Source organism: Pseudomonas thivervalensis, assembly GCF_001269655.1.
Classification (GTDB): domain Bacteria; phylum Pseudomonadota; class Gammaproteobacteria; order Pseudomonadales; family Pseudomonadaceae; genus Aquipseudomonas; species Aquipseudomonas thivervalensis.
The window spans coordinates 516,971-573,496 of record NZ_LHVE01000009.1 but is presented as its reverse complement, the minus strand read 5'-3'; the positions used below and the strand labels follow the sequence as shown (position 1 = coordinate 573,496).

Below are 56,526 nucleotides of genomic sequence, written 5' to 3'. Positions count from 1 at the left end.
CAAGGCAGCGGCGATGCCGTCCAGGGCCGGTGAAAGATTGGAGAAGATTTCCCGCGCCCGGGAAGTTGGTTCCATCAAGCGCCCCGAACGGATGAACAAGGGGTCATCGAACATCAACCGCAAGCGTGCCAGCGCGCTGCTGATGGTTGGCTGGCCGAGAAACAGCTTTTCGCTGACGCGGGTCACGTTTCGCTCGTGCATCATGGTTTCGAAGACCACCAGCAAATTGATGTCAGCACGACGCAGGTCATTTCTGTTCATCATAGTCGTCGCCCCAGGCGCCAGGCCATTGAGTCAGGAGTGGACACGTTCATCGCCTGCGTCCTCCATCAAGGCCTGCGGCGACGAGGTGTTGAAAGCGTAATCCCCGCAGCGCACCCGGTCTGTTGTACGTGGGGACACTTGCCTCACCCTTTGGGCAACGTCACCGATACTTCGGTATATACCCAGGCCACAAAAGAGGTGTTGGCACGGCCTGGCGGGATTTCAGGGTTTTATGTCCTACCTCGGGCAAAGCGGCGCTTCGTAAGATACGAACCGATGCTCTGTCTCCGACATCCCAGAGCGAGACCATGTAATAACAGAAGGTCTGCCAACGTGCCCCTACCCTCCGCGATGCTCAAGAATGTCTATGACAGCCTTCGATACACGCCAAGCCAGAGCGGGCCTCGGCCGCCGATGGGCATCAGTCCCCACCCGCTGGTCAACGCCCTGGGCTGGCTGGTGGGCCTGGTGGTGGCTTGCGGGATTTTCATCATCAACTCCGAAACCCATTCCGACCTGGCCCCGACCCTGCTGTACATCACCTTGTTGTTGATGGCGGCCAACCTGTTTTCCATCAACCTGGTGATCACCGTCGCGCTGATGTGCATGGGCTTGCTCACCGCGATGTTCTTGTACAACGGCGGCTATCATCGCTGGGAATCGACCACCGGTTTCTTCCGCTGCCTGACCGCACTGTCGGCCATTGCCTTCCTGGCCCTGCGCAGCAAGCAGGCGTCCGACAGCCTTCGGCACAACGAGGTGTACCTGATCGGCGCACAGCGCTTGAGCCAGACTGGCAGCGTGGGTTTCCACGGTGATCGGCAGGTGATGTCATGGTCGGCGGAGTCGGCGCGGATCTTTGAGTACCCACCCAGCAGAATCCCCACGGTGTCGATGCTGCTGGAACGCACGCATCCCGAAGACCTGGAGTTGGCACGCAGGGTTTTCCAGCAGGCCGCCGCTGGCGAACCGCAGATCGAGGTCAAGCTACGGCTGCTGATGCCGGATGGACGCATCAAGCACATCCACATGATCGCCAGCCCGCTGCTGGTCCAGCATGGCCGTTGCCAGTACCTCGGCGCACTCATGGACATCACCGCCAGCAAACAGGCCGAAGAAGCCTTGTTCCGCACCCAGAGCCAACTGGCCCATGTCACTCGCTTGACCTCCCTGGGGGAAATGGCCGCATCCATCGCACACGAAGTCAACCAGCCCCTGACGGCGATCACCAGCAGCGGCGAGGCCTGCCGCCGGTGGCTCGAACGTCCGGAACCCGATCTCGGGGAAGCCCTGGATTGCCTCGACCGGATCGTCGCCAACGGCTGTCGCGCCAGCGAGGTCATCAGCGGTATCCGGGCGCTGTCGCGCAAATGCGATCCGTTGCGCAAGTGCGAGCGACTGGACGATATCGTCAGCGAGACACTGAGCCTGGTCCAGCCGCAACTGGCGCATCATAAAGTCCGAGCGAACGTCGACCTGACAGCGGCCAACGTCCAAGTCAGCGCCGACCGGGTGCAACTGCAGCAGGTGATCATCAACCTGATCATCAATGCCTGTCATGCCATGGACGGGGCCAAGGTACACGAACGAATCCTGCGCATACGCACCTGGACAAAGGATGACGAAGCGTTGCTGGAAGTAACTGACCAAGGCACCGGCATTGCTCCCGAGGTGCTGCCCTCCCTGTTCAATGCGTTTTTTACCACCAAGGAAAACGGCCTGGGCATGGGCCTTTCCATCTGCCGCTCCATCATCGATTTCCATGACGGCAGGCTCTGGGCGACCAGCGAGGTCGGCCAAGGCGCCACGTTCACCTTCGCGCTGCCGCAACTCACGGGCACCGCTCTGTCGGGGAGCGGGCAATGAATGCCATACCCACTACAGACCCGCTCAACGACAACGACCCCATCGTCTATATCGTTGACGACGACGCGCCGCTGCGCCAATCCCTCGGCAGCCTGCTGCGCTCCATCGGCCTGCAGGTGCATCTGTTCGATTCGGTCGCGCAATTCATGAGCCATCCCAGGCCCGACCAGCCCAGTTGCCTGGTCCTGGATGTGCGGCTGCAAGGCACCAGCGGCCTGGATTGCCAGCGCCAGTTGGTTGCGACCAACGTCCACCTGCCGATCGTGTTCATGACCGGTCACGGAGACATCGCCATGACCGTGCGGGCGATGAAGGCCGGTGCCGTGGATTTCCTCGCCAAGCCGTTCCGCGAACAAGACCTGATCGACGCCGTGACCGCGGCCCATCACCAGGACCGCCAGCGGCGCGGCGCCGAACGCAGCCATCAGCAAGTGCTTGACCGCCACGCCACCTTGACGCCCCGGGAACAGCAGGTCATGACGCTGGCGGTGTCGGGTCTGATGAACAAGCAGATCGCCGGGGAACTGGGCTTGAGCGAAATCACCGTAAAGATTCACCGCGGCCAAGCCATGCGCAAGATGTGCGCACGCTCGTTCGCCGATCTGGTGCGCATGGCCCAAGTGCTGGAATCGCGTAAGCGTCTGGATGACACAGGTCGATAGTCAATCGAGCATTTCGGCACTTTTGCCGAGCGTTTCGGCACAGTCAGCGCGCTTTGTTCGACCTAGACTCGCACTTCACTTCAAGACTCAAATGGAATCGCGATGAATATCAGATTGATCCTGCCTGCACTTTCCATGGCGGTCACACTCAGTGGATACGCTGCCGACTTCTCACTGACCAGCCGGGATATTGCTGACAATCGCCCGCTGACCCGTCGCGAAGTGTTCCAAGGCTTCGGATGCGAAGGTGGCAACACGTCTCCTGAGCTGTCCTGGACAAACGCCCCCGCAGGTACTAAAAGCTACGCGATCACGGTCTATGACCCTGATGCACCGACCGGTAGTGGTTGGTGGCATTGGACGGTGGTTAACCTACCCACTTCGACCACTGGCTTGCCAAGAGGCGTGGGAGCGAACCTGCCTGCCGGTGCAGTACAAGGGCGAACCGATTATGGCCAGCCGGGATTTGGCGGGGCTTGCCCACCGGTGGGGGATAAACCCCATCGCTATCAATTCACCGTATGGGCTTTGAAAGTCGATAAGCTACCACTCGACGGTGAGGCCAGTGGCGCCTTGGTTGGGTATATGCTCAACGCCAACGCCCTGGCCAAAGCGACCATTACTTCAACTTACGGACGTTAAGAACGATGCGCCCTTGTGACGGCATACAGCACCGGGAAAACATTATCGATGCATGTGTCATACGGGCGCGACAGCCCCTTACCTTGCCAAGGGTGCCGGTGTTCGTGACCACCGTGTGCCGAGTGCGACAGGGAGAAAAACTGTTGCAATGGGATGACCGGGAGATGCGCGCGGGGCCACAACATCTGATTCTGATGCCGGCCGGACGCGAGCTTGGCCTCTCAAACTTCCCCGGACCTCACGGCCACTACGTCGCCGATGCGGTAACCTTTCCCCTCTCGACATTGCGTCACTTCACCACCCGATACAGCCAGCAGATCATGAGCCATCGCGGTGTACTGAAGACCGATCTATGCGTTCCTCTGGACAGGCACACGACACAGGCATGGGATCAGTTGCTGGCCTCTATCAATGCGAACGCGCCGGACGCATTACGCACGCTCTATGGGGAAGCGGTTCTCCTGAGCCTATGCCTTGGCGGCCTGGTCGGACCGCTGCTGATGGGTCGCAATGATCCCATCTGCGAACGTGTACAGCAGATGGTCATGGGCAGCCCGGAGAGAGACTGGACGGTGGCGAGCGTTGCACAACACCTGAACCTGGGCGAATCGACGTTGCGTCGTCAACTGGCGAATGAAGGGAACAGTTTCAGGAGCATTCTGGAGGGCGTTCGACTGGCGACAGCGTTGCAACGATTGCAAACGACTTCTCGTCCCATCGGTGAAATTGCCGGTGCCTGCGGTTACGCTTCGGCCTCACGTTTTGCCGTACGCTTTCGCTCACATTATGGCCTGTCGCCACGTGAATTGCGGGCAGCGATCTAAGCATTGCGCTGAGATCCCCTTCCTGGCGTGGCAAGCAGTGGAAAGTTCATACACACGTATACTTGGCGGGACCATTGGACGGCGTATCTTGCACTGACAAGGGCGCCTTTATGGCTACCTGATATCACCTCCAGGTATCGACATGTCCAACACCGCAACTCTCTCAATAATTGATGACGATGAGTCCGTTCGAATTGCACTGGATGGCTTGTTACGCTCCCACGGATATCGGGTTAAAACATACGCCAGCGCCTTGGATTTTTTATCTTCCTGCGAACTAGAAACCACAGCGTGCCTGATATCGGATATTCAAATGCCAGGCATGACGGGCATTCAGATGTACGATCGATTGTCGACCCTGGGCATCCGTATCCCGATCATCTTCATCACCGGCTACCCTGGCGTGCCACCCCGCGTCAGCGCTGACGTGCCCGAGCCGGTGGCATTTTTCCCGAAACCCTTCGACTGCGCTGAGTTGATCGCCTGCATCGAGTCGGTACTTGCCCGGTCTGCTTGACTACGTCGCGCCCTCATACCTTCGTATAGCTCCCCCCTACCCAGGCATGGGCCCGATGACCTTATGTAGAAGTGTCAAACAAAGGTCCTGCCCATAAGCTTTCCCACAGCGAACCGAAACTGAATGTGCTCGATGACAATTCATTGCAGCCAGGCGCTTTTGGAGTACTTCGCGACACGGTCACGCTGAAAGAGTTAAACAATTCAACGTATCGATTTCGTCTTCGGGAGCTCATCATGAAACAACATATTCTGGTGGTTGGCGCGGGTTTCGGCGGGGTCTGGAGCGCATTGAGCGCGGCCCGGCTGCTGGACCAACACGATCGTAATGACGTGCAGATCAGCGTCCTTGCGCCCCAGCCCGAGCTGCGCATCCGACCTCGTTTCTACGAGCCGGACGTCCACACCATGGCCGCACCGCTGGGTGGTCTGTTCGACGCGGTAGGCGTGACATTCGTACAAGGCTCGGCAAGCAGTATCGATGTCGACAATAAGCGGGTTGGCTACGTGGATGTATTCGGCACCCAGGGCACCCTGGGCTACGACCGCCTGGTGCTCGCGGCGGGCAGCCAACTGGTTCGCCCCGACCTCGAAGGCATGATCGAGCATGCCTTCGACGTTGATGAAATCGAACAGGCAAGCCGTCTCGAAGCCCATATCAAGTCTCTGAAAAACCTGCCGGACAGCCCGGCCCGCAACACCGTAGTGGTGGCCGGTGGCGGTTTTACCGGGATCGAAACCGCCACCGAAATGCCCGCACGCCTGCGCGCTGTCCTGGGTGAAGACGCGGATATCCGGGTCATCGTGGTGGATCGCGGCCCGCAGATCGGCGCATCGCTGGGCGACGGCATCCGGCCGTCCCTTGTCGAAGCGTCCGAGCACCTGGGCATCGAGTGGATCCTCAACGCCTCGGTCGAATCGGTGGATGCCGGTGGCGTCACCCTGTCGAGTGGCCAGCGTATCGAGTCCCATACCGTGATCTGGACCGTGGGCTTCCGCGCCAGTCCGTTGACCCAACAGGTCCCCGGGACCCGCGATCGCCAGGGTCGCCTGCACGTCGATGCCAACCTGAAAGTCCTGGGCCAGAACGACATATTCGCCACCGGTGATGTGGCCTACGCCGCCACCGATGCCCTGGGCAACTACGCGGCGATGTCCTGCCAGCACGCCATCGCCTTGGGCCGCTATGCCGGCAACAACGTCGCGGCCGACTTGCTGGGCGTGGCGCCGATGCCCTACAGCCAGCCCAAATACGTGACCTGCCTGGACCTCGGCGCCTGGGGTGCGGTGTATACCGAAGGTTGGGATCGCCAGCTCAAGTTGGTCGGGCAGGAAGCCAAGGAGCTCAAGACCCAGATCAACACCGTGTGGATCTATCCGCCGGCGGCAGATCGCGCGACCGCCCTGGCCGCGGCCGATCCGTTGATCCCGGTGGCCTGAGCCCCCGTTTCCAGCCCCGGCCAGTCCTCCTTTCTGCGCCGGTCTTTCCCAGACGCCTGCCAATGATGCTTGGGCAGGCGTTTTTTTATGGAAACCAGCATAAAACCGATGGGGGCATGGCTGCTGGCGATAGCTGTACGTCAGTCAACATTGATGTGGGTTGATCCGCAGCCAGCGCGAGCAGGCTCGCTCCCACAGGTGTTTCTCCAATCACGGGGCTGCCTACCAGGTATTGATCTGGGCGAGCTTGGTCGCCAACGGCAGGCCGTTCCAGGTGTCCTTGGCTGCACACCCGAGCGGATTATGTGCCCAGCGATACCAGACATGAAGGTTCTGGGCCCCGGCGATCAGCCCCGCAAAAGGATTAAGCAGTCCTCCACCTCCGACGCCTTGCAGCCATGGCAAACAGTGTACGCAGGGGTGCAATTGAACGTACATCACCCAGTCACCGGCATTCGGCGCGACGAGGCCATAGGGCACCAAGCCATTGCCGCCCGCCACCACCAAGGCGTTACGCTCCGCATGACCGGAAAACCCGACCGCAGGCGCGCCGGGCACTACAGCAAAGGCGCCAACGATTGAAAAGCGTGAATTTCCAAAGACCACGCCATACGGCAAGGCCGCCCCGCCTGCTACGGCATTGCCCAAGGGAAAACCTGCGCCCGGATTGGGCACCGTTGCCAAGGCGGCCCAACAAGAACCGTGGGCAATACCAGCGCCCGGTAGGGCCTGGGTATGGGCATGGGTCGCGCATTGTCGGGCCAGTTCCAACGCTTCGAGATAACCTGGATTCATGACGCCGCCCACGGCCACGGTGAACTGATGCAAAACAACCGGCATAAGATTATCCCTGTCTTGATCGGGTTGACATCGGGCCGCTGTTGAACTCGTCCAGAATTTCAAGGGCCCTGCAGAGCACGCCAACTGAGACTAGCCGCCGAGAAAAAAAATGCAAAATGGGGCGCCACGGCTCATCTACGTCATCCGCGCCGGTCTTTCCCAGACGCCTGCCAACGATAATTGCGCAGGCGTTTTTTTCAGGCTCGTCCCCAAGCCAGCCTGAATATCGTCAATGCCCAGCAAAATCCGTATCAATGCCCACCCCTTACGCCTTGCGCACGAGGTAAGGTAGGCAGTCATCATCCGGATCGAGGTGTGCCGTGGCGTCCTATTCCTTGCGTCAGCTGAAGTACTTCGTCACCACGGTCGAATGTGGCAGCGTCGCTGAAGCGTCCCGCAAGCTATACATCGCCCAGCCGTCGATCGCCACCGCCATCAAGGGCTTGGAAGACAGCTTCGGCGTGCAATTGCTCATTCGTCATCACGCCCAAGGCGTATCGTTGACGCCTGGCGGCGCGCGTTTCTATCGCAAGGCCCAGGAGTTGTTGCGCATGGCCCGGGAGTTCGAGCAGAACGCGCTGGCCGATAACGACGTGGTCAGCGGGCAGATCGACATCGGCTGCTTCGAAACCGTCGCCCCGCTCTACCTGCCGCGGCTGATCGCCGGTTTCCGCGAGCGTTTTCCCGGGGTGGAAATCCGTGTGCAGGATGGCGAGCAACAGGAGCTGGTGCAAGGCCTCACGGGTGGGCGTTTCGACCTGGCGATCTTCTATGAACACGACCTCGACAGCACCATCGAGACCGAAGCACTGACGGCACCGCAACGACCCTATGCATTATTGCCCGCGGGGCACCGCTTCGCCGATCAGGCCCAGGTGTCGCTACGCGACCTGGCCCTCGAACCGATGATTTTGCTGGACGTGCAGCCCAGCCGCACCTATTTCGTGAGCATTTTCGAAGAGCTGGGCCTGACGCCCAACATTGTCTTCAGCTCGCCCTCCATTGAGATGGTGAGGGGCATGGTCGGCCAGTCCTTCGGTTTCGCCGTACTGGTGACCCGCCCGCATTCCACCTGCACCTACGACGGGCAACACCTGGTGTGTGTCGACATCGCCGAGGACGTGACCGGTTCGGCGCTGGTGGCCGGCTGGCTCAAGCGCACCCACCTGACCAAACCGGCCCAGTTATTCGTGGATTACTGCAAGGAACAGTTCAGGCAGTGGCTGGCCTGAGACCCAGTCAACCACCCCCTGTGGCGAGGGAGCTTGCTCCCGCTGGGGTGCGAAGCGCCCCCAAACCAGGCTGACCAAATCAACCTGGCACACCGCGGTGAATATGTTGGGGCTGCTGCGCAGCCCAGCGGGAGCAAGCTCCCTCGCCACAAAAAACGGTGTTCGCCTCAAGCGCGGTTCGCTGTCTAGCGAGCCGCCCAGGCGTTGAACCGTTGTTCCAGTTCCTCGCCATGGTCGACCCAGAACTCCGCGTCCACGGCTTGGGCTTCAGCCAGGTTGGCCTCGGCGGTGGGCAGCTGTTCCTGTACCGCCGTCGGCAACAACGCGAGTGTCTTGCGGTGCACCGGACCATAAGGGATGTTCTCCGAAAACACCTTCTGGGTCTGCGGCTGGCTGGCAAAGGCAATGAACTGCTCGGCCAGGGCCTTGTTCGGCGTGCCCTTGACCACGGCCCAGTACTCCGGGTCGTACAGGCTCTGCGGCCAGACAATGCTCAGCTTCATGCCTTCCTTCTGCGCCGACGCGATGCGCCCGTTGTAGGCCGCACTCATCGCCACATCCCCCGCCACCAGCCATTGAGCCGGTTGGGCGCCGGCTTCCCACCATTGGATGTTCGGCTTGATCTGGTCCAGCTTGGCGAAGGCTCGGGAGACGCCTTCCGGGGTGTTCAACACCTTGTACAGGTCCTGCGCCTTGACCCCATCGGCCAGCAAGGCGATTTCCAAGGTGTACTTGGCCCCTTTGCGCAGGCCGCGCTTGCCCGGGTACTCGCCGACGTTCCAGAAGTCCGCCCAGGACCTGGGTGCCTTGGCCAGCTTGGTCTGGTCATAGGCCAGGACCATCGACCACACGTAGGTAGCGACACCGCACTCATTGAGCGCACCCGGCACATAGTTCGCCGGGTCGCCAAGGCCGGTCAGGTCGAGCTTTTCGAACAAGCCTTCCTCACAGCCTCGCAGCAGTTCCGGGCTTTCCACTTCGACCACGTCCCAACTGGTGTGACCGGCCGCGACCATGGCCTTGATCTTCGACAGCTCACCGTTGTATTCGCCGGCGACGATGCTTCCTGCACCACTGGCGTTGAAGGGTTGGAAGTAGGCCTTGTCCTGGGCCTGCTTGGTGGCGCCGCCAAAAGAAATCACGGTCAAGCTCTGGGGCGCGGCCATGACGCTGGAACTCAACAACGCCAATGCACACGCAATATTGCAACGCAAGATTCTGGACATGAAGCGGTTCCTCGAAAATGCCGGCTCGCCCGCACGAGCCAGCGACGGGACTCAAGGGTGGCCGTAAGCGCGGGCGGTGGGATCTACAGCAATAAGGCTCTGGTCGGCCCCTTCGTTGATGGCGGCCTGACGGGCCGCCAGCATTTTCCTGCAACGGAAATCGTTCACCTTGGGCACCTCCTGGTCACGGACCATTGGGCTCACTGAGGTAGCTCGCCAACCGATCCATCAAGCGATCGCAGGCGACCATTTCTTCGACGCTCACGTACTCGTCAGGCTTGTGCCCCTGATCCATGCTGCCGGGGCCACAGATCACCGTCGGCACGCCGGCCTGGTGAAACAGCCCGCCTTCGGTGCCAAAGGCGACGGTGCTGAAAGCGTCACTGCCGCACAGTCGCGCAACCCATTGGGCGGCCGCGCTGTCGGGAGAAGTGGCCAGGCCTGGGTAGGCCGACAGCTTTTCGAAGCGGATCGCCGTATCGCTCGCCACCGCCTGCATCGCCGGCAGCAGGGTCTGTTCGGCATAGGCTTGCAATTGCTCGGCCACCCCATGGGGATCGAAATCCGGCAAGGCCCGCACTTCAAAGTCGAAACGACAGTCGGCCGGGACGATGTTCAACGCCGTGCCGCCCTGGATCACCCCGACCTGCACCGTGGAAAACGCCGGGTCGAAGCGCGGGTCGTGCCGTGACGGCTCGGCCAGCTCTGCACCGATCTCGTCCAGTCGCCCCATCAGGCGCGCTGCCTGCTCGATGGCGTTGACCCCATAAGGTGCGTAGGCCGAATGACAGGCCGACCCTTTAACATGACAACGCATCGCCAACTTGCCTTTGTGCCCCAACACCGGTTGGAGTTGGGTGGGTTCGCCAATCAGGCACAGGGCCGGTTGCGGAACCCGCCGAACCAATACCTCCAGCAAACTGTGAACCCCCAGGCACCCCACCTCTTCGTCATAGGAGAAGGCCAGGTGCACCGGTCGCCGAAGCGGGCTGGACAAGAACACCGGCACCGCCGCGAGCACCGAGGCCAGATACCCCTTCATGTCCGCCGTGCCCCGCCCGAACCATTTGCCGTCCCGCTCGCTCAGGCAAAACGGATCGACCGTCCAGGCCTGCCCGTCCACCGGCACCACATCGGTGTGCCCGGACAACACCACGCCACCGGGCACCGACGGGCCAATGCTTGCCAGCAAATTGGCCTTGGTTCGCTCGGTGTTGTAGATCAGCTCGCTGTGCACGCCCAGTCGTTGCAAGTAGTCGCGCACGAACTCGATCAAGGCCAGGTTCGAATCACGGCTGACCGTGGCAAAACCCACCAACCGTTCGAGCAACGCCCGGCTGCGCAGCTCACTCATCACCCGGCACTCCATAGCTCGGTGCCAGGGTCGGGTTGAGCGCGCGGGTCAGGTAATCCTGCAGTTGCGGCTCATAGGCGAGCCAGAGTTCGTCCAGCTCGCCGATGGGATTTTCCTCGGCCCAGTCCACCCGCAGGTCGACGATGGGCCAGGTCAGGTCATCGACCACCGACAGCGCCGCCGAATGCACCGCCCCGGCCTCCCCCCCCGCCGCCTGCCCGGCCTGCAACGCGCTCATCAAGCGTGACGCAAGACAGCCAGCGCCGTCCTCGAAGGCGGTGACCATGGCCTCGATCACCGCAGCGTTGGCCAACAGATTGCCGGCCGCCACGCATTGCGCACCGGCCACGGCGTTGTGGGTGCCCAGGGTATGTTCGCCACTGAAAATCGCCGTGCGGCCCTCGGCATCGATGACCGCCACCTGGCGGTATTGGCTGTAGCCATTGCGCCCCAGGGTCCGCTCCAGCGCCGCTTGCGCCGCCAGGCCGCCGGCCAGTTCATCGAGAATCTGCGGCCCCAGGGCCGGCAGGGTAATGTTCTGGCTCGACACCGCGCCGACGCCCGCGCGCAACCAGGGGCAACGGGCACCGACGGCAATGCTCGAGGAGCTGATGGCAATGCCCAACTGGCCGGTTTCGGCACAGCGTCCAACGATGGAAAAGGTCATGCTCTGCTCCTCATTCAGGGATCACCGCGATCACATCGATTTCCATCAGCCACTGCGGCTGGCCCAACGCGCTGACCACCAACCCGGTCGAGATCGGAAACACGCCCTTGAGCCACTTGCCGACCTCCTGGTACACCGGCTCGCGATAGCGCGGGTCGATCAGGTACGTCGTGGTCTTGACAATGTGGCTCAGGTCGCTGCCAGCCTCTTCCAGCAACTGCTTGACGTTGCGCATGGCCTGCTCGGCCTGGGCGCGAGGATCGCCAAGGCCCACCAGTTGACCGTTGAAGTCGGTGCCGACCTGGCCACGCACGTAGACGGTGTTGCCGGCGCGCACGGCCTGGCACAGGTCGTTATCCAGCGTCTGGTTCGGGTAGGTGTCCTTGGTGTTGAACATGCGAATACGTGTGTGAGTAGGCATCAGCGGACTCCCGTAAGGCTGGTTTTCGAACGGAGTGAATCGCTGCCCAGGGCCGGGGCCTGGCGCTGGGCAGCGTCTTGATAGGCGAGGTAGATGCGTTGCTTCACGATGTGATCGGCAATGTGCCGGGCGTCATGCCAGACGCCCCAGATGAAGGCCGAGCCTCGTCGCGACAACCAGGGCAAGCCGACGAAATACAAGCCCGGCTCGCTGGAAACGCCGCGCTGATGCCGAGGCTTGCCATTGGCACCGAGGGCGTCGACCTTCAGCCAGCTGTAATCCACTGAGTAGCCGGTGGCCCAAATGACGCTGGTCACGCCAGCGGCGACCAGGTCCAGTTCCAGGACCGGCTGGGTCAGGCATTGCGGGTCGGGGGGCAGGTGGCGAGCCTCAGGTTCGAGGGGCAGGTCCAGGCCGTTGCGGGTGACGTAGGCGTCGGCGGCATCCAACAGCGCCAGGTAGTTTTCGTCGCCACGGGCGATGTTTTCAGCAAGGTTCGCTTCAAAGGTCACCACGCTGCCGTTGAACGATTTCGTCAGCCCCACCAGGGTGATGCCTTCGTGGGCCAATCGGCGAAAATCCACGGTATGGCCGCCACGGGCACCGCTCACCGCAATGGTGACGTGTTCCTTGCCTGGCTTGACCGCCTCGGCATCCCACTCGCCCAGCACGCCTAGCCACCAGCAGAAATCGCGGTTGCGATAAGCCCGGGGCGGACGGTCATGGGCTCCCACCGAGAGATAGACCTGCTTGCCGGCGCGCCGCAGCTCATCGGCGATCTGCACCCCCGACGACCCGGCGCCCACCACCAACACTGCTCCCTCGGGTAATTGCCCGGGGTTGCGATACTGGGCCGAGTGAAGTTGGGTAACCGACGTCAGATCCGGCGCAATCGGTGGAACCACTGGCCGTTGGAACGGCCCGGTGGCGACGACCACGTGGATCGCTTCGATCAGGCCTTCGGAAGTTTCAACGGTGAAACCCGGACGGCCAACATTGCGCTCGACGCGCCTGACCTCCACGCCGGTACGGATCGGCGCATTGAACTTGCGGGCATAGGCTTCGAAGTAATCGGCCACCTGGTCCTTGGTCGCGAAGGCATCCGGGTCGAGCCCCTCGAATTCCAGTCCCGGGAAGCGATCATGCCAGGCCGGTCCGTTGGCCACCAGGGAATCCCAACGCGCCGTGCGCCAGGCCTCGGCAATGCGGCTGCGCTCCACGACGAGATGAGGCACGCCTTGCCGGCTCAAGTGCTCACTCATGGCCACGCCGGCCTGTCCGGCGCCTATCACAAGCGTATCGATCTGTAGGGTTTCAACGGGCATGTCTGTGCACTTCCGGCAGTAGGTTTGGTTCAGGCGGGCATGGCGCCGCCTCGGGTTCGGTTTCTTGTTGTTCTGTGGTTGCGGTTATCGAAATGAGGTGTCGAGGCGATTGTGTTGGCAGGCGAGGATTTGCGAAACGAGGGTTTTTGTCGTTGCTGGGAAGGAAAAAGATGGGCTGCTGCGCGGGCGTGATGATTACAGGAACAAGGCGCGTCTTATTTAAATTTGATACATGCGGAACCTGTGGCGAGGGAGCTTGCTCCCGCTGGGCTGCGCAGCGGCCCCAAACCCGTCACCGCGGCCAGACAGGCAGATAGTGCTCAGCTTTTTAGGCTGCTGCGCAGCCAGCGGGAGCAAGCTCCCTCGCCACGGTATTCAGGTACCGCACACCATGTGCTTATCCCGCCACGACACCGGCCTGAGCGCCTCACTCACTGCATCCGCGCCGGAAACGCCTTGAGTTCCAGCTTTTCCATCACCAACCCGATGAAGGCCGAAACCGCCAGCGGTAACTGCCGCCGGCTCGGATAGAGCACATTCAAGCCGAAGCCGGTGCGTTGGTATTGCGGCAGCACACGCACCAGTCTTCCGGCTTCCAGGTCAAGGGCGCTCAGCGCTCCCGGCAGCACGGCAATGCCCAGGCCTGCGACGGTCGCCCTGCGCAGCGCTTGGGCGGTGTTGGCGTGGAAGCGGCTGGCGATCTGCACCTGCTCCTCGACGCCGTCCGGGCCGACGAGTCGCCAATGGGCCATGCCGCTGGGGTGGGCGAAGCTCACGGCGTCATGACGGGACAGGTCTTGCAACGAAGCCGGTGCACCGCGTGCGGCGATGTACGCGGGGCTGGCCACCATGCCGTCGCCGTCGTTCTTGAGCAGTTGGCGACCGACGTACCCCGAATCCTGCAACGGACCGCCACGAAAGGCCACATCGATGCGATCGGCAATCAGGTCGACTCGGGCGTCGCTGAGTACGAAATCGAGCTGCACCCGAGGATGTGCGGCTAAGAAGTCGGCCACCCATTCCATCGGGAAGAAATCGAAAAAATCCGCCATCGCCGCGATGCGCACCAGGCCGCTGGGCTCCTCGCTGCCCATCATCAGTGCCTGTCCGGCATCCATCAGACCGTCCACCGCATCCACGCAGCGCTCATAAAACCCCTGGCCCGCATGGGTCAGCGTGAGTTTGCGGGTCGAGCGCTGCAAAAGTCGCGACTCCAATTGCGCCTCCAACTGCTGAACCCGTCGGCTGACGGTGTTGGAAGGCATGCCCAGCCGCCTGGCCGCTTCAGCGAAGCTGCCACTGCGGACCACCTGAACGAACAGCGCAACATCGTTGAGATCGAGCATGGCGCCGATATTCCTTCGTTTTATGGATGAGTTCAATCCGATTGTATCGGCTTATCAATCTATTGGCAGGCACTTATCCTTCTCGCATCGAGGCCCAACGCCCATGACTTGGAGGCAACCCATGAACAGCATCGTCGCAGCGCCACCGCGCGCCATCGTCCATCGTACTTCGGGTAGCAGCCATGGGCCGATCACTCGACTCATGAGCCCCGGCGACCTGGGCCAGCTCTGCAAGCCGTTCGTGTTTCTCGATCGCTTTGTCGCCAAGGCGGATGCCATGCAAGGGGGCTTCGGCATGCACCCACATTCCGGGATCGCCACGCTGACCTACATGATCGAAGGCCAGGTGATCTACGAAGACACCACTGGCCAGTCCGGCACCCTGCCCAGCGGCGGCATGGAGTGGATGCAAGCCGGTAACGGCGTCTGGCACACCGCCCGGCCGATTGCAGGTTCGCCGATCCAAGGCTTCCAGCTCTGGATTGCACTGCCGGCGGCGGAAGAAAATGCCCCGGCCCACAGCCTCTACCTGGCGTCCTCGGAGATCCCCCGGGAAGGTCCGGCGCGGGTATTGCTCGGCCGATACGGCACAGCCCGCAGCAGTGTCGCGGCGCCAGCGGGGATGAACTATCTCGCCGTGCAGTTGCAAGACAACGAGCACTGGCGCTACACGCCACCGGCCGGGCACACGGTTGCCTGGCTGGCGGTCAACAGCGGCAGCCTCAGCGCCAACGGCAACGTCAACGCCGGGGAAATGGTGGTGTTCGAAGAATCCGGCGCGGCCATCGACATCGTTGCCCGGGGCGCGACCTCCTTCGTGCTGGGCTCGGCGGTCAAGCATCCCCACGACCTGGTGACGGGCTATTACTCCGTGCACACCAGCAAGGCTGCCCTGGAAAAAGGCGAGAAAGAGATCCAGCGCATCGGCGCCCTTTTGCAACAAGAGGGTCGGTTGGCCTGACCGACCCTCGATTCAATGCCTGTTCCTACCCGATCCCTTAGAGGTGAATCATGACTGACATCGGTCTCGATCTTCTGTTGTCCCGTACTCAAGTCGGCAAGTTGTCCCTGAAAAACCGCATGATCATGGCGCCGATGACCCGCAGCCGCGCAGGTGCAGGCGATGCCGCCACCCCCCTGATGGCCGAGTACTACAGCCAGCGCGCCAGCGCCGGCCTGATCCTCAGCGAAGGCTCCCAGGTCTCGGCCCAGGGCAAGGGTTACCTGAGAACGCCAGGAATCTTTACCCCTGAGCAAATCACCGGTTGGAAACAGGTGACCGACGCGGTCCATGCCGAGGGCGGGCAGATATTCTTGCAGCTCTGGCACGTGGGCCGTCTTTCCCATCCTCTGGTGCAAGTCAACGGCGCCCAACCCGTCGCCCCTTCGGCGATCAAGGCCGATGGCGAGATCTACACCCCCGAAGGCCTCAAGCCCTACGAACTGCCACGGGCGCTGGAACTCGATGAAATCTCCGGCGTGGTCGCCGACTTCCGCCAGGCGGCCGTCAACGCGAAGCTGGCCGGTTTCGACGGCGTGGAAATCCACGGCGCCAATGGCTACCTGATCGACCAATTCCTGCGTGACGGCACCAACCAACGCACTGATGCCTACGGTGGCTCGATCGAGAATCGCGCCCGTTTCCTCAAGGAAGTGGTCGAGTCGGTGATCGAAGTCTTCGGCGCTAGCCGTGTCGGCGTGCGCCTGTCGCCGATCTTCAGCTACTTCTCGATGAGCGACAGCAACCCGCAAGCAACATTCGACTACGCCGCCAGGATGCTCAGCCGCTATGGCCTGGCTTACCTGCACATCGTGGAATTGGGCGAAGGCCCGTTCGACTTCCTGGAACTCAAGCGTCGCTTCGGCGGGACGTACATTGCCAATGGCGGCTACAGCGCCGAACGCGCCGCCACTGCCATCAGCCGTGGTGAAGCCGACCTGGTGGCGTTCGGTACACCGTTCCTGGCGAACCCGGACCTGGTGGAACGGTTCAAACGGGGCCAGGCGCTGAACACCCCCGACGCGTCCACGTTCTACCAGGGCGACGAGCGCGGTTATACGGACTATCCGACCTTGGCTGAGGCTCAAGCAGGCCAGCAGGCTTAATACCTAGACCTGTGGGAGCGAGCCTGCTCGCGATGGGTGGCTCAGAATGCATCAAACTGTCAGGTGCTTTCCGGCACATCAACCTGCAGCGGCACCACCCGCCTCGGCGCCGGGCCTGGCGGGGTGGCTGTCGCGGCCTCGACCAGTGCTTCCACCGCTTGTTCGGCCATGGTCACGATGGGATGGGACAGCACCGCCTGGACCAGCCCCGTTTTCAACGCTTCGCGTGTCAACGGCGTCAAGTCGTGGCACACCACCACGGGCAGGCGAAGCTGCTGTTCCTGAAGGCTGCGCAAGGCCCGCAATACGCCGGCGATGCCGCCGCCGGCCACATAGAGCCCGGCCAGATCGGGCTCGGCCGTGAGCAAATCCAGCGTATTGCCATGCGCGAACTCATCGTCCTCCAGCGTCAGGCGCGACGCGAGCAGCTCCCATTCGCTGGAATGCTCGACCAGGTAACTGCGAAAACTCAGCTCACACAACTCCTGGCACTGGAAACGCTGGCTGCTGAGCATGACGGCCACAGCACCAGGGCGATTCGCCAGGCGGCTGACGAACCAGCCTGCCGTGCGGCCGGTGAGTCGATTGTCCAACCCGACATACCCCGTGCCACTGGCGCTGGACAGCTCCGACAGCAACGCCACCACCGAGACGCCCGTCTCGCGCAATTGCGCAACCGCCTCCCGGACCCGGGGATGATCCACCGCCACCACGCCCAGGCCGTCAACTTGATCGCGCAGGGCCAGGATGCGTTGCGCGACGATGACCGGATCGAGATCGTCCAGATAGCCGATGACCATGCGGATCCGTGCTCGCGAGCAGGTCGCGGCGGCGTTCGACAAGGCGTGGGCGAGCCCCTGGTAAAAGGGCACGCCGCTTTTCTGCAACAGGAAACCCAGCCGCAAGGTCGGGCGGTCGTTGAGCACCCGTTGTTCGATCACCCCCTTGGCATGAAACCCCAACCGCGCGGCAGCCGCGGCGATGCGTTGGGCAGTGTCGGCGCGCACATCGGCGCGCAGGTTCAGCACCCGGTCGACGGTGGACAGGCTGACCCCGGCTTCCCGGGCCACATCGGCCATGGTGGGACGCAGTTTACGGCGGCGCTGGTCTGACATGTTTTGACACCTCTACTCGGCATAATGAGGGGTTTTGACAGATTAAGCCATCGCCCCATGGCCCCCTCTCCGGCAACTCAATAGCATCAGGCCAAGCACATAAAAACAAACACAGCCGGAGTGCCCCATGACGATCCATATCTGCACCGCGCCTTGCTGCTGGGGCGTCGACGACGTCAAGAACCCTTTCCTGCCACCGTGGCGCCGGGTACTTGGCGAAGCGGCCGAGGCTGGCTATCGCGGCATCGAGCTGGGGCCGTACGGTTACCTGCCGCTGGACGGAACCCTGGTTCAGACCTTGTCTGAACAGGGTCTGCATGTCGTCGCCGGGACGGTCTTCGACGACCTCGTCACCCCCACCAACCTGCCCGAACTGCTGCGCCAGACCCACGACATCTGCACGTTGCTCAAACAGCTGCCGCCCATGGAGCGGCAAGCCGGCCAGCGGCATGCCGGGCCCTACTTGGTGATCATCGACTGGGGCCACGAGGCACGCGACTACGCAGCCGGTCATTCGGACCGCGCGCCGCGCCTGGACGATGCACGCTGGCAGGCAATGATGGCGCACATCCGCGCCATCGCCGACATCGCCTGGCATCAATACGGCATCCGCGCCGTGGTCCATCCCCACGCTGGCGGCCACATCGAGTTCGCCGATGAGCTGGCGCGCCTGGTGGACGACATTCCCCATGAAGTCGCCGGGCTTTGCCTGGACACCGGGCATCTGTACTACGCCGGCATGGACCCGGTCGCCTCGCTGCGCACCTACGCCCATCGCCTGGACTACCTGCACTTCAAAGACATCGACCCGGACGTGTTCGACCAGGTGCTGAACGAACACATCCGCTTCTTCGCCGCCTGCGCCCGGGGCGTGATGTGCCCCATCGGGCGTGGCGTCATCGACTACCTGGCGCTGCACAACCTCCTGCACGAATTGGGCTATGTCGGCTGCATCACCGTCGAACAGGAGCGCGACCCACGCAACGCCGGGAGCAGCCTCGACGACGTGGCCGCCAGCCGCGCCTACCTGGCCGGCATCGGTTTCTGATCACACAAGGACAACGACATGATCAACGGCAGCAAAACAATCACGCGGCCCATCCGCTGGGCCATGGTCGGTGGCGGCGAATACAGCCAGATCGGCTATATCCATCGCTCGGCCGCCCTGCGCGACCGGAACTTCGAATTGGTCGCCGCGGCGTTGGATATCGATCCCACCCGTGGCCGAGTCTTTGGCGAGCAACTGGGCATCGACCCCGAGCGCTGCTATCCGGACTACTTGAGCCTGTTCGAGCTTGAAGCGCAACGTCACGACGGGATTGAAGCGGTGTCGATCGCCACGCCCAACGGCACCCACTACGCCATTACCCATGCTGCCTTGGAAGCCGGGCTGCATGTGGTCTGCGAGAAGCCGCTGTGTTTTACCCTCGAACAGGCCGAGGCGCTGCGCACCCTGGCGCAATCCAAGGGGCGCATCGTGGGCTTGACCTATGGCTACGCCGGGCACCAGTTGATCGAACAGGCCCGGGCGATGATCGCGGCGCAGGCACTGGGCGAGATCCGCATGGTGCACATGCAGTTCGCCCATGGTTTTCACAGCGCGCCGGTGGAGGCCCAAAACCAGGCGACCCAGTGGCGCGTCGACCCGCGCCAGGCCGGACCCAGCTACGTGCTGGGGGATGTCGGTACGCACCCGTTGTATTTGTCCAAGGTGATGCTGCCCGACCTCAAGATCAAACGCCTGATGTGCAGCCGGCAAAGCTTCGTCGCCAGCCGCGCCCCGTTGGAAGACAACGCCTACACCTTGATGGAGTACGAAGGCGGCGCCATGGGCATGGTCTGGTCCAGCGCGGTGAATGCCGGTTCGATGCACGGGCAGAAGATCCGCGTGATCGGCGCCCGGGCCAGCCTGGAGTGGTGGGACGAGCGGCCCAACCAACTGAGCTTCGAGATCCAGGGCCAACCCGCGCAGATCCTGGAACGCGGCATGGGCTACCTGCACCCCGATGCGCTGCAGGACGACCGCATCGGTGGCGGTCACCCCGAAGGACTGTTCGAGGCCTGGTCCAATCTCTATCGCCGCTTCGCCCTGGCTATGAATGCAGCGGACCGTGGTGATGCTGAGGCGCTGGCCGCCCTGCGCTACCCCGACATCGATGCAGGGGTGGAGGGTGTGCGCTGGGTCGAGCGCTGTGTGGAATCAGCCAACCAGGATTCAACCTGGGTCATCTATTGACCCAATACCCGTCAGCCTGGAAAAAACATCTGTGGCGAGGGAGCTTGCTCCCGCTGGACCTGTAGGAGCTGGCGAAGCCTGCGATCTTTTGATCTTTTGATCTTTTGATCTTTTGATCTTTTGATCTTTCACTTGAGATTCAAGTGTCTGGGGAAAGATCGCAGCCTCGTTTCACTCGACAGCTCCTACACAGCTCCTACGCGCAGTCCAGCGGGAGCAAGCTCCCTCGCCACGGGCAATGAGTATTCCCCAATGGAGAACAACCATGAAAATCGCCCTCGACCCCTACATGCATCGTCACCTGAGTCTGCCGGACCTGTGCCGCAAGACCGCCGAGCTCGGCTACCAGTACCTGGAACTGTCGCCACGGGAAGACTTCTTGCCCTGGTGGGTCCGCCCCCGCGCCCACAAGGCACGCATCGCCGAGTTCAAGAAAGCCCTGCGCGACCACGACCTGCAACTGGCCTCGTTGCTGCCGATGTACCGCTGGGCCAGCCCCCATGAAGATGAACGCCGGGCGGCGGTGAGCTACTGGAAGGAGGCGATCCAGGTCGCCGTGGACATGGGTTGCACCACGATGAACTCTGAGTTCGGCCGTGGACCGTCGCCGGATCGTGGGCATACAGTCAGTTGCTGCGGTGGCGTGCACAGCCACGAGTCGAGCGAAGCGGCCTGGTGGCGCTCGATGGAAGAACTGGTGCCGATCCTGGAAAGCGAGGGGATTACGCTCAACGTCGAGCCTCACCCGGAAGACTGGTGCGAAACCCTGCACCCGGCCCTCGACATGCTCAAGACCCTCGGTTCGGACAACGTCAAGTTCCTGTACTGCACGCCACATACTTTCTACTTCGGCGACGATATGCAAGCCATGATCGCCGAGGCCGGGTCGATGATCGCCCATGTTCACATCGCCGACACCTACAACCACAAGGCTTCGTCCGGCCTGCGCTACATCGTCAACCCGCCCGGCGCCAAGGTCACCGTCCACCAGCACATGGACATGCACCAGGGCGAGATCGACTGGGACCTGTTCTTCAGCGAACTGGCCAAGACCGGCTTCGACGGCATCGTCACCGCGTGCGTGTTCGGCTGGGAGGAACGGGCCGATGAATCCGGGCGCTTCATGCGCAAGGAAATCCAGGCCTACGTCGACAAATACTTCAGGTAGACCGCGTCCATCACGGGAGCAATGGCACGATCCGCGGTTCGATCGCCTGCTCACTCACCTCAAGCAGCGCCAGCGTCACCGGCAACTTGAACCGTCGCCGGCCGGCGCTGCCCGGGTTGAGATAGAGCCGCTCGCCACGCCACTCGATCAGCGGTTTATGGGAATGGCCGGTGATCACCAGCCTCACCCCCGGGTCGAGTGGCGTCGGCACATCCGCGATGTCATGGACCAATAGGACCTGCCATCCCCCCAGGTCGAATTGCAGGCAATCGGCGAGGCGCCCTGCCCACTCGGCCTCCAGATCGTTGTTTCCACGCACCACCTGCAGCTCGCCGATGGAAGCCAAGGCGTCGAGGATTTCCGGGCCGCCGATATCACCGGCATGAATGATCCGCTCACAGCCTTGCAGCGCCGCAAGCGCTTCGGGGCGCAGCAGGCCGTGGGTGTCCGAAATCACGCCAACTTTCATGAAACCTTTCTCCTTCATCGTGTGTCGCCGGTTGTACCTGCCTCGTCGCAGTTAGCTAACGTGCTCAAATCGAATAGGATAGGCTGCGCCCTGAAAGGCGAAGACCCGTCGTGGAAAGGATATGTCAATGCTCGGACGCAAGCAGCCAGAGCCCAAGATCGAAAGCCCCGATGCAACATTCTCCCTGCAGGCTGTGCGGGCCGGAGCTGCGTTTCGGCTGACCGTGAGCTTCATGCTGGTGGTCGTCATCGCATTCCTGGCCGTCGAAGGCTGGCGGACCTGGCGTGACTACCGCGCCGCGTTTGCGTCTGCCCGGGACTCGGTGACGAACCTGGCACGGGCGACGGCCCAGCACGCCGAAGACACCATTCGACAAGTGGATGTGGTCACCGCTGCCCTCAGTGAACGGGTGGAGGGCGATGGCCTGCAGAACATGGACGTCCCGCGCATCCATAAGCTGTTGGTGCAGCAGGCTGCGATCATGCCGCAACTGCACGGGTTGTTTATCTACGGCCCGGACGGCCAGTGGCTGGTGACGGACAAGGAAGTCATCCCGGAAATGGCGAACAACGCCGACCGCGACTACTTCCAATACCACCGTACCCACGAGGATCGCGGCGTGCGCATCGGTGACGTCGTCAAGAGTCGATCCACCAACGACCTGATCATTCCCGTTTCCAGACGCTTGAACAACCCCGACGGCTCGTTCGCCGGCGTCCTGCTCGGAACGGTCAAGGTCAGCTATTTCGTCGATTACTACGGCGATTTCAAGATCGACGACAAGGGTGCGCTGGTCCTGGCGACACGCAGTGGAACGATTCTGGTGCGCCGGCCTTTCGTCGCCTCGGTGATTGGCAAGAGCCTGGTCAATAGCGTGATTTTCAGGAACTACTTGCCCACCTCGAACCAGGGCATCGCGGAGGCCAGGGCCGTCGTCGACGACACCGAGCGCCTGTACGGCTACCGGGCCCTGACCACCTACCCGTTGGTGGTGGAAGCCGGCTTGTCCCGCGAATCGATCATCGCGCCCTGGCGCCGCGACCTGTTCAAGACCGGTCTGGTGCTGGTTTTTCTGATCGCGATACTGGTGGGCTTCGGGCTTATCGTGTTGAGCCAGTTGCGCCACCGGATGACCATGGAGAAGCAGATCCGCAGCGCCCACCAGGCCATGCGCGACATGGCGCTGACCGACAGCCTGACCGGGCTGGGCAACCGCCGGCGGCTGGACATCGCCCTGGCCGATGAACTGCGCCTGGCCAGGCGCCAGGGTTCGTCCCTGGCCCTGATCATGCTTGACGTCGACTACTTCAAACGTTTCAACGACAGATACGGCCATGCCGCCGGCGACGATTGCCTGCGCGCGATTGCAACCGCCATCGGGCAGACCATCAAAAGGCCGGGCGACCTGGCGGTGCGCTATGGCGGCGAAGAGTTCACCGTGTTGCTGCCCAACACCGACAGCGCCGGTGCCGCCAAGGTCGCGCAACAAATCCTCGAAGCCGTCAGGGCGTTGAACATCGAACATGGCGATCATCCCCTGGGCATCGTGACCATCAGCGCGGGGGTTACCACCAGCCAGCCAAGCGGCGAGGACGTCACCCCGGCCATGCTGATCAAGGCTGCGGACGCCTTCTTGTACCTGGCGAAGAACACCGGGCGAAACCGCTGGTGCAGCGCCGGCACGACGGCTGGGTGAACCCCGCGCAAGCGCCGCGCATCGGTCAGGATCGTGCAAACCCAAGTCCACAGGTGCCGGCGAGGCGCCTGGCGGCTACAATGCGCGCTTCGACCGTGACCAGCCTGACTAAAAACAAATGTCCTTGCCCAAACATCATCTGGAATTGCTCAGCCCCGCCCGCGACGTGACCATCGCCCGCGAGGCCATCCTGCATGGCGCCGACGCCGTGTACATCGGTGGCCCGAGTTTCGGCGCGCGTCACAACGCCTGCAACGAGGTGGGCGATATCGCCCGGCTGGTGGAGTTCGCCCACCGCTACCACGCCCGTGTGTTCACGACCATCAACACCATCCTGCACGACAACGAGCTGGAGCCGGCCCGCCAGCTGATCCATCAGTTGTACGATGCCGGCGTCGACGCGTTGATCGTCCAGGACCTGGGGGTGATGGAGCTGGATATCCCGCCCATCGAGCTGCACGCCAGCACCCAGACCGACATCCGCACCCTGGCCCGGGCCAAGTTCCTCGACCAGGCCGGTTTCTCGCAACTGGTCCTGGCCCGTGAGCTGAACCTGCAGGAAATCCGCGCCATCGCCGACGAGACCGACGCGGCCATCGAGTTCTTCATCCACGGTGCGCTGTGCGTGGCCTTCTCCGGCCAGTGCAACATCTCCCACGCTCAGAACGGCCGCAGCGCCAACCGTGGCGACTGCTCCCAGGCCTGTCGCCTGCCCTACACCTTGAAGGACGACCAGGGTCGGGTGGTCGCCTATGAAAAACACCTGCTGTCGATGAAAGACAACAACCAGAGCGCCAACATCCGCGCCCTGGTCGAAGCGGGCGTGCGCTCGTTCAAGATCGAAGGGCGCTACAAGGACATGGGTTATGTGAAGAACATCACCGCCTATTACCGCCAGCGCCTGGACGATGTCCTCGAAGACCGCCCGGATCTGGCCCGCGCGTCCAGCGGCCGCACCGCGCACTTCTTCGTCCCCGACCCGGACAAGACCTTCCACCGGGGCAGCACCGACTATTTCGTCAGCGAGCGCAAGATCGACATCGGTGCCTTCGATTCGCCGACCTTCACCGGCGTGCCGGTGGGCGTGGTGGAAAAAGTCGGCAAGCGCGACCTGCAAGTGGTGACCTTCGATCCGTTGTCCAACGGCGACGGCCTCAACGTGCTGGTCAAGCGCGAAGTCGTCGGTTTCCGCGCCAACATCGCCGAGCCCAAGGGTGAATTCGAAGAGGACGGCCAGAAGCGCTACCGCTACCGCGTCGAGCCCAATGAGATGCCGGCCGGCCTGTACCAATTGCGCCCCAACCACCCGTTGAGCCGCAACCTGGACCACAACTGGCAGCAAGCGTTGCTCAAGACCTCCTCCGAGCGCCGCGTCGGCCTGGCCTGGGTTGCCCGCCTGCGTGAAGAACGCCTGGAGCTGACCGCTACCAGCGAAGAAGGCATCCGCGCCCGTGTTGTCCTGGACGGGCCATTCGGCCTGGCGAACAAGCCGGAACAGGCGCTGGAGCAACTGCACGACCTGCTCGGCCAACTGGGCACCACCGAATACCACGCCACCGCCATTGAGCTGGATGCGCCCCAGGCGTTCTTCATTCCCAACTCGCAGCTCAAGGCGTTGCGCCGCGAAGCCATCGAGGCCCTGACCGCCGCCCGCATCCAAGCCCACCCACGCGGTGGCCGCAAGGCCGAGACCAGCCCGCCCCCGGTGTACCCGGAGTCGCACCTGTCGTTCCTGGCCAACGTCTACAACCAGAAGGCCCGGGACTTCTACCATCGCCACGGGGTCAAGCTGATCGACGCGGCCTTCGAGGCCCACGAGGAAACCGGTGAAGTGCCGGTGATGATCACCAAGCACTGCCTGCGCTTCTCGTTCAACCTCTGCCCCAAGCAGGCCAAGGGCGTCACCGGCGTGCGCACCAAGGTCGCGCCGATGCAGTTGATCCACGGCGATGAAGTGCTGACGCTTAAGTTCGACTGCAAACCCTGCGAGATGCATGTGGTCGGCAAGATCAAGGGCCACATCCTCGACCTGCCATTGCCCGGCAGCACGGCACAGCCCGTGGTCGGTCATATCAGCCCTGAAGACCTGCTCAAGACGATCCCGCGCGCACCGCATTAAACCCCTCTCCACCCACTTCCCCTGTGGAAGTGGGTGTTCACAAAACTTGTACCCGCCACAGATCCCCCTGTGGGAGCGAGTGTTTGATGGCCCTCCGCCATTTTTTCATTTCTGCGCCGTTTTTGCTTCGCTGTGCGACAGATTCCCCCGCAAGGCTCCCCTGCCCCTCGTTCGCCTGTTAGGTTGTAAGCGTTTGTGTCAAAAAATCGGCACTTCTCTCCCAACCGCCTGCAAAGGAATGCCCAGCAATGGACTTCTCGCTCAAACACTTGGCCGTAGCCACCCTGCTGCTGTCCAGCCTCGCCACAGTGACCACGCCAGCCTTCGCCAACATCACCGCCCAACAGGGTTCAGCCATCGTCAAAACCTTCGCCGGAACATCGGTCACGGATTTCAGGCAGTTCCTCGCCGAGGTCGCCAGGAACGACCTGGCCAAAACCGCCAACCTCGGCCCCGCCATCAGCGCCTTCCAAGGCAACAAGACCCTGTCGGCTGAACAACAGAACGAAATCCATCGCCTGCTGGGCCTTTATGCCCGGGTGAAATACGGCGAAGCCGCCACCGAGACGCTGAAGGAATTGGTCGCCATCCCGACCTATCGCAAGGACGGCGTTGCCCAGCACGAGAACCCGGAATTCCTCAAGATCGCCGCCAAGATCAAGAGCCTCGCCGAATCCTTCAACCTGAACTTCCGCAACATCGACAACCGTGTCTATGAGATTTCACTCGACGGCAGCGGCGACGAAGTCGTCGGTATCCACGCCCATGCCGACGTGGTCCCGGTCACGCCGGAAAACTGGGTATTGAAAGACGGCACCCGCCTCGACCCGTTCAAGGTCACCCTGGTGGGCGACCGCATGTATGGCCGGGGCACCGAGGACGACAAGAACGGTATCGTCGTGGCGCTCTACGCCATGAAGATCATCAAGGAAGAGAAGCTGCCGCTGGCGCGCAACTTCAAGCTGCTGGTCGACACCACCGAAGAAACCACCGGCGACGCCATTCCCTACTATTTCGAACGCAACCCGACGCCCAATTACAACCTGGCGCTGGATGGCGGCTACCCCGTGGTGATTGCCGAGAAAGGCTACGGCACGGTCATGGCCAACTTCCCTCGCCGCGCGGCACAGGGCAAGGGCGCAGAAATAACAGCGCTCACCGGCGGCATGGCGACCAACCAGATTCCGTCGACTTCGGTGGCGACCTTTGCAACCGACAAGCCCACAGAACTGGCCGCCCACTTGCTCAAGGCCGGTACAGCCTATGCCAAGGCCAATGGCGGCGACTTTGAGGTCAAAGGCGAGGTGGCCGATAGCACGGTCAAGCTGACCTTCACTGGCGTTTCGGCCCACTCCTCCGAGCCCGAATCAGGCGTCAACCCCGTCGCCAGGCTGCTGGTGTTCATCAACGGCCTCGACGGCAAGGTCGCGCTCAAGCACAACCACATCACCGATGCCGCCCGCTACGCCGCCGACAACTGGGGCCTGGACTATCTGGGCAACAAACTGGGGGTTGGCTTCTCCGATGCGTTCATGGGCCCGCTGACTGCATCCCTGACCTACGTCGGCATGGATGAGAAGACCTTCAAGCTGGCGGTCAACCTGCGGGTGCCGGTGGGCAAGACCACCGAGGCCCTCAAGACTGAGATTGCCGACAAGCTGGCCGCCTGGAGCAAGAAGTCCCACGTCGCGGTGGCTTTTGATTATTCCGTTGATGCACCGATGTACCGCAACCCGGAAGGTGAATGGGTCAAGGCGCTGCTGGCCGTCGCCACGGAGAACCTGGGCATGGAACACAAATACGGCACCTCCGCCGGCGCCACCTCGGTCCATGACCTGCCCAACGGCGTGCAATTCGGCCTGGCGATGCCCGACGTCAAGTACACCGGGCACAACGACAACGAGTTCAAGACCATGGAGCAGTTCCTGTTGGACTTGCAGATCGTGACCGAGATGATGGGGCGGATCGGGCAGTTGCCGAAGCTCTGATCGACCCCGCGCGGGACGGTTATCAAGGCCTGTTGGTGTGGCGAGGGAGCTTGCTCCCGCTCGGTTGCGCAGCGGCCGCACGTTTTTTGGGACTGCTGCGCAGTCCAGCGGGAGCAAGCTCCCTCGCCACAGGTTCACCCTTATCCCTTCACCTTATTCCTTCAGGCGAGTGGCGCTTGGATCGATGACCTTGGCCGTAACGTCGACCAACTCCAGCCCCCAATCCCCATGCAAGTACCAGTCGTCCCCGATCATCTCGGCCGGGTGCATCGTTCGATCGGCACCGTTGCCGCAGGCCAGCGCACTGGTTGGACAATAACGATCACACCCCCAGCAAATGCGCTCGGGATGCTTGGGACTGATGGGAAAAGGCTTTGCCATGACGACCCCGCATAACCGATGGGTGTACCCGTACCCTACCCCGGCGGGACACGGCCTCCCTTGATCCTGATCAAGAACAGCCACGCAGCAACGAACCGACGCTCACCGCTCAAGAATTCTCGCTGAAAATTGACAAGAATCATTATTATTCGCAGCGAAGCTTCCTAGACTCGGCGCCATCCTTTAGCCAACCAGGAAGTCATCATGCGTACCCTTGCTCCGTTGTCCCTCGCCCTGCTGTTGCTCGCACCATTGGCCCAGGCCAAGGAATACCCCATCGGCGAACCGCAACTGTGCCCAGGGCTGGAGGTCGGCGCGGTGTACCTGCAACCGATCGAAATGGCTCCTGCCGGGATGATGCGCGCCACGGCCGATTCCGACGTCCACCTGGAAGCCGATATCCGCGCCACGGCGGACAACCAGCAAGGCTTCCAGGAAGGCAGCTTCGTACCCTATCTGAATGTGTCGTTCCAACTAAAGAAACAAGGCAGCGACACCGCGCTCAAGGGCGACTTCCACGCCATGGTCGCCAACGACGGGCCGCACTACGGCGACAACGTCAAGCTGCTCGGCCCTGGCAAATATCAATTGACCTTCACCGTCCTGCCACCGGGTGGCCACGCGTCCCTTGGCCGTCATACCGACAAGGAAACCGGCGTGGCGCCGTGGTTCGAACGCTGCGAACTGCATTACGAATTCGTCTACGCCGGGATCGGTAAAAAAGGCGGGTACTGAACATGAGCCGCCGATCCTGGCCGTCCTGCCTGGCCTGGCTGACGCTGGTCGGTCTGCTGCTGCCGTCAATCGCCCAGGCCGAACTGCCCACATATGAATTGAGCATCCGCGACGGGCACTTCACGCCGCCGCAACTGGAGGTGCCCGCCGGGCAACGCTTCAAGATCGTGTTGAAAAATATCGGCCAGGGCCCGGCGGAGTTCGAAAGCACGCCATTGCGCGTGGAGAAAGTGCTCTCGCCCGGCGTCACGACGTTCGTGGTCATTCATCCGCTGCGCCCCGGGCACTATCCGTTTTTCGACGAATTCAATCCGCAACTGCCCGAGGGCGGCATTCTCGCCCGGTAATCGGCCAGCAGGAGGCGTTTGCATGACTCAATCGATGTTTATTGTCTGGCGCGAAAGCGTCGAGGCGTTGCTGGTGATCGGAATTCTCCAGGCCTGGGTCAGCCAGCAGCAACAGGCCAGTCAACTGCGGCGCTATGTGTGGGCCGGCGCGGCATTGGGCTTGTTGCTTTCCGGGGTGCTGGCCGGCCTGATCCTGCTCGCTGGCGAGGCCATGAGCGGTACCACCAGCGAATGGTTCCAGGCTGCGTTGGCCCTGGTCGCCAGCCTGCTGATCGTGCAGATGGTCGGCTGGATGCACCGAAACGCGAGGACGCTCAAGCATGACCTGACACGCCACGCCGACCAGCGCCTGAGCCGCCAGGGTGGCCTGGGCCTGTTGGTTCTGGCCTTGCTCGCCGTCAGCCGCGAAGGCAGTGAAACCGTGGTTTTCCTGTACGGCGCCGGTACGCGTCTGCACGGGCCGCCATTGGGCTTGTTCGCCGTCGGCGCGCTGGCCGGGTTGGTGTTGTCGCTGCTGACCGTTTCCTTGTTGCACAGCAGTCGTCGGTTCATCTCGTGGCCGCGGTTCTTTGCCATCAGCGAAATGATCCTGTTGCTGTTGGGCGCGGCGTTGCTGGTCAGCGCCACCGAGCGGGTCGGTGGGCAATTGCTGGCGATGGATTGGCCCGAGGCGGTGTATCGCGGCATTGGCGACGCGCTGTGGGACAGCAGCGCGCTCCTCGACGACGGCCATGGTTTCGGCGGGTTCCTGGCGGATTTCACCGGGTATCGGGCCAGCCCAAGTGCGATGACACTGCTGGTGTGGCTGGGTTATTGGGGCGTTGTCGCGGGCTGGCTGCGGCCACGCAAGGCGGAAACCCTGCCATGCCCGACCTGAACCCTTGGCTGCAACGCCTGGGCGACGGCATGCGCCGCCATGGCTCGGTCATCCGTGCGGTGCAATGGGCGGTGGTGCTGTTCTACGCGGTGCTGTTGGTCGTACCGGCCATGTTGCCATTGCCGACCAGTCAGGCGCGGCTGTTGGACAACCTGACGCTGCTGGCGCAGTTCCTGTTCTGGGGCATCTGGTGGCCGTTCGTGTTGCTGTCGATCGTGCTGTTCGGTCGCCTCTGGTGTGGCGTGCTGTGCCCGGAAGGCGCGCTGAGCGAATGGGCCAGTCAGTACGGCAAGGGCCTCGGGGTGCCCCGGGGGGTACGCTGGGCTGGCTGGCCGACGTTGGCGTTCTGTCTGACCACGGTCTACGGTCAGTTGATCAGCGTGTACGACTATGCCCAGGCAGCGCTGCTGATCCTGGGCGGCTCGACCGTCGCCGCGGTGATCGTCGGCCTGCTGTTCGCCCGGGGCAAGCGGGTGTGGTGCCGCTACCTGTGCCCGGTCAGTGGCGTGTTTGCCCTGCTCGCCCGCCTGGCGCCGGTGCACTTCCAGGTGGACGAACAACGCTGGCTTGAAAACCCCGCACCGCGTCGCCCTCCTCCCAACTGCGCGCCCTTGCTGGACATCCGCCGCCTGCGCGGCGCCACCGATTGCCACGCCTGCGGTCGCTGCAGCGGCCAGCGCGACGCGGTACGGCTGATTGCCCGCTCCAGCAACGCGGAAATCCTCCAGACGACGGCCAACACGCTGTCGCCCTGGGAGGCTCGCTTGCTGCTGTTCGGTGTCATCGGCCTGGCCATGGGCGCCTTCCAGTGGACCGTCAGTCCCTGGTTCATCGACCTCAAGCAAAGCCTGGCCCAATGGCTGGTGGGTCACGACTGGTTTTGGGCGCTGCAGGACAACGCGCCCTGGTGGCTGCTGACCCACTACCCGCAACTCAATGACAGTTTCAGTTGGCTCGATGGGTTTTGCATCGTCGCGTACCTGGGCCTGAGTGCGCTGCTGATGGGCACTTCGTTGCTGCTCCTCATGCGCCTGACCGCATGGCTCTCGGGCGATGCCACAGACTACCGGCCCCTGGCCCTCACCCTGACGCCCCTTGGCGGCGCCGGGTTGTTCCTCGGCTTGTCAGCCACCACCGTCAAACTGCTGCGCTATGAAGGCCTGCTGCTGGAATGGGTGCCAACGGCTCGGGCCGCACTGCTGGCGGCGGCGATTGCCTGGAGCCTGTGGCTGGGCTGGAAGCGCCTGCAGGCAACCGTGGCATCGCCGAGCCGTCGCTTGCCCGCCATGGCCTGCCTGGTCCTGGCCAGCGGCCTGGTGGGGTATGGCTGGTGGTTGCAATTCTGGGGCTGGTGATCGAGGGATTGCGGGGGTTCACAAAAGCCATCCCCACCACAGCCCTTCCCTGTGGGAGTGAGCTTGCTCGCGAAGACGGTGGCACAGTCACACACTATGCAAACTGACCCGCCGCTATCCACCACTCAACTGCGCAACACAAACGAGGGAAACAGCTCGCGCATGGCCGCCCACAGCTCGGGCTGCAAGGCCTGCGCCGAGACGCTGGATAGATGGGGGTCGAGCATCCGGGCGGTGCGCACCAGTTGCACGGCAAACCGGTTGACCCCGCGCTCACTCAGGCGCCGGGCCAGGGTCAGCAACCGTTCGGGGTCGAACAGATGCCAGTGCACCGTCGTGCGGCATTCATAGTCCACGCCGCTGTCCAGCAAATGATCGAGACTGCGCCAGTTCGCCGCGCCGCTGCCTTCGACCCGGGTCACGTCCAGGGCGTCTTCGGGCAAGGCCTTGATGTCGAACCCCACCCAATCGGCCTGCCCAACCACCTTGGCGAAGGCCGCCGGCTTGATGCCAGCGCTGTGCAGGCCGATGCGAAAACCCATCTGCCGCACTTCCTCCATGGCCGGCGCCAAGCCGTCCTGCAAGGTCGGCTCGCCGCCACTGAACACCACGGCGTCGAGTAGATCCTGACGGCGTTGCAGGAACGCCAACACCCGACACCAATCCACCTCCTCGCTGCCGCGCGGCGGGATCAGTTGCGGGTTATGGCAATAACGACAACGCCAGGCACACCCCTGGCAAAACAGCACACAGGCGAGTTGACCCGGATAATCGAGGGTGGTCAGGGGCACCATGCCCCCGACCCGTAGCACTCGACTCATGGACGCCCGGCCGCGCGTTCGGTGAAGTGCACCCGCTCACGATGCTCGGACTGCTTGCCCGGGTTGAAAGCCGCCACCGGGCGGTGATAACCCATCACCCGGGTCCAGACTTCGCAACGTTGACGCTGTGCTTGTGGAATCGTTTGTACTGCGCTCATGGATAAAGCTCCTAACGGTCGATGGATCGGATCAGTGAACGCTGCCTGCCAACGGCTGTTGCAGCAGCAAGGCCTCGTCGCATTTCGGGCAGAACTCGTGTTCGCCGGCCAGGTAGCCGTGCACCGGGCAGATGGAAAAGGTCGGCGTGATGGTCAGGTACGGCAGGCGGAAGCGTCCCAGGGCCTTGCGCACCAACTGCTTGCAGGCCTGGGTGGAGGAAATCTGCTCGGCCATGTACAGGTGCAACACGGTGCCGCCGGTATATTTGCATTGCAGTTCGTCCTGCAGCTCCAGGGCTTCGAACGGATCGTCGGTGAAGCCCACCGGCAGTTGCGACGAGTTGGTGTAGTACGGCGCGACCGGGCTGCCGGCCTGCAAGATATCCGGGTAGCGCTTGAGGTCTTCCTTGGCGAAGCGGTACGTGGTGCCTTCGGCGGGTGTGGCTTCGAGGTTGTAGAGGTGGCCGGTTTCTTCCTGGAAACGCAGCAGCGTGGCCCGCACGTGATCCAGCAGTTTCAGTGCGAATGCCCGGCCCTGCTCGGTGTGCAGGCCTTGCTGGTCATCGGTGAAGTTGCGCAGCATTTCGTGCAGGCCATTCACGCCGATGGTGGAGAAGTGATTGCGCAAGGTGCCGAGGTAGCGCTTGGTGTAGGGATACAAGCCAGCATCCATGTGACGCTGGATGACCTTGCGCTTGACCTCCAGGCTCTCTTTCGCCAACTCCATCAGGGTATCGATACGTTGCAGCAAGGCGCTGGTGTTGCCTTTGTACAGGTAACCCAGGCGCGCGCAGTTGATCGTCACCACCCCCAGGGACCCGGTCTGTTCCGCCGAACCGAACAAGCCACCACCGCGCTTGAGCAGCTCGCGCACGTCCAGTTGCAGGCGGCAGCACATCGACCGCACCTGGTTGGGTTGCATGTCCGAGTTGAGGAAGTTCTGGAAATACGGCAAGCCATAGCGGGCGGTCATTTCGAACAACCGGTCGGCGTTCTCGCTGTCCCACGGAAAGTCGTGAGTGATGTTGTAGGTCGGGATCGGGAAGGTAAAGACCCGGCCTTTGGCATCGCCGGCCTGCATCACCTCGATGTAGGCACGGTTGATCAGTTCCATTTCCGCTTGCAGGTCCCCGTAGGCGAACGGCATTTCTTCACCGCCGATGACCGGGATCTGTTCACGCAGGTCCTGGGGGCAGACCCAGTCGAATGTCAGGTTGGTGAACGGGGTTTGCGTGCCCCAGCGCGACGGTACGTTGAGGTTGTAGATGAACTCCTGCAACGACTGGCGAACCTCGTCGTAGCTGAGCTGGTCCTTGCGCACATAGGGGGCCAGGTAGGTGTCGAACGAGCTGAACGCCTGGGCACCGGCCCATTCGTTTTGCAGGGTGCCGAGGAAATTCACCATCTGCCCCAGGGCACTGCTCAGGTGCTTGGGCGGCCCGGCCTCGACCCGCCCGGGCACGCCGTTGAGGCCTTCGTGCAACAGGGTGCGCAAGGACCAGCCGGCACAGTAGCCGGCGAGCATGTCCAGGTCGTGGATATGCAGGTCCGCCTCGCGGTGCGCCTCGCCGATGGCCTGGCTGTAGACTTCGTCGAGCCAATAGTTGGCGGTGACCTTGCCGGACACGTTGAGGATCAACCCGCCGAGGGAATAACCCTGGTTGGCGTTGGCCTGTACGCGCCAGTCTTCGCGGTCCAGGTATTCGTTCATCGACGTGGCGACTTCCACCAGCGTACGGCGATCCCGACGCAGGCGTCCGTGTTGCTCGCGGTAGACGATGTAGGCGCGCATGGACAGGAAATACCCGGCGTCCATCAGCACGCGCTCGACTCGGTCCTGGATCTGCTCGACGTTCAACCGCGTCTGCCCTTCCAACCGCGCCAACACCGCCTCAAGCAACGCCTCGGCCTCGGCTTCGGCGTATTCGCCGGTGGCCTTGCCGGCGGCGATCAGCGCCTGGCGGATCTTGTCCGCATCAAAGGCGACCACACTGCCATCGCGCTTGTGCAAGCGGTTACACCCTACTGAGATCAACGTGCTCTGCATTTTCGCTCCAGACACTACATATAGGCTTCAAGAGATCTTTAAATACAATATGCAGTGGAGGGTACGGGCAAAAGACAGGGTTGCAATTGATCGACATCAAGAATCGGCAGCGACCCGCATTCAGGCTCGAAAAGTCATTTTTTCAAGCGCCGCAGATCCCTTGTGGGAGCGAGCTTGCTCGCGATGACGCCGGGTCAGAGTGCGTTGGGTCTGCTGCGCAGCCCAGCGGGAGCAAGCTCCCTCGCCACACGAGCCGGAGTGCAGCGTATCTAACCGCCACTCATGTTCATGAACCGCACGATCTGCACTTCCCCACCCGGGTTGAAGTCATGGCGCAGTGGCTTGCCGCGCAGCGCCTGTTGCACCGCCTGGATCACCGGTTGGTCGTCCAGCGGATAACGCCGCAGCAAGCCGCGCAGGTCGAGGGAGTCTTCTTGCCCGAGGCACAGCAGCAAGCGTCCTTCGACGGTCATGCGCACGCGGTTGCAACTGGCGCAGAAGTTGTGGGTGTTGGGCGAGATGAAACCGATTCGAGTGTCCGGATGATGCGCCAGGCGCACATAACGCGCCGGCCCACCGCTGCTCTCGGCGCTGTCTAGCAGGCGATGATGACGGGCGATCTCGGCCCGCACCTCATCGCTGGAACAGAACGACTCGCCCCGGGAACGCCCCACCTCACCCAAGGGCATTTCTTCGATGAAGCTGATGTCGAGGCGTTGATCGATGGCGTATTGCACCAACGCCGGGACTTCATCGAAGTTGCGCCCCTTCATCACCACGCAGTTGAGCTTGATCCGCTCGAACCCGGCGACCTTCGCCGCGTCGATACCGGCCAGCACCCGATCCAGATCACCGTTACGGGTGATGGCCCGAAAACGCTCGCCGTCCAGGCTGTCGAGGCTGATGTTCATGCGCTTGACCCCGGCCTCGACCAGCGGCTGGGCCAATCGCCCCAGCTGCGAGCCATTGCTGGTCATCACCAGCTCCCGCAGGCCGGGCAATGCGGCGATGTCGCGACACAGCCCGACGATGCCCGGACGGATCAGCGGCTCGCCACCGGTCAGGCGAATCTTCTTCACCCCCAGCCCGACGAACAGCCGCGCCAGGCGCTGCAACTCTTCCAGGGTCAACACTTGCTGACGCGGCAGGAAGGTCATGTTTTTCGCCATGCAATACACACAGCGAAAATCACAACGATCGGTCACCGACATCCGCAAATAATCGATCTGGCGCCCAAATCCGTCCTGCAACACCGCGCTCATGAAGATCTCCCGATTGAGCCCGTGCTCACTGCACCAGCGGCGAGTCGGCGCCCTGAAGGTGAATGCCGCGAATATCCGCTGTACCGATCAGGGTTTGCAGGTATTGCACCAGCGCCTTTTGCCAAACGCCCTGCTGCAACTGGGTACGAATCGCCGTCGCCACGGCCTCATACGGCAATGGCTGGCCATCGATGCGCTGGTCGATGCTGATCACGTGCCAGCCATAGCGACTTTCCAGCGGCTTGCTCGCCAGGCCCGCCGGCAGGGTGAACAACTGGCGCTCCAGCTCCGGCACGGTCTGGCCCTTGCTGATCTGCCCCAGCGAACCGCCCTGCTCCTTGGACGGACACGCCGAATACTTCAGCGCCAGCTCGGCGAAACTGCCCGGGAACTGGTCCAGCCGCTCCAGCAGCAACTCGGCCTGGACATGGGCCAGGCTGCGCGCCTCGGCATCGTCCGGCGCGCATTCAAGCAGGATGTGCCGCACCGCCAGCAACGGCGCACTGTGGAAACGCGCGCGGTTGCTTTCGTAATACCGCAGGCAGGTGACCTCGTCGCACTGCGGCACCTGCACCTCGCGTTCGAGCAACAGCCTCGTCGCCGCTTCCTCTTCGTTTTCACCGGCACCGACCTGCAACGCCAGGCCGAGCTCGGCGATACGCTGCTGAAGCAATTCGCGAATCACCAGGGCCCGAGCGGCCTCGTAGACCGCCTCCTCGCGGCTTTCCGCCGGGTGGTATTGCAACTCCTGGGCCATCGCCTGCGGGGTGATCGACACCCCGTTGACGCTGATGATCGGCCACTCCTGCTCGCTGCTTGCAATCAATTGAGGGGCTTCTTCGCTCACCACGGGCTCGGCCTGGGCGGGCTCGAAGGTCACCGCCCCCACCGGTTCAACATCGATTACCGGCCCGGCTTTCGCCGAAGAACCGCAACCACCGCCCCCGCCACCACCGCCACATCCGCATCCACTCGCCATGATTTTCTCCTCAGAACTTCTGCCGAACGATTTGATAACGACGCCCCAGGTACCAGACCGGCGCACTGACGATGTGGACCAGACGGGTGAACGGGAACAACACGAACAGGGTCAGGCCCAGCACGACGTGGAGCTTGTAGACCAGGCCCACTGGCGCTATCGAGGTCGCGGCTTCAACCGGCCGCAACAGCACGGTGTTCTGGGCCCAGTCGGCCAGCATCACCATCACCGAGCCGTCCATATGGGCGGTGGACGCCACGATGGTCATCAGCCCCAACACCAACTGCACCAGCAACACCACCAGCACCAGGATGTCCGACGCATTGGACGTGGCACGAACCCGTGGGTCGGTCAGGCGCCGGTTGAGCAGCATCAGCAAACCGATCAGGCCGAGCACACCGAAGAAGCCACCGGAAACCATCGCCAGCAACTGCTTGTTCTCGGTGCTGAGGAAGTGGTGATAAACCGCCGAAGGCGTCAGCAGGCCGACGAAGTGTCCGGCCAGCACGAACAGCACGCCGATGTGAAACAGGTTGCTGGCCACGCGCATGCCGCGCTTGTTCAGCATCTGGCTCGAACCGGCCTTCCAGGTGTACTGGGACAGGTCGAACCGCGCCCAGCTACCGATCAGGCAAATCGCCAGGGCGACATAGGGGTAGACCCCGAACAACAACAGATCCCATTTAGACATTGCCCACCTCCCCGGCGGGCGCTGCGGCCCGGCCTTCATGCTGAAAATCCACCCAGTGCAGCGGCACCGCACTTTCGTCCCGCGACTTGCCCGGCGCGCTCGGCATCGAGCTGCAACGGTCCTGCTGCTCGGCCTTCATGAAATCCACCGCTTCTTCTTCCCAGACCCGGTCCAGGGCTTCGAGGGAGTCGTCCCGTGGCTCGGCCTTCACCTGCTCGAGCAGTTCGGCGACCGCGCCCTGGGGTTCGGCGCCGGATATCTGCAGCAAAGCCCGAAAGCAACTGGCGTAGGCGCTTTCACGCTCTTCCAGGCGCGCCGCCAGCAAGGCCAGCAGGTGCGCGACATCGGCCAGGCCCTCGCGGGCCTCGAGGTCTTCGCGGGTGGAGAGAAACTCCAGGTACAGCGGGATGTAGTCGGGCAGCTCCTTGACGCCGATGGCGAACCCGGCGTCTTCGTACTGGGCCATCATGTCGACCATGGCCTGGCCCCGGTCGCGGGACTCGCCATGGACGTGTTCGAACAGCAGCAACGACAGCGAACGACCCCGGCCGAACAGCGCACCGTAGTGCTCCTGGCCGTCCATCAGGTCCTGACTGCAGATCAGCTCCAGCAACTCGAACAACCCGGCGCGCTGGGCGGGACTGATTTCCCGCGCCTGCACAATCGCCTGCTCCAGCTCGTCGCGACCGGCCACCAGGGTCTCGGTCGGGTAGTCGAGCAGCAACGAAATCACCTTGAGAATGCGCATGCTCATTCCTCCCACAACTGCACGGTTTTGATCACATCGCGACGGTTGGCCTTCTTGCCGCCGAACATGTTGGTGTCGGAGCTGCCGCTGCAACCGCTGCCAAAGCTGAAGCCACAACCGGAGCGCTCGGCGAACGCGTCGCTCATGGCGTCTTCGCGGTGGGCGCTCGGTACCACGAAACGGTCTTCGTAGTTGGCGATGGCCAGGTAGCGGTACATCTCTTCCACCTGGTTCACGCTCAAGCCGACGTCGGCCAGCACTTGCAGGTCCTGCACGCCGTCGACCTGCTCGGCACGCTTGTAGGCGCGCATCGCCAGCAGGCGCTTGAGGGCATGCTTGACCGGCTTTTCATCGCCGGCGGTCAGCATGTTGGCCAGGTAACGCAGCGGAATGCGCAGGCTGTCGACATCCGGGATCACTCCGTTCATGCCGACGGTGCCGGCGGCCGCAGCGTTCTGGATCGGCGACAGGGGCGGCACGTACCAGACCATCGGCAAGGTGCGGTATTCCGGGTGCAGCGGCAGGGCGAGCTTCCAGTCCACGGCCATTTTGTAGACCGGCGAACGTTGCGCCGAATCGATTACCGACTGCGGCACGCCATCGGCCAAGGCCTGGCGAATCACCGCCGGGTCATTCGGGTCGAGGAAGATCTCCAGTTGCTTCTCGTACAGGTCCTGCTCGTTGGCCGTGCTCGCCACTTCGCTGATGCGGTCGGCGTCGTACAGCAGCACACCGAGGTAACGGATGCGGCCAACGCAGGTTTCGGCGCAGACGGTCGGCATCCCGGCTTCGATGCGCGGGTAGCAGAAGATGCATTTTTCCGACTTGCCGCTCTTCCAGTTGAAGTAGATCTTCTTGTACGGGCAGCCGCTGATGCACATGCGCCAGCCGCGGCATTTTTCCTGGTCGATCAGGACGATGCCGTCCTCCTCGCGCTTGTAGATCGCACCGCTCGGGCAGGACGCCGCGCACGCCGGGTTCAGGCAGTGCTCGCACAGGCGCGGCAGGTACATCATGAAGGTGTTTTCGTACTCGCCGTAGATGTCCGCCTGGATCTTGTCGAAGTTCTTGTCCTTGCGCCGCTTGGCGAATTCAGTGCCGAGGATTTCCTCCCAGTTCGGGCCCCACTCGATCTTCTCCATGCGCTTGCCGGACACCAGCGAACGTGGTCGCGCGGTAGGCTGGTGCTCGCCCAGCGGCGCGGTGTGCAGGTGCTGGTAGTCGAAGTCGAACGGTTCGTAGTAATCGTCCAGGCTCGGCAGGTCCGGGTTGGCGAAGATGTTCGCCAGCACGCGGAACTTGCCGCCGATGCGCGGGTTGATCGAGCCGTCGGCGTTGCGGACCCAGCCGCCCTTCCACTTGTCCTGGTTTTCCCACTCCTTGGGATAGCCGATGCCCGGCTTGGATTCGACGTTGTTGAACCAGGCGTATTCCATGCCTTCACGGCTGGTCCAGACGTTCTTGCAGGTAATCGAGCAGGTGTGGCAGCCGATGCATTTGTCCAGGTTCAGGACCATGCCGATTTGTGAGCGAATCTTCATCTCAGTTCTCCTCGATATCAGTCGGCAGTGGACGCGGCAAATCATCGCCACTGGAACCGTCGAGCCAATCGACCTTGACCATCTTGCGCACCACGACGAATTCGTCGCGGTTGCAACCGACCGTGCCGTAATAGTTGAAGCCGTAGGCCTGTTGGGCGTAGCCGCCAATCATGTGGGTGGGCTTGAGCACCACGCGGGTCACCGAGTTGTGGTGGCCGCCACGGGTCTTGGTGGTTTCCGACCCCGGTACGTTCACGATCCGCTCCTGGGCGTGGTACATCATCACCATGCCTTCCTTGACCCGTTGGCTGACCACCGCCCGGGCGGTCAGGGCGCCGTTGGCGTTGAAGCATTCGATCCAATCGTTGTCCTCGATCCCGGCGCGCTTGGCGTCGATTTCCGAGAGCCAGACAATCGGTCCGCCACGGCTCAAGGTGAGCATCAGCAGGTTGTCGCTGTAGGTGCTGTGAATGCCCCATTTCTGGTGCGGGGTGATCCAGTTCAGGACGATCTCGGTCTCGCCATTGCTGCGCTTGCCCTTCACGCCTTCGATGGTGCGGGTGTTGACCGGCGGCCGATAGCTCATCAGTTGCTCGCCGAACGCCTGCATCCATGGGTGATCCTGGTAAAACTGCTGGCGGCCGGTGATGGTGCGCCATGGGATCGACTCATGGACGTTGGTGTAGCCGGCGTTGTAGCTCACATGGTCGTCTTCCAGGCCGGACCAGGTCGGGCTGGAAATGATCTTGCGTGGCTGGGCCTGGATGTCACGGAAGCGAATCGCCTCGTGCTCCTTCGAAACGGCCAGGTGGCTGTGGTCGATGCCGGTGAACTCCGACAGCGCCGCCCAGGCTTTCACCGCAACGTGACCGTTGGTTTCCGGGGCCAGGGACAGGATCACTTCGGCAGCGTCGATGGCGCTGTCGATTTTTGGCCGGCCTTGGCTGATGCCCGCGTCGACTTCCTTGTGGTTCAGCTCACCGAGGAATTTCACCTCGGTGTCGGTGTTCCAGTTGATGCCCTTGCCACCGTTGCCGAGTTTTTCCAGCATCGGGCCCAGGGAGGTGAACTGCTTGTAGATGTTCGGGTAGTCACGCTCGACTATTTGCAGGTTTGGCGCGTTCTTGCCCGGTTGCGGCGCCACGCCGGCGCTCTTCCAGTCAGTGCCGCCAAACGGCTGGGCCAGTTCGCCGACGCTGTCGTGCATCAACGGTACAGTGACCAGGTCTTTTTCCACGCCCAGGTGACCGACCGACATGGCGGAAAACGCCTTGGCGATCCCTTTGTAGATCTCCCAGTCCGAACGCGACTCCCAAGCCGGATCGATGGCAGCGGACAGCGGGTGAATGAACGGGTGCATGTCCGAGGTGTTCATGTCGTCTTTTTCGTACCAGGTGGCGGTCGGCAAGACGATGTCGGAGTACACGCAGGTCGAGGACATGCGGAAGTCCAGGGTGGTCACCAGGTCGAGCTTGCCAATGGCGCCCTCGTCGACCCATTCGGCTTCGGTGGGCTTGCACTCGGTGCTATGGCCGATGTCTTCGTTCATCACACCGTTCTTGGTACCGAGCAGGTACTTGAGCATGTACTCGTGGCCCTTGCCCGAAGACCCGAGCAAGTTGGAACGCCAGATGAACATGTTGCGCGGGAAGTTCACGGGGCTGTCCGGTTGCTCGCAGGCAAAACGCAGGGAACCGTCCTGCAGCGACTTGACCACGTAGTCTTTCGGATCAAGACCCGCCGCCGCGGCGTCACGGCAGATATTCAGCGGGTTGGTGTTGAGTTGCGGCGCGCTGGGCAACCAGCCGGCGCGTTCGGCGCGGATGTTGTAGTCCAGGGCGTGCTCGGGGAACTGCGACTTGTCCGCCAAAGGCGAGAGCACATCGTGCATGCTCATCTTCTCGTGGCGCCATTGCGAACTGTGGCCGTAGAAGAAGCTGGTGCCGTTCATCTGCCGTGGCGGACGGTTCCAGTCCAGGCCGAAGGCCAGGGGCAGCCAGCCGCATTGCGGACGGAGTTTTTCCTGGCCGACATAGTGGGCCCAGCCGCCGCCGGTCTGGCCGACGCAACCGCAGAGCATGAGCATGTTAATCAGCCCGCGGTAGTTCATGTCCATGTGGTACCAGTGGTTCATCGCCGCACCGACGATGATCATCGAGCGTCCACGGGTCTTGTCGGCGTTGTCGGCGAACTCGCGGGCGATCTGGATCGCCTTCTCGCGGCTCACACCCGTGATCTGCTCCTGCCAGGCCGGAGTGCCGGGCACCGAGGCGTCGTTATAGTCCTTGGCAACGTTGGCGCCGCCCAGGCCACGGTCGATCGCCAGGTTGGCCGCCGACAGGTCGAACACGGTGGCGACTTTCGCCACGCTGCCATCGGCCAGTACCACGCTGTGCACCGGCACGCGGCGGAATTGCACCGCATCACCGGCCACATGCTGGAAGTACTCCTGGGCTTCGCCGGCGAAGTACGGGAACGCCACCTCGGCGACGTCGCCGCCGATCAGGCTCAGCTTGAGGTCGATCTCACGCCCCTCGCCGCCTTCACGGGGCAGGATGTTCCACTTGCCCTTCTCACCCCAGCGATAGCCGATGGAGCCTTGGGGCGATACCAGTTCGCCGGCGGCATCCAGGGCGATGGTTTTCCATTCCGGGTTGTTGTCCTGGCCGAGGTTGTCGGTCAGGTCGCTGGCCCGCAGGAAACGGTCCGGCTGATAACCCGCACCCGGTGCCGCGCCGAGCATCGGCTTGAGCATCACCAGCACCGGCAGGTCGGTGTAGCGCTTGGCGTATTCGGTGAAATAGGCGCTCGGCTTGTCCAGGTGGAATTCTTTGAAGATCACATGGTTGAAGGCCTGGGCCAGCGCGGCGTCGGTGCCCTGCTTGGGGTTGAGCCACAGGTCGGTGAGCTTGGCGACTTCCGAATAGTCCGGGGTGATCGCCACGGTCTTGGTGCCCTTGTAGCGCACTTCGGTGAAGAAGTGCGCATCGGGAGTACGGGTTTGCGGGACGTTGGAGCCCCAGGCAATGATGTAGTTGGAGTTGTACCAATCGGCCGATTCCGGCACGTCGGTCTGCTCGCCCCAGACCATCGGCGAGGCGGGCGGCAAGTCGCAGTACCAGTCGTAGAAGCTCAGGCACACGCCACCGATCAGCGACAGGTAGCGCGAGCCGGCGGCGTAGCTGACCATCGACATCGCCGGGATCGGCGAGAAGCCCACCACCCGGTCCGGGCCGTGCTCCTTGATGGTGTAGACGTTGGCGGCGGCGATGATCTCGTTGACTTCTTCCCAGTTGGAACGGATGAAGCCACCCATGCCGCGCTTGCTCTTGTACGAGTCGGCCTTGGCCTTGTTCTCGACAATGCTGGCCCAGGCCTCGACAGGCGCCAGAGTCTGCCGGGCTTCACGCCAGAGCTTGAGCAATGGCTTGCGGATCTTCGGGTACTTGAGCCGGTTGGCGCTGTAGATGTACCAACTGTAGCTCGCACCGCGAGGACAGCCGCGTGGTTCGTGGTTGGGCAGATCGTTGCGGGTGCGCGGGTAGTCGGTCTGCTGGGTTTCCCAGGTGATCAGGCCGTTCTTGACGTAGATTTTCCACGAGCACGATCCGGTGCAGTTCACCCCATGGGTGGAACGCACGATCTTGTCGTACTGCCAGCGCGAACGGTAGACGTTCTCCCAGTCGCGGGACTCCTTGCGGGTCTCGCCGTGGCCGTCTGAAAACTCGCCTTGCTTGCGGTTGAAGAACCGCAGTTGATCCAGTAAATGACTCACAGTGTCTTCCTCTCAGGCTTGCTCCGCGGGGTCTGCGCCCCGCCCACGCAATAGTTGAATTCGTCTAGCAAGGTGTCGCCGCGCCTTTGCGTGCGTACCACCACCAGGTCACCACGATGCAGCTCAGGTAGAAGCCGACGAACATGTAGAAGGCCATCTCCGGGCCGCCGGTCAGGGCCATCGAAGAGCCGAAGGATTTGGGAATGAAGAAAGCTCCGAAGGCGCCCATGGCCGAGCTGAAACCCAACACCGCGGCCGATTCCTTGCCAGCGTTCTTGAGCGCCTGTTCGCGCTGCTCGGGCTTCTTACCGAGGGCGGCTTTTTCGTGCAGGGTGCGGAAGATCACTGGGATCATGCGGAAGGTCGAACCGTTGCCCACGCCGGTGGTGATGAACAGCAGCATGAACATGCCCAGGAAGCCGTAGAAGCTGCCGCCCTCACCGCCTTCAGGCAGAAAATGCAAGACACCGAACACCATCACGATCATCAGCACGAAGTTCCAAAGCGTGACTTTGGCGCCGCCGAGCTTGTCCGCCAGCCAGCCGCCCAGTGGCCGGACCAAGGCGCCCACCAGCGGGCCGAGGAAGGCGAATTTCAGGGCGATGACTTCCGGGAACGAGGTCTTGATCAGCAGCGGGAAGGCGGCGGAGAAGCCGATGAACGAGCCGAAGGTCGCCAGGTACAGCCAGCACATCAGCCAGTTGTGCTTGCGCTTGAAGATCACGGCCTGTTCGCTGAACGACGCGCGGGCGCTGGACAGGTCGTTCATGCCGAACCAGGCAATCAGGGTCACGGCGAGGATGAACGGCACCCAGATGAAACCAGCGTTCTGCAACCACAGCGAGCTGCCATCGGCCAACACTTGCGGCTGGCCGCCCATGAAGCCGAACACACCGAAGGAAATCACCAGCGGCACGCTGAACTGCATCACCGACACACCCAGGTTACCCAGCCCGGCGTTCAGGCCCAGGGCGGTGCCCTGCTGGGATTTGGGGTAGAAGAAGCTGATGTTGGACATGCTCGAGGCGAAGTTGCCGCCACCAAAACCGCAGAGCAGCGCGATCAGCACGAACACGCTGTAAGGCGTGCTCGGGTCCTGCACCGCGAAGCCCATCCACAACGCCGGTATCAGCAACGACGCGGTGCTCAGCGCCGTCCAGCGACGGCCGCCGAAGATCGGCACCATGAACGAGTAGAAGATGCGCAAGGTCGCGCCGGACAGCCCCGGCAATGCCGCCAGCCAAAACAGCTGGTCGGTGCTGAAGGTGAAGCCGATGGCGTTGAGGCGCACGATCACCGTGCTCCAGACCATCCACACGGCGAAAGCCAACAGCAGCGCCGGGATGGAAATCCACAGGTTGCGCCGGGCGGTCTGTTTGCCGCTGCGGCCCCAGAAGGCCGGGTCTTCCGGGCGCCAGTCATGAATGACCGGGCCCTTTTCAGGCGTTTGCAGAACGGACATGTTCTTCTCCTTGGGCAATGCTGGAAAACGGGGATTGGCTGGCCGGCGGTTGTTTACCCAACAGCGGGCGCTTGCGCACTTCGCTCAGGTACATCCAGATCAACGAGACCCAGACCACGCCGTACAGCAACATGAAGCAGGACGAGCGCACGCCGGTGAGGTCCACCAGGGCGCCGAACATGATGGGCAGCACGAACCCGCCCAGGCCGCCGGCCAGGCCGACAATGCCGGACACGGCACCCATGTTTTTCGGGTAGTCGTTGGCGATGTATTTGAAGACGGAGGCCTTGCCGAACGCGAAGGCGATGCCCATCACGAACAGCAGCACGGTGAACAGCGTGGCGTTGAGACCGATGTGAAAATCGACGATGCCGTTGACGGTCTGTACTTGCAGTTGCGTCTGGGGATAGGACAGCAGGAACAGGCAGACCCAGCTCACCCACAACACCCACCAGGTCACGCTCTGGGCGCCCCAACGGTCGGACATCCAGCCACCGACAGCCCGCAGCACGCCACCGGGCAAGGAAAAACACGCCGCCAGCAGCGCCGCGCTTTGCAGGCTGAAGCCGTATTCCTGCACGTAGTACTTGGTCATCCACAGCGCGAGGGCCACATAGCCGCCGAACACGATCGAGTAGTACTGGCAGTAGCGCCACACCGCCGGTTCTTTCAGTGCCTTGAGTTGCTCGCGCAACGTGGCGCCACCGGTATTGCGGTGTTCCTTTTTCTCAGCAGTGAGGAACCAGAACAGCAGCGCGGTGACGAACAGGATGGCGCTGAACACTTTCGGCACCAGGTGCCAGGTGCCGAACGCGATCAGGGCCGGGGCGAGAAACTTGGTCACCGCCGCACCGGCGTTGCCGGCGCCGAACACGCCCATGGCAAAACCCTGGTTCTGTTTGTCGAACCACTTGGCGACGTAGGCGATGCCCACCGAGAACGAGCCGCCGGCCAGGCCGACGAACAGGCCTAGCACCAGGAACTGCCAATAGGCCGTGGCGAGGGTGATCAGGTAGAGGGGCAGCACGCAGGCGAGCATCAGCAGGAAGAACACGATCCGTCCGCCAAAGCGGTCGGTCAGAAGCCCCAGCGGCAAACGTACCAGAGAACCGGTGAGCACCGGCGTGGCGGCCAAGAGGCCGAATTGGGTTTCGTTGAGGGCCAGCAATTCCTTGATCGGAACGCCGAGCACGGCAAACATCATCCAGACCATGAAGCACACGGTGAAGGCCAGGGTACTCATCCCGAGTACCAGCCCTTGTTGCACTTGTGCTCGCATCACGAGGCACTCCGTCAGTTCGATGAGCGCAGCCTAGTGATACGAACCCTGCGAAAACTTGACTTGGGTCAACGTGCCCCGGGGCGGTACAGGCCTATGCTTGGCCCGCCTACCTCCAAGGAGGTAGACCTGGATATCGATGAAACCCTTTGTTTATCAATATCTTGATCCGGTTGGCCAAGGCTTTTATCGAAACGGAACGGCCGACAACTCTTTAGAGGTAGTGCGCCCAGGATCGGCTGCTACACCCCAGGCCCAGGGCGCCCGCCATGCTCGACTCACCGTTTTGCCTCCCAGGCCCGCGTCGATGATGCGTTGGCTGCGCAGTTCGCTGCCCGCTCGCGCCGGGCTGGCGGTGATCCTGATCGCCATCCTGGCCCTGGCCAGTTCCTTGAGCGCCGGCTTGATCGCCTGGTTCAGCCAGGGCGACGCTGCCGCCATCAATACCGCCGGCTCGGTGCGCATGGAGACCTACCACCTGAGCTGGAAACTGGCGGCGGGGGGCAACGACGATATCCCGGCGATCATCGTCAGCCTGCAACAACGCCTCGACAGCCCCGCCCTGCGCGCCGTGCTGGAAGACGGCCCGGAAACCTCCCTGCACACGAGCTATCGCGACCTCATGCAGCGCTGGAACCAGACCTTGCGTCCGGCCATCGAGCGTGGCGACGCAGCGTTTTTCCAAAGCAGTGCCCCTTCTTTCGTTGAGCAACTGGATCAGTTCGTCACCCTGCTGCAACGCCAGAGCGAACACAAACAAGGCTGGCAACAGGCGATCCAGGGCATCGCATTGTTCAGCACCATGATCATCCTGCTGATCGGCCTGTATGAATTGCAGTACGGCGTGGTCACGCCGTTGCAGGAACTGGTGGACGCCACCCAGCGCTTTCGCCGTGGCGAGTTCCAGGTGCGGGTCAACCACCAGTCCGAGGATGAGCTGGGCCAGTTGGCGACCAGTTTCAACACCATGGCCGAGACCATCGAGCAATCCCATCGCACCCTGGAAAACCAGGTCCAGCAAAAGACCCTGAACCTGCAACAGGCCAACGCCGCCCTCGAATTGCTGTACCAGAGCAGTCGCAGCCTGGCGACTCGGCAGGCCAACGCCGAAGGCCTGGATGAATTGATCCGACGCTTCCAGCAGCGCCTGCCGGGGCTGCGCCTGACGCTGTGCCTGCAAGGACAATTGCAGGCGCCAGCGCGACACTTGCTGGCCTTGCACGGTGCCGCCAGCCGCCAGGTCTGCGCCAGCAGCGATTGCGCCAGTTGCCACCGGCATAACGCTGCCCGTCCACAGGCCTTCAGTATCAGCAACCAAGGCACCGAGCTGGGTGAGCTCAAGGCGCATTTCGTCGACGGCCATGCTGCCCAGCCGTGGGAAACCGCATTGATCCAGGCCTTGGCCAATTTGATCGGCACCTCGCTGTCTCTCAAGCGCCAGCGCGAACAGGACCATCGCCTGCTGCTGCTCGACGAGCGCACGATCATCGCCCGCGAGTTGCACGATTCCCTGGCCCAGGCCTTGTCCTACATGAAGCTGCAGGTCAGCCGCATGCAGACCCTGATGCGTCGCGGCGAACCGGTGCAGACCCTGGAGACCGTCACCGGCGAACTGCGCGAGGGGCTGAACAACGCTTATCGGCAACTGCGTGAGCTGCTGACCACCTTCCGCCTGCAGATCCGTGATGACGGCCTGGTCCAGGAGCTCAAGGACACCGCCGAGGAATTCTCCAACCGCGGGGACTTCCAGGTGCACCTGTTCATCGACACCCTGGCCTTCGAACTGTCGGCCAGCGAACAGATTCACATCCTGCAGATCACCCGTGAGGCCCTGTCCAACTGCCTGCGCCATGCCCATGCAGAAAACGCCTGGCTCGAACTGCGCCAGGAAGGCGAGACCGTACGGTTGTCGATCGAAGACGATGGCCGTGGTTTCAGCGGCGAGGTCGACCAGCGCGAACACCATGGCCTGAACATCATGAACGAGCGGGCCCGCAGCCTGCACGGACAACTGCAGATTCACTCCCGTACACCCCAGGGCACCCGTATCCAGGTGCATTTCCAACCGGAATTCCTGGGCCAACACACCGAAGGCCTCGCAACATGAACGCCCCCCTGCGCCATACCCTGCTACTGGTCGACGATCACCCGATGATGCGTCGCGGGATCCGCCAGATGCTTGAGCTCGAAGACGATTTGCAGATCGTTGGCGAAGCCAGCCACGGCGAAGAGGCCCTGACCCTGATCGAACCGCTCAAGCCCGACCTGGTGTTGCTGGACAACAACATGCCGCAGATGAACGGCATCGAGACCCTGCGCCGGCTGCGCGCCATGCACTACACCGGCAAGGTGCTGCTGTTCACCGTGTCCGATGCCGAGGACGATATCCGCGATGCCCTGCGCCTGGACGCCAATGGTTACTTGCTCAAGGACATGGAGCCGGAGCTGTTGATCCAGTACATCCGCGACGCCCTCGACGGCGCCCTGGTCATCAGCCCCGGCCTGACCCGCGTCATGGCCCAGGCCCTGCGCTCGCCACCGCGCCAGGCCGATGTGGAACTGACCGAGCGCGAGCGCCAGGTCCTCAAGACCATCGCCGGCGGCTACAGCAACAAGGTCATCGGCCACAAGCTGGGCATCACCGAAGGGACGGTCAAGGTCCATGTGAAGAACCTGCTGCACAAGCTCGGCTTGCGTTCACGGGTGGAAGCGGCGGTATGGGCGATGGAGCATTTGCGCGGGGCCGGCTGAGCCCTCTGGAGCCGATGAATTAACACACACCCCGTGGCGAGGGAGCTTGCTCCCGCTGGGCTGCGCAGCAGCCCCTGGTTCAGCCGCTGAGGTGGATCAGGTCGATCGCATTCAGCCTTTTTTTGGGGTTGCTACGCAACCCAGCGGGAGCAAGCTCCCTCGCCACAGGATTTGCGCCAGCAGTGACAAACTGGATGACCGCTTCTCATCCCTCTTCCGAGGTAGGCCAGCCGAGGCATAGGCCGGCGTCGACTTGGGCTCTACCATGACGGCACGCGGAGGTACGCCATGCTGACCCACCCTTCCATCGTTTTACTGTTGCGTCGTCATCACCTGTTCAGCCAGTTGCCGGAGCGGGTCTTTGAGGATGTCTGCAACCTGGCCGTCCTCAAGCGCCTGGGCTGCAACAGCACGCTCATGCACCAGGGCGATCCGGCCAAGCGGTTTTTCTTGCTGGTCAGTGGCCAGATCAAGCTGTTCCGGGTCACTGGCGAGGGCCAGGAGAACCTGGTGGAAATCATCCAGCCCGGGCAAACCTTCGCCGAGGCCTTGCTGTTCAGCCAGGCCCGTTGTTACCCGGTCAGCGCGTCGGCGATCAAGGACAGTGTGTTGGTGAGTATCGAGGGCACGCATTATCGCAAGGCGCTGGAGGACCAGCCCAAGGTCTGCCTGGCGATCCTGGCCAGCATGAGTATTCATTTGCATCAGCGGCTCAAGGATATCGATAACTTGACCCTGGCCAGTGCCAGTCGGCGGGTGATCAATTTCCTGTTGCAGGAGCGGGATCCGCGGGATGGGCAGGTGGTGTTGCAGGTGTCGAAGCGGCTGGTGGCTTCGAAGCTGGGGATCCAGCCGGAGACGTTTTCGCGGATTCTTCATCGGTTGGTGGATGGGGGGTTGATTGCCATGGAGCGGCGTCAGATTCTTATCTTGTCCGAGGATGGGCTGGAGGCTTATCAGCAGTAGGTTTCTTTGGTGTGAATATCCGTTATTTAGGTAACGGATACCCACACCATTCCCAAATCCTAAAGCCATGCCCCCCGAACCAGAAGATCGGATCCGCGAAACGCTTAAATGAACAGCAATACCTTATTGATCGGCGGTCTTCATCCCCGCCCGGGTCGGCTTGCCCAAGGCCTCGCCGAAGAATCGGCTGGCCTCGGAAATCATGGTACGGTGGATGTCCTTGCGGTCGACCCCGTCAGCATCCGTGCAGAGCGCAGGCATCGCCGCGATCTGCTCGTCGGTACACGGCGCCAGGAACACAAAATGCCCCGCGCCGGCCAAGGTCTTGAAATCCGGCGCCGTGGGCAGCTTGCGGGCCAACGCGGCGGCGTTCTTGTCGAAAGCCACGAGCTTGTCGCCATCGCCGCTGTACAGCAGCACCGGCACATGAACATCGGCCAACGTATGACGGCCGAATTTCAGGCTCAACGGCGCCATCAGCAACAATGCCCGGACCCGGGGGTCGGCCACGGGTTGCAGGTCATCGCGATCGGCGATCAGTTCGCCCTGGGTGTTGCAGGCATCACGGTCGTCCGGCCGCTCCACGCAGTAGCGCCGCAGACGATTGAGGTCCGGCGTGGCACCGGACAGGATCAAAGCGGTCTCGCCACCGGCCGAATAACCGATCACCCCCACCTGCCCGGCATTGACGAACGGCGAGAGCATCGGGTCGTTGAGCGTCGCGGTGATGGCTTCGGAAATCTGGATCGGCCGCCCGTACAGGTTGCTCAGGGTGCCAAGCCGGCTGTGATCCTGGGCATTGTCGCCGGGATGAATCACCGCCACCACGACAAACCCCTTGCGCGCCAGCGAGGTGGCGAGGTCATGCAGGGCCAGCGGCGTGCCGGTATTGCCATGGGACAGCATCAACAGTGGAAAACGGCCGATGGCGATCTGAGCGTCCGGCGCGGCATCGATCTGGTAGCCGCCCAGCAGGCTGGATTGTTCACGGTCGGTGGACGGATAAAAGGCGATGGCGTGCATCGGCTGCTGATCCAGCGGATCAAGAAAGCTCAGCTCATGGAAACCGGCGCTCCAATGCGGATGCGGCCCCGGCGCGGCCTGCACTGAAGCGAAACTGGCAAACAAGCAAAGCAGCAGCGCTGCACCAAAACGTGTCATCGAGTCTTCCACCTTCACCAGCGCACGGGAAGGCCCCGTCGCTCGCCGTCTTGGCCGTGCACAAGCTGCGCCATAAAGCCCGGCGCCGAATGCAGCAAAACCCTGCATCCCGGCCATCCAATGACGACGAGAATACAGGGTTTTACGAAGGCTGCCCGAATCGCTCGGTGCCTTTACTCAAGCCTTACGCAGCGGCGAACTGTTCGCCGATCTGCGCCTGGGCCTCGTTCATGCCTTTGGAACGCATGTCGTCGCCCTTGGCGAGCCCTTCTGCACGGACGAATTCGATATCGCTGATGCCCAGGAAACCGAACATCACTTTCAGGTAATCCTCATGGCCTGCGCCACTCGGCTGGCCAGCATGCAAGCCGCCCGCGGTGGAAACGATCACCAGTTTCTTGCCGCCGCACAGCCCTTCGAACCCGGCTTCGGTGTAGCGGAACGTCTGGCCAGCCACGGCAATGCGGTCGATCCAGGCCTTGAGCTGGGTCGGAATGCTGAAGTTGTACATGGGGGCTGCGATGACCAGCGCGTCCGCCGCTTGGAATTCTGCCATCGTCTCGGCGCTCAGGTCAGCTTCGTACTTGAGCGCGGCGTCGCGCAATTCGGCGCTGGTACCGGCGGCAACCAGCGTCTGGGCGGAAAAATGGCTGATGGCATCGGCGGCCAGGTCACGGTAGGTGACGGTGATGCCTGGCTCGGCAGCTTTCCAGGCTTCAACCACTTCACGGCTCAATTGGCGGGAAGCGGAGTGGTCGCCGAGGATACTCGAATCGATGTGCAGCAGTTTCATATCAGTGCTCTCCAAGTGAGGATCGCAACCAGGCGATCAATTGACGACAATCCTACCGATGACGCGAATGATCGATAAGTCAGCATAAATGCGATAGTTTGTCCTACTGACAGGACAATCGAGCTCGACATGCAAGACCTCAATGATTTGTACTACTTCGCCAAAGTCGTCGAAGCGGGCGGTTTCGCGGCGGCCGGGCGCTTGCTGGGCATTCCCAAGTCACGATTGTCGCGGCGTATCGCCGAGCTGGAAGAGCGCCTCGGTGCCCGGCTGCTCCAGCGCACCACGCGGCAGTTGAAACTGACGGCGGTCGGCGAACGTTATCTGCGCCATTGCCAAGCCATGTTGCTGGAAGCCGAAATGGCCGACGAAGCGGTGGCGAGCATGTCCAGCGAGCCCCGCGGCCGATTGCGGGTGTCGAGTCCGGTGGGCCTGGCCCACCAGTTCCTGCCGGTGGTAATCGAAACCTTCCTGGTGAAATACCCCTTGGTGCAATTGGAAATGACCCTGCTCAACCGGCGGGTGGACCTGATCGGCGAAGGCATCGACGTGGCGTTGCGCGTGCGCGACCTGGGGGACGAAGATCCGCTGCTGATGACCCGACGTTTGCGCCGGGCACGCCTGATGCTGGTCGCCAGCCCGGCCTTCGTCGAAGGGCGACGGATCGAGACTCCCGACGACCTCAAGCCGTTGTCGGTGCTGGGGGCGTTGGAAGCCGATCGCCTGGTGCATCTGCGCCTGGTCAAGGCCGATGGGCAGCAGGCCGAACTGAGCCTGGAAGCCCGCCTGGGCATTGACGACTTCATCGTGCGCCGTGCCTGCGCCCTCGCCGGCCTGGGCTTCACTTTATTGCCGAGCATGTATTGCGAGCAGGAATTGCGCGACGGCACACTGTTGGAACTGCTGCCTGGGTGGTCGTTGCCCGACGGCTGGCTTCAGGCGGTCTACCCGCATCGGCGTGGCATGCTGCCGGCGGTGCGTGCCTGGATCGATCATGTGGTGGAAGCCTTCGAGGGCTGTGGAGATAGAACGTTATGAGGTTGAGCGAAGAGGATGTCGCGCAGTTTTGCCTGGGCTTGCCCGGCGCCAGGGAAGACTACAAATGGGGCGGCGTGCGAGTATTTTCCATCGCCGGCAACAAGATGTTCGCCCTCCAGGGCCTGCGGGGCGACTCGTTGGCGTTCAAGGTCGACAAGGATCTGTTCCTGGGTCATTGCGACCGGCCGGGCATTCACCCCGCGCCTTACCTGGCGCGGGCCCAGTGGGTCATCATGCAGGTGCCCTACCCGCTGGGGGCCGAAGAGCTGCTCGATTTACTGCGCCGCTCTCATCAATTGGTGGTCAGCAAGTTACCGAAGCGGACCCAGGTTGGGTTATTGCTGTAGCGGCGGCAGCGACTGGACCACCGCTATCGCGAGCAAGCTCGCTCCCACAGGCCTGGAATCAAGCTGGCGGTCTAGGACAACGCCAACACATAACCGCCCAGGAACAACTGGTCGATCCAGAACACCTGGTGCAACAGCACGATGAACCAGAACACCACTTGGAACGAGACTTTGCGGGTCTTGTGGCGAAACAACTGCTGGGCAAGCAGGGCCCCGGGCCAACCACCGGCCAGCTCCAGTGCATGCAGCACATTCTCCGGGGTCCGCCAGGCGTCGACGCGGGCCTTGCGCTTGTCGCTCCAGTACAGCAGGAACGCCACCACGCTGACGACACCATAGGCCGCCATCGGCACCCACGACACGCCCCGCAGGCCGAACAGCAGCGAGCCGAACAGCGGCAAGGCGCAGATCAGCGCAAACACCATCAATTTGAGCCGCAGGTTTTGCACCGCGCCACTGGCATTGCCCCCAGCGCGCTTGCGGGTGCCTGACTCGTTCATGGCTTGGCGGCGGTCCAGTCCACCCAGCCGAACTGCCAGGTGGCCAGGATCAACAGGCCGAAGGCGATGCGATACCAGGCGAACACCGCGTAGCTGTGGCTGGCGATGAACCGCAGCAGGCCCTTGACCGCGATCATGGCGAAAATGAACGCCGTGACGAAACCAATGGCGAACACCGGGAAATCCGCCGGGACGAACAATTCGCGGTATTTGTAGCCCGAGTAGACAGCCGCGCCGACCATGGTGGGCATCGCCAGGAAGAACGAGAACTCGGTAGCGGTTTTACGCGACAGCCCGAACAGCAAACCGCCGATGATGGTCGCACCGGAGCGAGAGGTTCCCGGGATCATTGCAATGCACTGGGCCAAGCCGACCTTCAGCGCATCCTTCCAGGAAATATCGTCCACCGTCTCGGCATGCACCTGGTGCTGGCGCTTTTCGGCCCAGAGCATCACCAGGCCGCCCACCACCAGTGCGGCGGCCACGGTGATCGGGTTGAACAGGTAGTGATGGATCCAGTCGGCAAACAGCACGCCCAAGACCACGGCCGGCAGGAAGGCAATCAGCAGGTTGGCGGTAAACCGACGGGCGCTGGGTTGCGTCGGCAGGCCCAGCACCACGTCGAAGATCTTGCGCCGGAACTCCCAGACCACCGCGAGGATCGCGCCGAGCTGGATGATGATATTGAATGCCATCGCTCGTTCGCCACCGAACTGGAGCAAGTCGGCGACAATGATCTGGTGCCCCGTGCTGGAAATCGGCAGAAATTCCGTCAAGCCTTCCACTACGCCAAGAATCAGTGCCGAAAAGGCCGTCCACAAATCCATTCATCCCCCAAAAAAGACGCTGTTCAAGCAGGTCTTATCAAATTCAAGTGTCATACAGGTCCACGCAGCGGCTGCACGATAGCTGCGATCTTTCAAAAAAAACCAATGAAAAAATCAGAACAGGCTCAGGTTTTGCGCTGCGGGGCCGAAATCCTATCAGACAAGCCCTGATAACGCTGCCGCGTTATGACCCAGGTCAATCATGAATAACCGCCAGGCGCTAAAGTGCCGCCCGTCGTTAATGACAAGAATAAGAAACCGGAGTGACAGCGTATGAATAGCTTGCGCAGTGTGTCGATCAGCCGACGCTTGTGGCTCATCCTGGTCGTGGCCATCGTGATGTTGTTCACGCTTGGCGCCTTTATGCTCAAGCAGATCCACACGGACCTGTATCAGGCCAAGGTGCAGAAAACCCAGCATGTGGTGCAGACCGCCAGTGGCGTACTGAGCTACTACCATGGGCTGGAAACCGCCGGGACCCTGACCCGCGAGGCAGCACAGAAGCAAGCCCTCAGCGCCGTGCGAGGTTTGCGCTATGACCAGAACGACTACTTCTGGATCAACGACCTGACGCCGGTCATGGTGATGCACCCGACCAACCCTAAACTCGAAGGCCAGAACCTCTCGGCGATCCGCGACCCGAACGGCTACGCGTTGTTCAACGAGATGGTCGCCATCGCCAAGGCCAAGGGCGCCGGCATGATCAACTACCTCTGGCCGAAACCGGGCGCCGAAGCACCGGTCGGCAAGACTTCCTACGTCAAGTTGTTCGAACCGTGGGGCTGGATCATCGGCTCAGGGGTTTACATCGATGACGTGCAGGCTGAGTTTCAATCCCAGATGATCAAGGCCTCCTTGATCGGCTTGGCAATTACCCTGCTCATGAGCCTGTTCTTGACCTTGATCGTACGCAGCATCGTTCGCCCGCTCCAAGAGACCGTCAACGCCATGGCCAACATCGCCAGCGGCGAGAGCGACCTGACTCGCACCCTCGATACCCACGGCCAGGACGAAGTCACCCAACTGGCCCGGCATTTCAACGCCTTTACCGCCAAATTGCGCCAAGTGGTGAGCCAGTTGCAGGCCTCGGCCAGTGAGCTGGGGCAATCTTCCAGCGAATTGGGCAACGACGCGGCCCAAGCCCAGGAACGCAGCCAGCAACAGTCGCAACAAATGGAACTGGTGGCCACCGCGATCAACGAAGTGACTTATGGCGTGCAGGACGTGGCCAAGAATGCCGAGCATGCGGCCAGCGAGATGCGCGACGCCGAATCCCAGGCCCAGCAAGGCCAGGTCAATATCGACGGCAGCTTGCAGCAGATCGATCGCCTGTCCCAGACCATCGACCAGGCGGTGGAAGTGATTCGCACCCTGGCGAGTGAAAGCACCCAGATCGGCAGTGTGTTGGAGGTGATCCGCTCCATCGCCGAACAGACCAACCTACTGGCCCTCAACGCCGCGATCGAGGCCGCCCGCGCCGGCGAGCAAGGCCGGGGCTTTGCGGTCGTGGCCGACGAAGTGCGGCTGCTGGCCCAGCGTACGCAGAAGTCCACCGCTGAGATCCAGTCGATGATCGAGCGCCTGCAAACCCATTCCGAAGCCGCCGTGAAAGTCATCGGCGACAGCAGCCGCGCCTCGCAACTGACCATCGAACAGGCCGGCCTGGCTGGTGCCAGCCTCAACGCCATTGGCCAGGCCCTGCGCAACCTCAACAGCCTGAACGCCTCCATCGCCAGCGCCACCCTGCAACAGGCCCATGTGGTGGAAGACATCAACCAGAACGTCACCCAGGCCGCCGGACTGTCCCACAGCACCGCCATGGCCGCCGAACAGTCCAGCCAGGCAAGCAGCCGCCTCAAGGCGCTGAGCGAGCAGTTGAACGGATTGCTCAAGCAGTTCCGAGTCTAAGGGCTGTCAGGCGCCTATAGGGGCTGATGCACACTGGAAACTGTTGTGATTCACTGTGGCGAGGGAGCTTGCTCCCGCTTGAGTGCGCAGCACTCACAAAAAAGGGCCGCTACGCAGCCCAGCGGGAGCAAGCTCCCTCGCCACGGGCTCAACCAACAATGGTATTGGAGCTCTCCACGCCATAGCGTTTACAATCGCCGCCCTTTCCTCTTTCCCCAAGGAACCGCCATGTCCGGGCTTGAACTGTTTGCCGCA

Annotated in this window: 52 protein-coding genes (2 of these 52 only partly in view); 26 read left to right on the top strand and 26 right to left on the bottom strand. The window is 62.4% G+C overall.

Features of this window, described 5'->3' with window-relative positions; translation table 11 throughout:
* Nucleotides 1–264: the beginning of a LysR family transcriptional regulator gene (locus tag AD659_RS14665; RefSeq protein ID WP_053122398.1), read on the bottom strand. The gene continues 678 nt to the left of window position 1, outside the view; the window shows 264 of its 942 coding nt (coding positions 1–264); it begins with the start codon at nt 262–264; the stop codon falls past the left edge of the window.
* Nucleotides 265–678: 414 nt separating this feature from the next.
* On the opposite strand from AD659_RS14665, the gene AD659_RS14660 reads away from it, so the two are divergent.
* The 6 genes from AD659_RS14660 (at nt 679) to AD659_RS14640 (ending at nt 6,214) form a co-directional block, all read left to right on the top strand.
* Entirely contained in the window at nt 679–2,130 is a 1,452-nt protein-coding gene (locus AD659_RS14660) for a sensor histidine kinase (protein WP_053122396.1), read from the top strand.
* Nucleotides 2,127–2,792, top strand: a complete 666-nt coding sequence (locus AD659_RS14655; protein ID WP_053122395.1) for a response regulator transcription factor — start codon at nt 2,127–2,129, stop codon at nt 2,790–2,792. Before AD659_RS14660 ends, AD659_RS14655 begins: the two co-directional genes overlap by 4 nt.
* 102 nt (nt 2,793–2,894) lie before the next feature.
* Nucleotides 2,895–3,434: a kinase inhibitor gene (locus AD659_RS29300; RefSeq protein ID WP_082341933.1), complete on the top strand. Its 540-nt coding sequence runs from the start codon at nt 2,895–2,897 to the stop codon at nt 3,432–3,434.
* A 5-nt stretch (nt 3,435–3,439) separates the two neighbouring features.
* The gene (locus AD659_RS14650) at nt 3,440–4,258 is read left to right on the top strand and encodes a helix-turn-helix transcriptional regulator (protein ID WP_053122392.1); all 819 of its coding nucleotides are present in this window, start codon (nt 3,440–3,442) and stop codon (nt 4,256–4,258) included.
* A gap of 142 nt (nt 4,259–4,400) precedes the next feature.
* Nucleotides 4,401–4,775: a response regulator transcription factor gene (locus tag AD659_RS14645; RefSeq protein ID WP_053122391.1), complete on the top strand. Its 375-nt coding sequence runs from the start codon at nt 4,401–4,403 to the stop codon at nt 4,773–4,775.
* 236 nt (nt 4,776–5,011) lie between these two features.
* A complete protein-coding gene (locus AD659_RS14640) occupies nt 5,012–6,214 on the top strand; it encodes an NAD(P)/FAD-dependent oxidoreductase (RefSeq protein WP_053122389.1) in 1,203 nt (400 codons plus the stop codon).
* A gap of 222 nt (nt 6,215–6,436) precedes the next feature.
* Here AD659_RS14640 and AD659_RS14635 read toward each other — a convergent pair whose 3' ends face one another.
* A complete protein-coding gene (locus tag AD659_RS14635; protein ID WP_053122387.1) occupies nt 6,437–7,054 on the bottom strand; it encodes a hypothetical protein in 618 nt (205 codons plus the stop codon).
* 320 nt (nt 7,055–7,374) lie between these two features.
* On the opposite strand from AD659_RS14635, the gene AD659_RS14630 reads away from it, so the two are divergent.
* Complete coding sequence (locus AD659_RS14630; protein ID WP_053122386.1) at nt 7,375–8,286, top strand: LysR substrate-binding domain-containing protein; 912 nt, start codon at nt 7,375–7,377, stop codon at nt 8,284–8,286.
* A 185-nt stretch (nt 8,287–8,471) separates the two neighbouring features.
* On the opposite strand, the gene AD659_RS14625 is transcribed toward AD659_RS14630, so the two are convergent.
* From AD659_RS14625 to AD659_RS14600, 6 genes are all read right to left on the bottom strand, one after another.
* Nucleotides 8,472–9,452, bottom strand: coding sequence for an ABC transporter substrate-binding protein (locus AD659_RS14625; RefSeq protein WP_408003307.1), 981 nt, complete (start codon nt 9,450–9,452; stop codon nt 8,472–8,474).
* A gap of 244 nt (nt 9,453–9,696) precedes the next feature.
* Nucleotides 9,697–10,866, bottom strand: a complete 1,170-nt coding sequence (gene argE / locus AD659_RS14620; RefSeq protein WP_053122381.1) for an acetylornithine deacetylase — start codon at nt 10,864–10,866, stop codon at nt 9,697–9,699.
* Nucleotides 10,859–11,533: a DUF1028 domain-containing protein gene (locus AD659_RS14615; RefSeq protein WP_053122379.1), complete on the bottom strand. Its 675-nt coding sequence runs from the start codon at nt 11,531–11,533 to the stop codon at nt 10,859–10,861. The genes argE and AD659_RS14615 overlap by 8 nt, the downstream gene beginning before the upstream one ends.
* 10 nt (nt 11,534–11,543) lie before the next feature.
* Nucleotides 11,544–11,954 carry a RidA family protein gene (locus tag AD659_RS14610; protein ID WP_003201555.1) on the bottom strand — a complete coding sequence of 137 codons (411 nt, stop codon included), beginning with the start codon at nt 11,952–11,954 and terminating at the stop codon, nt 11,544–11,546.
* Entirely contained in the window at nt 11,954–13,279 is a 1,326-nt protein-coding gene (locus AD659_RS14605) for a flavin-containing monooxygenase (RefSeq protein WP_053122377.1), read from the bottom strand. Before AD659_RS14605 ends, AD659_RS14610 begins: the two co-directional genes overlap by 1 nt.
* A gap of 431 nt (nt 13,280–13,710) precedes the next feature.
* Nucleotides 13,711–14,625 (bottom strand): LysR family transcriptional regulator, encoded by a 915-nt coding sequence (locus tag AD659_RS14600; RefSeq protein ID WP_053122375.1) that lies wholly within the window; start codon nt 14,623–14,625, stop codon nt 13,711–13,713.
* Nucleotides 14,626–14,746: 121 nt separating this feature from the next.
* On the opposite strand from AD659_RS14600, the gene AD659_RS14595 reads away from it, so the two are divergent.
* Together AD659_RS14595 and AD659_RS14590 are read left to right on the top strand one after the other, a co-directional pair.
* Nucleotides 14,747–15,586 (top strand): pirin family protein, encoded by an 840-nt coding sequence (locus AD659_RS14595; RefSeq protein ID WP_053122373.1) that lies wholly within the window; start codon nt 14,747–14,749, stop codon nt 15,584–15,586.
* A 50-nt stretch (nt 15,587–15,636) separates the two neighbouring features.
* A complete protein-coding gene (locus AD659_RS14590; RefSeq protein WP_053122370.1) occupies nt 15,637–16,731 on the top strand; it encodes an alkene reductase in 1,095 nt (364 codons plus the stop codon).
* A gap of 59 nt (nt 16,732–16,790) precedes the next feature.
* Here AD659_RS14590 and AD659_RS14585 read toward each other — a convergent pair whose 3' ends face one another.
* Nucleotides 16,791–17,846: a LacI family DNA-binding transcriptional regulator gene (locus AD659_RS14585; RefSeq protein ID WP_053122368.1), complete on the bottom strand. Its 1,056-nt coding sequence runs from the start codon at nt 17,844–17,846 to the stop codon at nt 16,791–16,793.
* 127 nt (nt 17,847–17,973) lie between these two features.
* Between AD659_RS14585 and AD659_RS14580 the strand changes: the two genes are divergently transcribed.
* The 3 genes from AD659_RS14580 (at nt 17,974) to AD659_RS14570 (ending at nt 21,250) form a co-directional block, all read left to right on the top strand.
* The gene (locus AD659_RS14580; RefSeq protein ID WP_053122366.1) at nt 17,974–18,894 is read left to right on the top strand and encodes a TIM barrel protein; all 921 of its coding nucleotides are present in this window, start codon (nt 17,974–17,976) and stop codon (nt 18,892–18,894) included.
* Between the two features lie 18 nt (nt 18,895–18,912).
* On the top strand, nt 18,913–20,082 hold the full coding sequence (locus AD659_RS14575) for a Gfo/Idh/MocA family protein (RefSeq protein ID WP_053122364.1): 1,170 nt from the start codon (nt 18,913–18,915) through the stop codon (nt 20,080–20,082).
* A gap of 265 nt (nt 20,083–20,347) precedes the next feature.
* Nucleotides 20,348–21,250 carry a sugar phosphate isomerase/epimerase family protein gene (locus tag AD659_RS14570; RefSeq protein WP_053122362.1) on the top strand — a complete coding sequence of 301 codons (903 nt, stop codon included), beginning with the start codon at nt 20,348–20,350 and terminating at the stop codon, nt 21,248–21,250.
* Nucleotides 21,251–21,260: 10 nt separating this feature from the next.
* Here AD659_RS14570 and AD659_RS14565 read toward each other — a convergent pair whose 3' ends face one another.
* A complete protein-coding gene (locus AD659_RS14565; protein WP_053122359.1) occupies nt 21,261–21,719 on the bottom strand; it encodes a metallophosphoesterase family protein in 459 nt (152 codons plus the stop codon).
* Nucleotides 21,720–21,846: 127 nt separating this feature from the next.
* Here AD659_RS14565 and AD659_RS14560 point away from each other — a divergent pair, with 127 nt between their 5' ends.
* From AD659_RS14560 to AD659_RS14550, 3 genes are all read left to right on the top strand, one after another.
* Nucleotides 21,847–23,415: a sensor domain-containing diguanylate cyclase gene (locus tag AD659_RS14560; RefSeq protein ID WP_053122357.1), complete on the top strand. Its 1,569-nt coding sequence runs from the start codon at nt 21,847–21,849 to the stop codon at nt 23,413–23,415.
* A 118-nt stretch (nt 23,416–23,533) separates the two neighbouring features.
* Nucleotides 23,534–25,534 (top strand): peptidase U32 family protein, encoded by a 2,001-nt coding sequence (locus tag AD659_RS14555; RefSeq protein WP_053122355.1) that lies wholly within the window; start codon nt 23,534–23,536, stop codon nt 25,532–25,534.
* 248 nt (nt 25,535–25,782) lie between these two features.
* Complete coding sequence (locus tag AD659_RS14550; RefSeq protein WP_053122354.1) at nt 25,783–27,522, top strand: dipeptidase; 1,740 nt, start codon at nt 25,783–25,785, stop codon at nt 27,520–27,522.
* A 153-nt stretch (nt 27,523–27,675) separates the two neighbouring features.
* On the opposite strand, the gene AD659_RS14545 is transcribed toward AD659_RS14550, so the two are convergent.
* The gene (locus AD659_RS14545; RefSeq protein WP_053122352.1) at nt 27,676–27,903 is read right to left on the bottom strand and encodes a DUF3079 domain-containing protein; all 228 of its coding nucleotides are present in this window, start codon (nt 27,901–27,903) and stop codon (nt 27,676–27,678) included.
* Between the two features lie 204 nt (nt 27,904–28,107).
* Between AD659_RS14545 and AD659_RS14540 the strand changes: the two genes are divergently transcribed.
* The 4 genes from AD659_RS14540 to AD659_RS14525 are packed head-to-tail and all read left to right on the top strand — an operon-like array spanning nt 28,108 to nt 31,217.
* Entirely contained in the window at nt 28,108–28,638 is a 531-nt protein-coding gene (locus tag AD659_RS14540) for an iron transporter (protein WP_053122351.1), read from the top strand.
* A gap of 2 nt (nt 28,639–28,640) precedes the next feature.
* On the top strand, nt 28,641–28,985 hold the full coding sequence (locus AD659_RS14535) for a cupredoxin domain-containing protein (RefSeq protein WP_053122349.1): 345 nt from the start codon (nt 28,641–28,643) through the stop codon (nt 28,983–28,985).
* Between the two features lie 22 nt (nt 28,986–29,007).
* Entirely contained in the window at nt 29,008–29,862 is an 855-nt protein-coding gene (locus tag AD659_RS14530) for an FTR1 family iron permease (RefSeq protein WP_053122347.1), read from the top strand.
* Nucleotides 29,850–31,217 (top strand): 4Fe-4S binding protein, encoded by a 1,368-nt coding sequence (locus AD659_RS14525; RefSeq protein WP_053122345.1) that lies wholly within the window; start codon nt 29,850–29,852, stop codon nt 31,215–31,217. Before AD659_RS14530 ends, AD659_RS14525 begins: the two co-directional genes overlap by 13 nt.
* Before the next feature lie 125 nt (nt 31,218–31,342).
* On the opposite strand, the gene AD659_RS14520 is transcribed toward AD659_RS14525, so the two are convergent.
* From AD659_RS14520 to AD659_RS14470, 11 genes are all read right to left on the bottom strand, one after another.
* Nucleotides 31,343–32,038, bottom strand: coding sequence for an anaerobic ribonucleoside-triphosphate reductase activating protein (locus AD659_RS14520; RefSeq protein WP_053122343.1), 696 nt, complete (start codon nt 32,036–32,038; stop codon nt 31,343–31,345).
* Entirely contained in the window at nt 32,035–32,196 is a 162-nt protein-coding gene (gene nrdD, locus AD659_RS30380) for an anaerobic ribonucleoside-triphosphate reductase (protein ID WP_030137643.1), read from the bottom strand. Before nrdD ends, AD659_RS14520 begins: the two co-directional genes overlap by 4 nt.
* Before the next feature lie 31 nt (nt 32,197–32,227).
* Nucleotides 32,228–34,243: a ribonucleoside triphosphate reductase gene (locus AD659_RS14510; protein ID WP_053122342.1), complete on the bottom strand. Its 2,016-nt coding sequence runs from the start codon at nt 34,241–34,243 to the stop codon at nt 32,228–32,230.
* A 269-nt stretch (nt 34,244–34,512) separates the two neighbouring features.
* Nucleotides 34,513–35,505, bottom strand: a complete 993-nt coding sequence (gene moaA / locus AD659_RS14505; protein WP_053122340.1) for a GTP 3',8-cyclase MoaA — start codon at nt 35,503–35,505, stop codon at nt 34,513–34,515.
* 25 nt (nt 35,506–35,530) lie between these two features.
* A complete protein-coding gene (locus tag AD659_RS14500) occupies nt 35,531–36,484 on the bottom strand; it encodes a peptidylprolyl isomerase (protein ID WP_053122338.1) in 954 nt (317 codons plus the stop codon).
* Nucleotides 36,485–36,494: 10 nt separating this feature from the next.
* A complete protein-coding gene (gene narI, locus AD659_RS14495) occupies nt 36,495–37,175 on the bottom strand; it encodes a respiratory nitrate reductase subunit gamma (protein WP_014339181.1) in 681 nt (226 codons plus the stop codon).
* On the bottom strand, nt 37,168–37,923 hold the full coding sequence (gene narJ / locus AD659_RS14490) for a nitrate reductase molybdenum cofactor assembly chaperone (protein WP_053122336.1): 756 nt from the start codon (nt 37,921–37,923) through the stop codon (nt 37,168–37,170). Before narJ ends, narI begins: the two co-directional genes overlap by 8 nt.
* 2 nt (nt 37,924–37,925) lie before the next feature.
* Nucleotides 37,926–39,464 (bottom strand): nitrate reductase subunit beta, encoded by a 1,539-nt coding sequence (narH, locus tag AD659_RS14485; RefSeq protein WP_053122334.1) that lies wholly within the window; start codon nt 39,462–39,464, stop codon nt 37,926–37,928.
* Nucleotide 39,465: 1 nt separating this feature from the next.
* Nucleotides 39,466–43,239, bottom strand: a complete 3,774-nt coding sequence (locus AD659_RS14480) for a nitrate reductase subunit alpha (protein WP_053122333.1) — start codon at nt 43,237–43,239, stop codon at nt 39,466–39,468.
* A 64-nt stretch (nt 43,240–43,303) separates the two neighbouring features.
* Nucleotides 43,304–44,701: a NarK family nitrate/nitrite MFS transporter gene (locus AD659_RS14475; protein WP_053122330.1), complete on the bottom strand. Its 1,398-nt coding sequence runs from the start codon at nt 44,699–44,701 to the stop codon at nt 43,304–43,306.
* Nucleotides 44,679–45,980 carry an MFS transporter gene (locus AD659_RS14470; RefSeq protein ID WP_408003308.1) on the bottom strand — a complete coding sequence of 434 codons (1,302 nt, stop codon included), beginning with the start codon at nt 45,978–45,980 and terminating at the stop codon, nt 44,679–44,681. The genes AD659_RS14475 and AD659_RS14470 overlap by 23 nt, the downstream gene beginning before the upstream one ends.
* Nucleotides 45,981–46,287: 307 nt before the next feature.
* Here AD659_RS14470 and AD659_RS14465 point away from each other — a divergent pair, with 307 nt between their 5' ends.
* From AD659_RS14465 to AD659_RS14455, 3 genes are all read left to right on the top strand, one after another.
* Entirely contained in the window at nt 46,288–48,087 is a 1,800-nt protein-coding gene (locus AD659_RS14465) for a HAMP domain-containing protein (protein WP_053122326.1), read from the top strand.
* Nucleotides 48,084–48,731, top strand: coding sequence for a two-component system response regulator NarL (gene narL, locus AD659_RS14460; RefSeq protein WP_053122324.1), 648 nt, complete (start codon nt 48,084–48,086; stop codon nt 48,729–48,731). Before AD659_RS14465 ends, narL begins: the two co-directional genes overlap by 4 nt.
* A 288-nt stretch (nt 48,732–49,019) precedes the next feature.
* On the top strand, nt 49,020–49,697 hold the full coding sequence (locus AD659_RS14455; protein WP_053122322.1) for a Crp/Fnr family transcriptional regulator: 678 nt from the start codon (nt 49,020–49,022) through the stop codon (nt 49,695–49,697).
* 123 nt (nt 49,698–49,820) lie between these two features.
* On the opposite strand, the gene AD659_RS14450 is transcribed toward AD659_RS14455, so the two are convergent.
* On the bottom strand, nt 49,821–50,858 hold the full coding sequence (locus AD659_RS14450) for an alpha/beta hydrolase family protein (RefSeq protein ID WP_053122320.1): 1,038 nt from the start codon (nt 50,856–50,858) through the stop codon (nt 49,821–49,823).
* Nucleotides 50,859–51,042: 184 nt separating this feature from the next.
* Nucleotides 51,043–51,651 carry an FMN-dependent NADH-azoreductase gene (locus AD659_RS14445; RefSeq protein WP_014338159.1) on the bottom strand — a complete coding sequence of 203 codons (609 nt, stop codon included), beginning with the start codon at nt 51,649–51,651 and terminating at the stop codon, nt 51,043–51,045.
* A 129-nt stretch (nt 51,652–51,780) separates the two neighbouring features.
* On the opposite strand from AD659_RS14445, the gene AD659_RS14440 reads away from it, so the two are divergent.
* Nucleotides 51,781–52,689: a LysR substrate-binding domain-containing protein gene (locus tag AD659_RS14440; RefSeq protein WP_053122318.1), complete on the top strand. Its 909-nt coding sequence runs from the start codon at nt 51,781–51,783 to the stop codon at nt 52,687–52,689.
* The gene (locus AD659_RS14435; protein WP_053122316.1) at nt 52,686–53,036 is read left to right on the top strand and encodes an MmcQ/YjbR family DNA-binding protein; all 351 of its coding nucleotides are present in this window, start codon (nt 52,686–52,688) and stop codon (nt 53,034–53,036) included. The genes AD659_RS14440 and AD659_RS14435 overlap by 4 nt, the downstream gene beginning before the upstream one ends.
* Nucleotides 53,037–53,107: 71 nt before the next feature.
* On the opposite strand, the gene AD659_RS14430 is transcribed toward AD659_RS14435, so the two are convergent.
* Together AD659_RS14430 and AD659_RS14425 are read right to left on the bottom strand one after the other, a co-directional pair.
* On the bottom strand, nt 53,108–53,536 hold the full coding sequence (locus AD659_RS14430; protein ID WP_053122314.1) for a DUF1294 domain-containing protein: 429 nt from the start codon (nt 53,534–53,536) through the stop codon (nt 53,108–53,110).
* Complete coding sequence (locus tag AD659_RS14425) at nt 53,533–54,363, bottom strand: undecaprenyl-diphosphate phosphatase (RefSeq protein ID WP_053122312.1); 831 nt, start codon at nt 54,361–54,363, stop codon at nt 53,533–53,535. The genes AD659_RS14430 and AD659_RS14425 overlap by 4 nt, the downstream gene beginning before the upstream one ends.
* Nucleotides 54,364–54,636: 273 nt before the next feature.
* Between AD659_RS14425 and AD659_RS14420 the strand changes: the two genes are divergently transcribed.
* Both AD659_RS14420 and pnuC read left to right on the top strand, forming a co-directional pair.
* Nucleotides 54,637–56,271, top strand: coding sequence for a methyl-accepting chemotaxis protein (locus AD659_RS14420; protein WP_053122304.1), 1,635 nt, complete (start codon nt 54,637–54,639; stop codon nt 56,269–56,271).
* A 228-nt stretch (nt 56,272–56,499) separates the two neighbouring features.
* Nucleotides 56,500–56,526 carry the start of a nicotinamide riboside transporter PnuC gene (gene pnuC, locus AD659_RS14415; RefSeq protein WP_053122302.1) on the top strand. 537 nt of this gene lie beyond the right edge of the window, so the window shows 27 of its 564 coding nt (coding positions 1–27); its start codon is at nt 56,500–56,502; its stop codon lies beyond the right edge, outside the window.

Excerpts from the sequence above, each read along its gene's own strand:
- AD659_RS14660 (WP_053122396.1), top strand. The coding sequence starts at position 679 with ATGGGCATCAGTCCCCACCCGCTGGTCAACGCCCTGGGCTGGCTGGTG.
- AD659_RS14655 (WP_053122395.1), top strand. The coding sequence starts at position 2,127 with ATGAATGCCATACCCACTACAGACCCGCTCAACGACAACGACCCCATC.
- AD659_RS29300 (WP_082341933.1), top strand. The coding sequence starts at position 2,895 with ATGAATATCAGATTGATCCTGCCTGCACTTTCCATGGCGGTCACACTC.
- AD659_RS14650 (WP_053122392.1), top strand. The coding sequence starts at position 3,440 with ATGCGCCCTTGTGACGGCATACAGCACCGGGAAAACATTATCGATGCA.
- AD659_RS14645 (WP_053122391.1), top strand. The coding sequence starts at position 4,401 with ATGTCCAACACCGCAACTCTCTCAATAATTGATGACGATGAGTCCGTT.
- AD659_RS14640 (WP_053122389.1), top strand. The coding sequence starts at position 5,012 with ATGAAACAACATATTCTGGTGGTTGGCGCGGGTTTCGGCGGGGTCTGG.
- AD659_RS14635 (WP_053122387.1), bottom strand. The coding sequence starts at position 7,054 with ATGCCGGTTGTTTTGCATCAGTTCACCGTGGCCGTGGGCGGCGTCATG.
- AD659_RS14625 (WP_408003307.1), bottom strand. The coding sequence starts at position 9,452 with ATGGCCGCGCCCCAGAGCTTGACCGTGATTTCTTTTGGCGGCGCCACC.
- argE (WP_053122381.1), bottom strand. The coding sequence starts at position 10,866 with ATGAGTGAGCTGCGCAGCCGGGCGTTGCTCGAACGGTTGGTGGGTTTT.
- AD659_RS14615 (WP_053122379.1), bottom strand. The coding sequence starts at position 11,533 with ATGACCTTTTCCATCGTTGGACGCTGTGCCGAAACCGGCCAGTTGGGC.
- AD659_RS14610 (WP_003201555.1), bottom strand. The coding sequence starts at position 11,954 with ATGCCTACTCACACACGTATTCGCATGTTCAACACCAAGGACACCTAC.
- AD659_RS14605 (WP_053122377.1), bottom strand. The coding sequence starts at position 13,279 with ATGCCCGTTGAAACCCTACAGATCGATACGCTTGTGATAGGCGCCGGA.
- AD659_RS14600 (WP_053122375.1), bottom strand. The coding sequence starts at position 14,625 with ATGCTCGATCTCAACGATGTTGCGCTGTTCGTTCAGGTGGTCCGCAGT.
- AD659_RS14595 (WP_053122373.1), top strand. The coding sequence starts at position 14,747 with ATGAACAGCATCGTCGCAGCGCCACCGCGCGCCATCGTCCATCGTACT.
- AD659_RS14590 (WP_053122370.1), top strand. The coding sequence starts at position 15,637 with ATGACTGACATCGGTCTCGATCTTCTGTTGTCCCGTACTCAAGTCGGC.
- AD659_RS14585 (WP_053122368.1), bottom strand. The coding sequence starts at position 17,846 with ATGTCAGACCAGCGCCGCCGTAAACTGCGTCCCACCATGGCCGATGTG.
- AD659_RS14580 (WP_053122366.1), top strand. The coding sequence starts at position 17,974 with ATGACGATCCATATCTGCACCGCGCCTTGCTGCTGGGGCGTCGACGAC.
- AD659_RS14575 (WP_053122364.1), top strand. The coding sequence starts at position 18,913 with ATGATCAACGGCAGCAAAACAATCACGCGGCCCATCCGCTGGGCCATG.
- AD659_RS14570 (WP_053122362.1), top strand. The coding sequence starts at position 20,348 with ATGAAAATCGCCCTCGACCCCTACATGCATCGTCACCTGAGTCTGCCG.
- AD659_RS14565 (WP_053122359.1), bottom strand. The coding sequence starts at position 21,719 with ATGAAAGTTGGCGTGATTTCGGACACCCACGGCCTGCTGCGCCCCGAA.
- AD659_RS14560 (WP_053122357.1), top strand. The coding sequence starts at position 21,847 with ATGCTCGGACGCAAGCAGCCAGAGCCCAAGATCGAAAGCCCCGATGCA.
- AD659_RS14555 (WP_053122355.1), top strand. The coding sequence starts at position 23,534 with ATGTCCTTGCCCAAACATCATCTGGAATTGCTCAGCCCCGCCCGCGAC.
- AD659_RS14550 (WP_053122354.1), top strand. The coding sequence starts at position 25,783 with ATGGACTTCTCGCTCAAACACTTGGCCGTAGCCACCCTGCTGCTGTCC.
- AD659_RS14545 (WP_053122352.1), bottom strand. The coding sequence starts at position 27,903 with ATGGCAAAGCCTTTTCCCATCAGTCCCAAGCATCCCGAGCGCATTTGC.
- AD659_RS14540 (WP_053122351.1), top strand. The coding sequence starts at position 28,108 with ATGCGTACCCTTGCTCCGTTGTCCCTCGCCCTGCTGTTGCTCGCACCA.
- AD659_RS14535 (WP_053122349.1), top strand. The coding sequence starts at position 28,641 with ATGAGCCGCCGATCCTGGCCGTCCTGCCTGGCCTGGCTGACGCTGGTC.
- AD659_RS14530 (WP_053122347.1), top strand. The coding sequence starts at position 29,008 with ATGACTCAATCGATGTTTATTGTCTGGCGCGAAAGCGTCGAGGCGTTG.
- AD659_RS14525 (WP_053122345.1), top strand. The coding sequence starts at position 29,850 with ATGCCCGACCTGAACCCTTGGCTGCAACGCCTGGGCGACGGCATGCGC.
- AD659_RS14520 (WP_053122343.1), bottom strand. The coding sequence starts at position 32,038 with ATGAGTCGAGTGCTACGGGTCGGGGGCATGGTGCCCCTGACCACCCTC.
- nrdD (WP_030137643.1), bottom strand. The coding sequence starts at position 32,196 with ATGAGCGCAGTACAAACGATTCCACAAGCACAGCGTCAACGTTGCGAA.
- AD659_RS14510 (WP_053122342.1), bottom strand. The coding sequence starts at position 34,243 with ATGCAGAGCACGTTGATCTCAGTAGGGTGTAACCGCTTGCACAAGCGC.
- moaA (WP_053122340.1), bottom strand. The coding sequence starts at position 35,505 with ATGAGCGCGGTGTTGCAGGACGGATTTGGGCGCCAGATCGATTATTTG.
- AD659_RS14500 (WP_053122338.1), bottom strand. The coding sequence starts at position 36,484 with ATGGCGAGTGGATGCGGATGTGGCGGTGGTGGCGGGGGCGGTGGTTGC.
- narI (WP_014339181.1), bottom strand. The coding sequence starts at position 37,175 with ATGTCTAAATGGGATCTGTTGTTGTTCGGGGTCTACCCCTATGTCGCC.
- narJ (WP_053122336.1), bottom strand. The coding sequence starts at position 37,923 with ATGCGCATTCTCAAGGTGATTTCGTTGCTGCTCGACTACCCGACCGAG.
- narH (WP_053122334.1), bottom strand. The coding sequence starts at position 39,464 with ATGAAGATTCGCTCACAAATCGGCATGGTCCTGAACCTGGACAAATGC.
- AD659_RS14475 (WP_053122330.1), bottom strand. The coding sequence starts at position 44,701 with ATGTCCGTTCTGCAAACGCCTGAAAAGGGCCCGGTCATTCATGACTGG.
- AD659_RS14470 (WP_408003308.1), bottom strand. The coding sequence starts at position 45,980 with ATGCGAGCACAAGTGCAACAAGGGCTGGTACTCGGGATGAGTACCCTG.
- AD659_RS14465 (WP_053122326.1), top strand. The coding sequence starts at position 46,288 with ATGATGCGTTGGCTGCGCAGTTCGCTGCCCGCTCGCGCCGGGCTGGCG.
- narL (WP_053122324.1), top strand. The coding sequence starts at position 48,084 with ATGAACGCCCCCCTGCGCCATACCCTGCTACTGGTCGACGATCACCCG.
- AD659_RS14455 (WP_053122322.1), top strand. The coding sequence starts at position 49,020 with ATGCTGACCCACCCTTCCATCGTTTTACTGTTGCGTCGTCATCACCTG.
- AD659_RS14450 (WP_053122320.1), bottom strand. The coding sequence starts at position 50,858 with ATGACACGTTTTGGTGCAGCGCTGCTGCTTTGCTTGTTTGCCAGTTTC.
- AD659_RS14445 (WP_014338159.1), bottom strand. The coding sequence starts at position 51,651 with ATGAAACTGCTGCACATCGATTCGAGTATCCTCGGCGACCACTCCGCT.
- AD659_RS14440 (WP_053122318.1), top strand. The coding sequence starts at position 51,781 with ATGCAAGACCTCAATGATTTGTACTACTTCGCCAAAGTCGTCGAAGCG.
- AD659_RS14435 (WP_053122316.1), top strand. The coding sequence starts at position 52,686 with ATGAGGTTGAGCGAAGAGGATGTCGCGCAGTTTTGCCTGGGCTTGCCC.
- AD659_RS14430 (WP_053122314.1), bottom strand. The coding sequence starts at position 53,536 with ATGAACGAGTCAGGCACCCGCAAGCGCGCTGGGGGCAATGCCAGTGGC.
- AD659_RS14425 (WP_053122312.1), bottom strand. The coding sequence starts at position 54,363 with ATGGATTTGTGGACGGCCTTTTCGGCACTGATTCTTGGCGTAGTGGAA.
- AD659_RS14420 (WP_053122304.1), top strand. The coding sequence starts at position 54,637 with ATGAATAGCTTGCGCAGTGTGTCGATCAGCCGACGCTTGTGGCTCATC.